Source organism: Enterococcus silesiacus (assembly GCF_001886225.1).
Taxonomy (GTDB): domain Bacteria; phylum Bacillota; class Bacilli; order Lactobacillales; family Enterococcaceae; genus Enterococcus_L; species Enterococcus_L silesiacus.
On the sequence record NZ_JXLC01000004.1, the window covers coordinates 173,014 to 220,618 of the forward strand.

30 protein-coding genes (1 of these 30 cut by a window edge) are annotated in these 47,605 nt (G+C 33.9%); 5 read left to right on the forward strand and 25 right to left on the reverse strand.

The features are described 5' to 3' along the window. The 18 genes in view from RV15_RS04415 to RV15_RS04500 are tightly spaced (at most 60 nt apart) and all read right to left on the reverse strand, a layout consistent with a single transcriptional unit that may run on beyond the window. On the reverse strand, positions 1 to 500 hold the 5' portion of the coding sequence (locus RV15_RS04415; protein WP_071876838.1) for an ABC transporter ATP-binding protein. The gene continues 283 nt to the left of window position 1, outside the view; only the first 500 of its 783 coding nucleotides appear in the window; the start codon lies at positions 498 to 500; its stop codon lies beyond the left edge, outside the window. Between the two features lie 54 nt (positions 501 to 554). Continuing rightward, on the reverse strand, positions 555 to 2,885 hold the full coding sequence (locus RV15_RS04420; protein ID WP_083429097.1) for an ABC transporter permease: 2,331 nt from the start codon (positions 2,883 to 2,885) through the stop codon (positions 555 to 557). A gap of 3 nt (positions 2,886 to 2,888) precedes the next feature. Further along, a complete protein-coding gene (locus tag RV15_RS04425; protein WP_071876839.1) occupies positions 2,889 to 4,148 on the reverse strand; it encodes an MFS transporter in 1,260 nt (419 codons plus the stop codon). A 58-nt stretch (positions 4,149 to 4,206) separates the two neighbouring features. Then, entirely contained in the window at positions 4,207 to 5,217 is a 1,011-nt protein-coding gene (locus tag RV15_RS04430; protein WP_083429098.1) for an electron transfer flavoprotein subunit alpha/FixB family protein, read from the reverse strand. Further along, positions 5,198 to 5,962 carry an electron transfer flavoprotein subunit beta/FixA family protein gene (locus RV15_RS04435; protein ID WP_071876841.1) on the reverse strand — a complete coding sequence of 255 codons (765 nt, stop codon included), beginning with the start codon at positions 5,960 to 5,962 and terminating at the stop codon, positions 5,198 to 5,200. The genes RV15_RS04430 and RV15_RS04435 overlap by 20 nt, the downstream gene beginning before the upstream one ends. Positions 5,963 to 5,985: 23 nt before the next feature. Next, the gene (locus tag RV15_RS04440; protein WP_071876842.1) at positions 5,986 to 7,131 is read right to left on the reverse strand and encodes an acyl-CoA dehydrogenase family protein; all 1,146 of its coding nucleotides are present in this window, start codon (positions 7,129 to 7,131) and stop codon (positions 5,986 to 5,988) included. 3 nt (positions 7,132 to 7,134) lie between these two features. After that, positions 7,135 to 8,166, reverse strand: coding sequence for an HAD-IIIC family phosphatase (locus RV15_RS04445; protein ID WP_071876843.1), 1,032 nt, complete (start codon positions 8,164 to 8,166; stop codon positions 7,135 to 7,137). A 10-nt stretch (positions 8,167 to 8,176) separates the two neighbouring features. Further along, a complete protein-coding gene (locus RV15_RS04450; protein WP_071876844.1) occupies positions 8,177 to 8,410 on the reverse strand; it encodes an acyl carrier protein in 234 nt (77 codons plus the stop codon). Between the two features lie 29 nt (positions 8,411 to 8,439). After that, positions 8,440 to 9,276: a 3-hydroxyacyl-CoA dehydrogenase family protein gene (locus RV15_RS04455; RefSeq protein WP_071876845.1), complete on the reverse strand. Its 837-nt coding sequence runs from the start codon at positions 9,274 to 9,276 to the stop codon at positions 8,440 to 8,442. A 23-nt stretch (positions 9,277 to 9,299) separates the two neighbouring features. Beyond that, entirely contained in the window at positions 9,300 to 10,088 is a 789-nt protein-coding gene (locus RV15_RS04460; protein ID WP_071876846.1) for a nitrilase-related carbon-nitrogen hydrolase, read from the reverse strand. Positions 10,089 to 10,120: 32 nt separating this feature from the next. Then, a complete protein-coding gene (locus tag RV15_RS04465; RefSeq protein ID WP_071876847.1) occupies positions 10,121 to 10,858 on the reverse strand; it encodes a thioesterase II family protein in 738 nt (245 codons plus the stop codon). Between the two features lie 22 nt (positions 10,859 to 10,880). Further along, positions 10,881 to 11,759 (reverse strand): hypothetical protein, encoded by an 879-nt coding sequence (locus RV15_RS18925; RefSeq protein ID WP_245791237.1) that lies wholly within the window; start codon positions 11,757 to 11,759, stop codon positions 10,881 to 10,883. Between the two features lie 60 nt (positions 11,760 to 11,819). Further along, positions 11,820 to 13,151: an aspartate aminotransferase family protein gene (locus RV15_RS04475; RefSeq protein WP_245791239.1), complete on the reverse strand. Its 1,332-nt coding sequence runs from the start codon at positions 13,149 to 13,151 to the stop codon at positions 11,820 to 11,822. Then, on the reverse strand, positions 13,132 to 14,109 hold the full coding sequence (locus RV15_RS04480) for an ACP S-malonyltransferase (RefSeq protein ID WP_071876848.1): 978 nt from the start codon (positions 14,107 to 14,109) through the stop codon (positions 13,132 to 13,134). The genes RV15_RS04475 and RV15_RS04480 overlap by 20 nt, the downstream gene beginning before the upstream one ends. A gap of 12 nt (positions 14,110 to 14,121) precedes the next feature. Next, on the reverse strand, positions 14,122 to 14,361 hold the full coding sequence (locus RV15_RS04485; protein WP_071876849.1) for an acyl carrier protein: 240 nt from the start codon (positions 14,359 to 14,361) through the stop codon (positions 14,122 to 14,124). A gap of 1 nt (position 14,362) precedes the next feature. Beyond that, complete coding sequence (locus tag RV15_RS04490; protein WP_071876850.1) at positions 14,363 to 18,355, reverse strand: beta-ketoacyl synthase N-terminal-like domain-containing protein; 3,993 nt, start codon at positions 18,353 to 18,355, stop codon at positions 14,363 to 14,365. A gap of 13 nt (positions 18,356 to 18,368) precedes the next feature. Further along, entirely contained in the window at positions 18,369 to 34,544 is a 16,176-nt protein-coding gene (locus tag RV15_RS04495; protein ID WP_071876851.1) for a hybrid non-ribosomal peptide synthetase/type I polyketide synthase, read from the reverse strand. A 50-nt stretch (positions 34,545 to 34,594) separates the two neighbouring features. Next, on the reverse strand, positions 34,595 to 35,086 hold the full coding sequence (locus RV15_RS04500) for a DUF6790 family protein (protein WP_071876852.1): 492 nt from the start codon (positions 35,084 to 35,086) through the stop codon (positions 34,595 to 34,597). A 782-nt stretch (positions 35,087 to 35,868) separates the two neighbouring features. On the opposite strand from RV15_RS04500, the gene RV15_RS18510 reads away from it, so the two are divergent. Together RV15_RS18510 and RV15_RS19150 are read left to right on the forward strand one after the other, a co-directional pair. Beyond that, entirely contained in the window at positions 35,869 to 36,159 is a 291-nt protein-coding gene (locus RV15_RS18510) for an IS3 family transposase (protein ID WP_083429099.1), read from the forward strand. Between the two features lie 452 nt (positions 36,160 to 36,611). Further along, a complete protein-coding gene (locus tag RV15_RS19150; RefSeq protein ID WP_083429100.1) occupies positions 36,612 to 36,704 on the forward strand; it encodes an IS3 family transposase in 93 nt (30 codons plus the stop codon). A gap of 116 nt (positions 36,705 to 36,820) precedes the next feature. On the opposite strand, the gene RV15_RS04510 is transcribed toward RV15_RS19150, so the two are convergent. From RV15_RS04510 to RV15_RS04530, 5 genes are all read right to left on the reverse strand, one after another. Further along, on the reverse strand, positions 36,821 to 37,798 hold the full coding sequence (locus RV15_RS04510) for a tetratricopeptide repeat protein (RefSeq protein ID WP_245791241.1): 978 nt from the start codon (positions 37,796 to 37,798) through the stop codon (positions 36,821 to 36,823). Positions 37,799 to 37,918: 120 nt separating this feature from the next. After that, positions 37,919 to 38,209 carry a hypothetical protein gene (locus RV15_RS04515; RefSeq protein ID WP_071876853.1) on the reverse strand — a complete coding sequence of 97 codons (291 nt, stop codon included), beginning with the start codon at positions 38,207 to 38,209 and terminating at the stop codon, positions 37,919 to 37,921. Between the two features lie 176 nt (positions 38,210 to 38,385). After that, complete coding sequence (locus RV15_RS04520; RefSeq protein WP_071876854.1) at positions 38,386 to 39,057, reverse strand: ABC transporter ATP-binding protein; 672 nt, start codon at positions 39,055 to 39,057, stop codon at positions 38,386 to 38,388. Positions 39,058 to 39,061: 4 nt separating this feature from the next. Further along, positions 39,062 to 40,153: an ABC transporter permease gene (locus RV15_RS04525; RefSeq protein WP_071876855.1), complete on the reverse strand. Its 1,092-nt coding sequence runs from the start codon at positions 40,151 to 40,153 to the stop codon at positions 39,062 to 39,064. Between the two features lie 142 nt (positions 40,154 to 40,295). After that, on the reverse strand, positions 40,296 to 40,877 hold the full coding sequence (locus RV15_RS04530) for a TetR/AcrR family transcriptional regulator (RefSeq protein ID WP_071876856.1): 582 nt from the start codon (positions 40,875 to 40,877) through the stop codon (positions 40,296 to 40,298). A 377-nt stretch (positions 40,878 to 41,254) separates the two neighbouring features. Here RV15_RS04530 and RV15_RS04535 point away from each other — a divergent pair, with 377 nt between their 5' ends. Further along, entirely contained in the window at positions 41,255 to 42,148 is an 894-nt protein-coding gene (locus RV15_RS04535) for a C40 family peptidase (protein ID WP_071876857.1), read from the forward strand. A 246-nt stretch (positions 42,149 to 42,394) separates the two neighbouring features. Here the strand turns inward: RV15_RS04535 and RV15_RS04540 are convergent, their stop codons facing one another. After that, complete coding sequence (locus RV15_RS04540) at positions 42,395 to 42,733, reverse strand: hypothetical protein (RefSeq protein ID WP_071876858.1); 339 nt, start codon at positions 42,731 to 42,733, stop codon at positions 42,395 to 42,397. Between the two features lie 123 nt (positions 42,734 to 42,856). On the opposite strand from RV15_RS04540, the gene RV15_RS04545 reads away from it, so the two are divergent. After that, the gene (locus tag RV15_RS04545; RefSeq protein ID WP_071876859.1) at positions 42,857 to 43,555 is read left to right on the forward strand and encodes a response regulator transcription factor; all 699 of its coding nucleotides are present in this window, start codon (positions 42,857 to 42,859) and stop codon (positions 43,553 to 43,555) included. After that, positions 43,545 to 45,047, forward strand: a complete 1,503-nt coding sequence (locus RV15_RS04550) for a HAMP domain-containing sensor histidine kinase (RefSeq protein ID WP_071876860.1) — start codon at positions 43,545 to 43,547, stop codon at positions 45,045 to 45,047. The genes RV15_RS04545 and RV15_RS04550 overlap by 11 nt, the downstream gene beginning before the upstream one ends. Before the next feature lie 213 nt (positions 45,048 to 45,260). Here RV15_RS04550 and glmS read toward each other — a convergent pair whose 3' ends face one another. Further along, positions 45,261 to 47,072 (reverse strand): glutamine--fructose-6-phosphate transaminase (isomerizing), encoded by a 1,812-nt coding sequence (gene glmS / locus RV15_RS04555; protein WP_071876861.1) that lies wholly within the window; start codon positions 47,070 to 47,072, stop codon positions 45,261 to 45,263. Positions 47,073 to 47,605 lie beyond the last annotated feature (533 nt).

A 47,605-nucleotide genomic window follows, 5' to 3' on the forward strand; every position in this document is an offset into this window, starting at 1 on the left:
TCTGGTTCATTGATCAACGCCCGGCAAATACCAACTCTTTGTAATTGACCACCTGAAGCCTCAGTAATGTCATGAGATTTGATCTCATCAATTCCCATTCGTTTCATTAATTGATTTGCATGCTCGTCTATTTCCTCTTTTTTTCTATTTTTAGCAATATATCCTGTATAAATAACGTTATCGAATAAGTTGAGATTTCTTAATAAGTAAATATCTTGAAAAATAAAGCCCATACGAGTTAACCTTAACTTTGCTAATTCTGCTTCACTTTTGTCTGCAATCTCTTCTCCATTTAACAAGACGTTACCTGAAGTCATTCTGTCCATTCCACTTATATTATATAAAAAAGTTGTTTTACCGGATCCAGAGGGACCCATAATTGATAGAAACTCTCCTCTTTCAATTTTTGCATCTATATCTTTTAAAACATGAACCTTTTGATTTTTACCTTGTTTAAATACCTTATTTAACTTGTTGACTTCGACTATTGTCTGACTCATAATTTCCTCCTGTTTTTTATTCATATTTCTATCGAACCAATTACAGCACCTTAATTAATTTTTAATTCGTTCTATAATATTCTTATTTTTAAATGCAAAATGAAAACATATTGTCGTCGAAAACATAACGATTGCCAACAGGAATATCGGTACTAATAAATAAACTTGTACAGGCAAAATAGTAAATGCAATTTTGGGCATCCCAAATGATGAACTCAATAAACTAACTAAGGTTGCTCCTAATGTATTAGATAATACTGTCCCAATAATAACTCCCACTACAGAAGCAAACATCACTCCCGACATAAATTGCAATGTTAGTTCTTTTACAGTTGTCCCTATTCCTAACTTTATACCATTTTCTTTTTGATTCCTTACAAGTAATAGCTGTAAGAAAAGCATACTCAGCAACACAATTAAAATAGTTGCGATAACCGTAGCGAGAATTGTCATCATGTGTATCTGTTTGATGGTATTTCCTAAAGTTTGATGCATGTAGTCATCCATATCTGTTATTTTTACATTGTTAAAAATTTTACTTAAATCTTTTACCTTTTTCTCTTTGACCACGTCATTAGTCAATTTTATATTTAACATATACCACATCAACTCTTCTGAGCTCCCTTTGACATTTCCTTTGGCAGACTTACCGCCATTAGTAATATCTTGATAGATACCTGTCACCTTGCAATTAATATCTCCTGTCTCTGATCGTAGCTGAACTGTATCTCCAACATTCGCTTTATACTCTTGGCTATTCAAATAAGATAGTGCAATTTCATTTTCATCAGAAGGAGCTTTTCCTTTAAGGTAAGTAAGTGGGAACGTTTGATAATCGCCTGATTCAACATTGATTGTCTCCCAGATATTTTCATCATTTTGAATTTTCAAACGATACGTTGTGTACCCCGTAAATTGGCTTATTTCATTATCGCTCTCTAGTTTCTTGACGATTTGATTATAGGTTTCATCCATCTGATTAACCGTTTGTAAATCGATCCGGATATCACTTTGTCCAACCCCCATATAAGAAATAAAAGAGGATGAATTCATTGTATTGTACATATTCAACGGAATTGTAATAATAAATGTACCAATAATAAACAATGTAATCAAAAAGAGATACGAGGAAAATTTTTCAATCACATCTTTTAGACCTAAAAAGATATGTGTATTGACTATTCTATTCTTAGATAATCTTAATAAAAAGCGTTTTTTCTTTTTGGTATTATTTTGTTTTAATGCATCGACTGCTGAAATTTTATTTATTCGCTTTAAAATACTTTGACAAAACAGGTAAATCACCAAGGAAACGAAAAGAATGGATAATAATGGGATTAGATATGAAAACATTGTTTTTGGCGTTTCCCCTAAATAAAGGGTCATGTTTCCCACAAATAAATCAGAAGTAAAAATCGAACCTACATAACCAATAAAAGAGCCTAATAATGTAATCGTCATATATTTTAATAAATAGATTCGTTTGATTTGTTTAGGTCTAACACCAATTGCCTTCAATGCACCAATCTCTGCCATATCTTCTTCCAAAGTAATTGAAAATGTGAATCTTAAAGCCAGCATAGATACTAAAATCAATAGAAGGCTAATAAATACGATAATCAAAGCAACAATTCCATCAGATAAACCATTAAGTAGCTTAAATATATTCCAATCTACCATTGGCCCTTGCTGAGGTAGATTATTTTCAGCATACATTGTTTGAAAAGCAGCAACATCTTTTCGATCTTTTAACTGGAATTCAATCAAATACTCAAATTCAGTCGCTGTCTTTGCTAAAGTTTCATAGTCTTTATCATTAATCAAAAAACGCTTAGAAGAAACGCCTGACGGATTCATCTGACCATCTCGAATGAATTCGGAAATGATAAATTCATATTTTTTACCATCGAATGTTACAGCTATTTTTTCACCTTTTTTTAATTGATATTGTTCATAATAATAAACAGGAACACCGATATGCTGTTCTGCAATTTTTGCCGGTTTATTTTCCATATTTAGTAGATAATCAAATTCTTTATTTTGATGGACAAATGAAACATCCATCACAGAATTTGTTTGTACATGATCATTAATCCGCAGATTTTTACCGTCCACAGTAAGTATTTTCGGTGTTTGCATTTTTTTGACTAGTCCACTTGATGTTGCAAAATCTGTTATCTTATTTTCATCAATATTCCCCTTATGCATTTGAACAACATCTGGCACTTCAGCTACTTTAAATAAGTCATCAATACTTTTTATAAGCGTCGAAGTGATAAAAAAACCAGTAGCAATGAAAAAAGTTGCCAATGCAATGCCCAATATTATCAGACTTGTTGTACTTTTTTTACGTAAAAAATCTCTCTTCAATAATCTGAAATTCATGTATTACTCCTTTTTAAGTCTATTTTTTTCTAAGCGGTTGATTTCTTTAGACTTCCATAAACAACACGATAGAATTATCGTTCCCAATCCTAAAATCATAAATAACAATCCGATTCCTCTTGAAGGTCCTACACCAATAATTTTCCCAAATGACTCTGCAAGTATCCCTTCTTTTTTTAAGAGAGGATTGAATACATAATCAGCTAAAATCCCTGAAGTTGCATATGCAAAAACATAGCCTAACTGTGAAATAACAGAAACAATTCCCCAAACACGCCCTTGGGCTTCATTAGGAATGTTTCCTCTTATCAGTACATCTATACCTGTGTTAATAAAAGGAAGCGTAAAGAAGAATAAAAACAGCATCCAACCTATAACTATTACATTAGTCGTAGAACCAATCAAAATTATAAATATACCAGCAAGAGCTAAACAAATGATCATGTTCCGACGTAAATGCTTATTCAAATTAAAGATACCTATAAACACACTGCTTACCAACATTCCTATTGCACCAATTGACTGTATCGTTCCTAAAACCTGCACAGATGTATACGACAGTAACATTGGTGTAAAAAGTGTTTCAATAAAACCTATAAAGAAAGTAACTGTTGACATAATTAAGAGCAACACCAAAACACCATATTGTTTATGAATCACCTGCCAACCACTTTTTAAATCTGCCAATACATGATTCTTGTTTTTTATTTTTGTTGTAGGTAATTCCACTGTTTTTTTTACATAATATAGTGTAATAATAGTCAAAAAAACTGTACAAATATCGAACATAACAAGAGTAGAAACTTCTACGAAAGTGAGTAAAAATCCTGCTGCCAAAGGAGCTAGCAAAAATTTTGCTGAAGAAGCTAGCTGAATGAGTCCGCTGGCTCTAGAATATTCTTCCTCTGATAATAGATCGGTCACCGTAGCACGATAACAAGGATCGATCAATGATACAAAAACCGAGTTCAAACCAATACATAAGCAGATCTGCCAAATCTGGATCGTTGTATTGATCATTAAAAACCACATGACTAACAATACTAGTGCTGAAAATAAATCTCCTACGATCATTAACGTCCTTCGATTGTATCGATCAGCCAAAACACCAGCAACTGGACTTAAAACAATCGCAGGTACAAAAGAGAAAAATGTTACCAAAGAAACACTTGTTGCTGTACTTGTCATTTGAAATACTAAAATACCAATTCCAAAAGCAGAAAGTCCACTACCTATACTGGAAATCATTTCGCCAAACCACATTACTAGAAAACTTCGAAAATTTTTTCTTTCAGTTACAACGATCCTTATCACCTCTTTTCTATTGGATGAATCTGGCTTCCATTTCCGCTAAGATCAGATTTAAATCTTCTTCAACAACAATATCTGAAAAATCAAAGATAGGTGCATTTTTATCGTGATTCACAGCGACAATAACATCAGCATTTTTTATTCCCACAATATGTTGACTAGCTCCAGATAAACCGAAACTAACATAAATCTTAGGCGAAATACTTTTCCCAGATTGCCCAACTTGGTATTCTTTATCAACTAGATTTTCTTCAACCAACGTTCTTGTCACCGCAATACCTACCTGCATTTTTTCAGCTAAAGCAAAAAACCTATCAATATTTTGTTGATCCTTTACACCACGCCCAAGACAAAAGATAGTTGAATATCTATTAAAATCAACAGAACATTTTTGAGCATATTGACGGGTAGATAGTACTGTATATAACGGGGTATTTATTCTCGTCTCAAAATCTATTTTTTCGTAAATCTCTTGTCTAGCAGTTGTTCTTTTTTTTGATTTAAAAACATTTGGTTTTACCGTTCCTAATTTAAGTTCACAATTGATACAAACAATTTTAGCAAGAACTGTATCGCTCATAGCCGCTCGAATAAAAATCAATTCTTGCTTTTCTGATAATTGAATATCAATACAGTCAGCTGTTAGTCCAGCTCCAAAACGGTTCGACAAGATAGATGATAAACTCTTTCCCATTGTTGACGTAGGAATCAATACTAATTCAGGCATTTGTTTGTTGATATGAGTCGATACTACCTCTGCAAAATGTCGATAATCAGTTAAACCAACAGAAGTGTTTTTGTAGAAATAGATAGAATCTGCTCCATATTCGTATAAACGATTCATTTCATCAGCACATTCGTTTATACCAAAGCAAAGGACCTCCACTCGACAAGCCATTTGTATTGATAAGTCATGAGCTTTAGAAATTAGCTGTAATGCGTGTTCATCATCACATTGTTTTGAACAATCGTTAATAACTAAAATATTTTTTGTAACCATGTCAAACCCTTTCTGTCGCATTCAATATTTTCATTAAATGATTCACTTTTTCTTCGACTGTTCCTTCGATTTTTTGATATTTTTTTTGTTTTTTTTCCTTTTCAATACGCCAAACCTTTGTCTTTGAACCTTTGATTCCGCAAAGTAGCGGATCGATTCCTAAGCTTTCAGCATCCCAAATTTCAATTCCTTCCCTTTTAGATTTTTTTAATGCTAATAAACCAACTGTAAGTTTACTCAGTGTAAGTGTTTCATAAGATAAAAGAACAGGCAATTGTGCACTAACTGTTTGGATCAGATTTCCAGCTTTTTTATCTAGTATCACTCTATCGTTTTTATTGTCCAGAACTTCAGTTACTTGAGAAATACAAGGAATACCTAAACATTCTCCGATTCCAAAACCAACTTGTCCCGTTTCTCCGTCAACCGATTTTTCACCGCAAACGAGTAAATCAATGTACCCAATTTTTTTGATTGCTTCAGCTAATACTTTTGAAGTTGCCACTGTATCCGCTCCAGAAAATTTTGAATCACTTAGCAAAATCGCACGATCAGCACCTAATGCGATTGTTTTTAATAACACATCCTTAGTTGGGTTTGATCCCATTGAAAGGCAAATCACCTCACAACCAGTTGCTTCTTTAAGCTTTAAACAATCCAATAAAGCTGCGTGATCATACGGATTTAATGTAAAAGTTTCATTTCTCTCTTCATTTGGATAAACATACTTTGTTCTCACAATTTTTAAACAGACTACTAGTCTCATCTATACAACTCCCTCCAAGATGGTTACAATTTTCCGTTATTAATTAAGTTAACACGATAAATTGTATTTTTCTGCATCTCATTGGTGCCAGAATAAATACTACAAGCTAGCGCATCTCTTAATTCACGTTCAATGCCATATTCTGTTGTATAACCGTACCCACCGAAAATTTGCAAAGCATCTCGGCATGCTTGAATGTAATGTTCACTAACAAAAACTTTGAAAATAGATGTTTCCAAGAATGCTGTTTTTCCTTGATCTTTTAACCACGCAATTTTGTAAAGCATCAGTTGACTCATTTCCTGATTAATTTTCATTTGAGCAATCTTATGAGAAATAGCTTGATTGTCACCGATTGGTTTTCCAAACTGCTTTCTACCGGTAGCTTGTTCGTTACATTCTTCAATAATTCTTGTCATAGTTCCCACGTGAGGAGCAAATTCATAGCATCGCTCCCACTCTAATGCGGCAGTCATAATATATGAACCTTGGTTCCATTTACCTAATAGATTATTTTTAGGAATACGGCAATTTTCCAAAACGATTTCACTGGTTGGACAGGCATTTAGTCCCATTTTTTTGATATCTTCACCAATCTGAAAACCCTCTATTCCTTTTTCAACTATAAATGCAGATAAGGAAACAGGATCTTTATCAGTTGAAACAGCAAAAACGATAAAAGTATCTGCAATCGGACCGTTTGATACAAACATCTTGCTACCATTTAATACATAGCAATCCTCTTCCTCCTTAACTTTTGTTTTCATACTGAAAGCATCCGATCCGGCTTCAGCTTCTGAAATCGCAATACAACCAATATTATCTCCTTGAATCATCTTAGGCAGAAATTGACGTTTTTGCTGTTCTGTCCCGTATAGATAGATAAGATTTTGGCAAACCCAAATGTGATTATTTAAGGCAAAAACAAACCCATTATTTTTGCATGCGTAGCCCAGAGCTTCAAAAATCAGCGCAGCTGTTAAGTAACTTTCACCTAATCCACCATATTCTTCACTAATCGTTACTCCTAGTAAACCAAACTTTGAAACTTTTTTCCACATTTCGGCTGAAAAAGTTTCAAAATATTTTTCATCATTCAAATGTTCTCGAGCAAAATCAATGATTTCTTGCTGATATTCTTTTTGGTCTGATGATAAATTAAAATCCATTTTTCATTTCTCCTTTGGCAAATAAACGTATTCAGGTAATTCTTTTTCATGAGTTAAATCAGCCTCAAAAATTAGTTGCTCACCTGTTTTCTCTACTTCTTTAAATCCACTAAATTTATACGTGATATACATAATTTTATTTCTATCAGTTGGAATAAATTCCGCTTGTAATGTTATTGCTTTTTTTCTTGCTTTATTCATAACATAGTACAATAAAACATTGCCTACTCCTCTTGAAATAACACGACAAGACATGATCAGTAATTTAATCGTCCATACCTCTTCTATCGTTTCGATCAAAGCCAATCCAATTTTCCCATAGGATCCATATTTATCATCTAATTGCACTACAAACATTTTATGTGTTTTCGAAAATAGTAACTTTTGAAGATCCTCATACGAATAAATTGTTCCTGTTGAGTTTAGCTGACTTGTGCGAATCGTAAGTTCTTCAACTCGCTTTAAATCTTCTTCCTTTGCCTCAGTAATTGTCATTTTTAAATTCAACGTTTTTAAAAAAGCTTCTTTTGTTCCCTCAAAAGCTTCCTCAATTTGATTCCGCTCAATATCTTGTTGATACATTTGTCTTCTATTTTTTGAATCGACAGTAATGAACGTCGGATTAAACTCGCTCATCTCCAATAATCCATCTAACTTTTCACCATCAATACATAAAATTTCTGAATGAGAAAAACTTACTTCATTTCTTTCAAACTCCTGATCGTCGATAAAAGCAATTGTATCTTTACTAATATTTATCGAAGATGCAATTTTATCGATTGAAACTGATTTAGCATGCCAATTAATTTCTGGATAAATAAAATAATCATATAAACCAAATTCTTTTAATTTTTTCTCGGCTAATTTTTCATCATTTTTACTTGCTATCGATTGTAGAATTCCGCGGTAATCAAGTGTTTCAATAATTTTTTTTACATCAGGACGTAACTCGATTCTTTTGTCCTCCGTTAAAACACCATCCCAAATTGTGAGATCCAAATCCCAAACAACGCATTTTATCTTTTTTTGTTTCAAGCTGAACCTCCTATGATTGTTTTGAATCTACTAAATTAACAATTGAATTAACATCTTTGAAATTATCAATATCCAGTTCTTCATTACTAATTGAAATAGAAAATTCTTTTTCTAAAAACATGACCAACTGCATTGCGAATAAGGAACTTACTAGTCCTTTTTCAAAAATATTTTCATCATCTGCTAAATCATAGTTTGTAATAAAATTAGTTAAAAATCCCCTTATTTTTTCTTTATTTTGCATTTTTTTACCTCTATTTCTATTTTTTTAATTCAATAATATTTATAAAATCCTTGCCCAGATTTTCTTCCAAGATAGTTTACTGAAACCAATTGTTTTAAGTAAGGCGATGCACGAAATTTTGGATCTTCATATTCGTCATATAATATTTTTAGAGAATCAAGCACAGTATCCAATCCAATTAAATCTGCAGTTTTTAAAGGACCCATTTTATGTCCAAAACCTTCTTCAAAAATACGATCTATTTGCTCTGGTGTAGCCACATTTTCATGTACTAAAAATGCTGCTTCATTCATGAACAAGTGGGATAAGCGATTAGAGACAAAACCTGGACTATCTTTTACAACTTCAGCAGCAATATCGATTGAGGCTAACAGGTTAATAACCTTCTCTTTCGTTTTCTCAGATGTAAATAATCCTAAGATGACCTCTGTAAAATTTTTTACTGGTGCAGGATTCATGAAATGTACACCTATTACTTTGTCCGGACGACCGCTTATATTTCCTATCCAGGAGATTGGTACACATGACGTATTAGCCATAAAAATACATTCTTCATTACAATTATTATTTAATAATTGATACACTGATTTTTTTATTTCTTTTTCTTCTGTCACATTTTCAATCACAAATTTAACGTCAGCTATCTCGTTATAAGATGTTGCAAAAGCTATTTTCTCTAAACATTCTTTTGGGTTTATTTTTTGTTTGAACATTTGCTTTAGTTTTAAGCTTCTAAAAATACTGTCCTTCGCTTGTTCAAGAATAGCATCATCCTTGTCTATTAATATAACTTGCCAACCGTATACACTGAATCTTTCTGCAATACCTTGTCCCATTACCCCAGCCCCGATAATTCCAACTTTCATTTTCTATCCCTCCTTTTTAGTCTTTATTCTAAGTTATGATTCATTAATCTAATATAAAATTTTTCTTTGCGGTCTTGCTTTACTGGAAATGATTGACGAATTTTCGCCACATCATTTATTAACTCACAGTATAAAATCTCTTCATGCGATTGACCTTCTTTTATAATTTTTCCAGAAGGGTGCACTAGTAGGGTATTACCGCTGTATTGATTTCCATTTTGAGTTCCCACGCAATTTATTCCTGCAATATAAACTTGATTCTCTATCGCTCGAGCTATCAAAAGTGCATGCCATTGTTCGATTCTTTCGTGAGGCCAATTTGCAGCAATAATAATGAATTCGGCTTTTTTTGAAACAGCTTGAAATATTTCTGGAAACCTTAAGTCATAACAGATAAAGATACTACACATAAATCCCTTGATTTTTTTTAAAGCGATTTGATTGCCAGCTTGATAATGATTGTTCTCTTTTGCAAATGAAAAGGGATGTATCTTAGTGTAATCCATTATTTCTACACCGTTTTCATCAATGATTACATAATGATTTTCCGCAAGCTTATCTAAATTTTGGTTCTGGACCCAACCATAGCCAATCATTACTTTCTCTTCCTTTGCAAGTAGTTTGATCTGTTTGTGATATTCATCTGCTTCATTCAAACATGCTACTTCATCCATACTAAAACCAGTTAGTGACATCTCAGGGAAAAGGATCAAATCAACAGGTTCTCTATTTTTGATATATTCTTTCATTCTTGAAAAATTCTTTTTTTTATTTTGTAACTGGATATTCATTTGCACCATAGCAATTTTCATTTCCTACGCCTGCTCTCTACCCTTATTTAGTATTAAAAAAGTTGTTTTTCAATAATCTGAGCAACTTGATCCGGATCATCATGAATGAACATATGAGAATAACCATTTAACAATTTAACTTGTATAGGATTTTCAAAATAATTTCTCCAACTAGTCACCATGTGTATTCTAATCTTTTGATCATTTGTTCCCAAGATAAACGTTACATCACTTCTAAATGGTTCAATCATTTTATTTTGAGCAGAATCTAATACCTGACAATCTGCTCGAAAAATCGGCATTAAATACCTCATAATAGCCTTATTTTGTTTGATTTTTTCTGGAAGGGCACCATAACCATCTATTCTTTCAACCACTTGAGCATCTGGGATCTTTGAAACATTAGACTCAGTAAAGGTATCTGGTGAACCACAAGCAAATATAATTAGCTTCTTAGGAATTTTATTTTTCAATTCTGGCATCGAAAGAATTCTCTTCATTAAATGATAAACTACGATACCACCCATACTGTAACCCAACAAAACAGTGGAATTAGTTAATAGTTCAGGAAGCTCTTTCATGTACGTATCAACAACCTCCTCTACATCTTCAACCAAAGGATAGGGACAGCCTCCATGTCCTGGTGGATTTACAGCCCATAAGTCAATAGAACTATCCAATTTATTCGCAAGTTCATTAAAGGCATGAGAGTATCCGCCTAAATAAGGAAAACAAATCAAACGAGTATCACTAGTTCCAGGAGATAGATGATTAAACATTTCTTTTTTCAAAATACTTTCGTATAAGCTGAACCTATACTACTTCCTCCTTTTCTATCGGCTGTTCACCTTTTTCAGACTGCTTTTGATAGATATAATCTGGAAATAGTTGCAACTTTTGTTCAATAATTCCTTTTTTTGCTAACTGATACATCATGACACTCAAAATACAGAAAAAGACTAATTGTAATATCTGTACTTTAGGATCAAAATAATATAATTTTAAACGGCTCCCCGAAGCAATTAGCCAGAAAGTATAAATGAACATCAAAATACTCCCCTCAGTTGCATTAAATATATAACTAAAAAACAACATAAACGCCATTAATTGAGCAACGTAAAACGGATATAAAGTTGCTGTTTCAAATGAGCTGACGACGTATCCAGGTAACACGAAAAATCCAAATGCAAATCCTGTAAGCAATGCTGGAATTTTATTATCTTTAAACTTTGTTTGTAGATAAGGAAGCAAAAATCCAACCCAACCAAATGCTCCACCAATCAGCCCTGTCTCTTCAAAAAGGTTGATAAATGCTTCTCTTACCATCTCTGCTAGAGTAAAATCGTTATCAGGCACCTCAAATCCTAAAATTTTTGACCCATAATGCATCACTGCATAGAATAACAATGCAATAACAAATAAAAATGGAAACCACCATAAATCTTTTTTCCTTGGAATCAGTCTTCCTAAAACACCTTTAACCCCTTTTGCTCCTCCCTGCATAAAATAGACAATTAAGCCTGATAATGTTGGTGCATAAAGGGCAATCATTACCAAAGGATTAGCTAAAGTTAATTCACCAAAGATAGTTTTTAATGTGTCATTAAAAATAAAATAAACAGCTAAAATTCCCCAGCAAATTCCAAACGCTAGTAATAAGTATGTTGCTAGGTACCTCTTTTTTTCTTTCATTATTCTTCACGTATATAGACAGCTATATTTACTATCTATTCCCTTCTTTTCATTCATCGATTAATTATTAATTTCATCATAAACTTTTTTTGTTTCAAGTAACGCTTTCTCGACTCTGTAATCAAACCATTCAACATCTTCTTTATTTAATAAAATATTTGGATAAATTCTAGATAAACTAGACATTAGAACTCCTTGTTTAGCTAACTCTGCATTCAAAATGATATCTAGAGAAGTGATATCAAATGTGTAATCTGATGGAGAAGTTAATTCTTTTTCACAACAATGATATGCCCCGCAACCTAACGGACCTTGAACCACTAATGGCATTCCAACTTTCTTTGCCTTATCTCTTAAAATTTGATGTAATTGTGCAGTATAAGTATTCATTGTCTTTAAAGCTTCTCCGTCATTTCGACTTAAACACTCCAATGTTGCTTTTATAGCAAAAGTCCCTAATGTATAACCATTGAATGTCCCAGCATGAATCACTTTTTTTTCAATCAGCAACTCCATAATCTCTTTTTTTCCTGCAAGTGCTGACACTGGAACACCACCACCACCTAATGCCTTTCCTAATATCGTAAGATCAGGTATAACATTAAAATAACTCTGTGCTCCACCTAATCCCATTCTAAATCCAGTAATAATCTCATCAAAAATCAGAAGCACACCGTATTGATCACATAACTGCCGCATTTTAGATAAATAGCCCTCTTTTGGCATTACAGACCCTCCATTAACACAAACCGGCTCTGTAATGATTGCAGCAATTTCAGATGACTTTTCCTTTAATAACTTTTCTAAACACTCTTCGTCATTCCAAGGAATTAGATACGATTGTTGAGCCATGATGTCATCTGCTCGACCTAAAGTTCCTTTTAAGTCTCCTAGAAAATCCTCTGGAATAGGTGTTTCAACTGAATGCTGCTTACCTCCCATAATATTATCTGCATTTCCATGATAATGATTTTCAAATCGAATGAATTTATTTTTATGCGTATATGCCCGTGCTAAACGTAATGCATTTTGTACCATTTCTGTTCCAGATAAACCAAACCGAATCATCTCAGCAGATGGAACGAATTTAGTGATTAATTCTAATACCTCAGCATCTAAGTCACAGTGACTGACCGATAATACTCGATCAATGCATTCTTTTAAAGTTTCATTATATTCATGGTTATTATGACCCACAATCATTGCACCAAAACGAGCATACAAGTCTAAATATTCTTTATTGTTCATATCCCAAACCCGACTATTTTTTGTATTGATAAAATGAATCGGCGTTTCTTCCCAAGGCATGTTAAAATTATAATGAACACCGCCTGGCAATATTTTTTTAACTCTCAGGTTGTATTCAGCCATCTTATTCTGTCCATTGCTCAACTGTTCTCTCCTCCTTTGTCAATAATTCTCGTATTTTTTTATTATCTTCTATATCATCATAAGCAAGACTTGAAATCTTGAATGAATTTTCAAAAACGAGATTTCGCATAATTTTATTAGGTCCAATATCTATTAAATATGAAACATCCATTTTGGATACTTTCTTTAATCCTTGTAGCCATAAAACCGGAGAAACCAATTGCTTTATCAGGTTCGCTTTTATCTCCTTTTCATTACTTACCAACTCACCACTAACAGTTGAATAAACAGTTACTTTAGGTTGGGCAACAGTCAATGTTTCAACTATTTCTCTCAATTTATCCAGTTTCATCGTGACAAACGGACTGTGAAATGGCCTGGCTTCTTTCATAGGTATCATACGAAACGGAATAATTTGTCCGCCTTGAGACTCAACTAATTTTTCTAATTGCTCTAATTCTTCTTCTTGGCCAACAACAATCGATTGTTTTTCGGAATTATAGCCGGAAATCATCAAATTTTCTGTACTATTACACTCTCTGATTAATTCTTCCAATAATTCAGGTAAAATATCCACTACTAAAGACGCACTTCCCTTTAATTCATCATCCGTACTTGCCATAAGCTTCCCTCTGTTTTGAGCAAACGCAACAGCTTCAGAAAATGTAAGACTTTCAGAAGCAAGATAAGCACTGATTTCTCCCAAGCTGTGTCCTAATAACACTGTTGGTTTTTGCTGAGTTCTTTGCATAAAATCTAAGAATAGCGCATGACTTAATACAACAATCGCTGGTTGGGCAATTTCAGATTGTGTAAGCTCTTTCATTGTTTTTTCAGACAGTTCTTTTTTTAAATCTAAATTTAAAATATCAGATGCTTCTTCCAACAAAGAATCCACAATTTTTTTATCGCATTGAGCGAGCTGATTCATCCGCGTGTATTGACTACCTTGTCCAGGAAATAATAATCCGTAGTTCATCCTTTAACCTCACTACCCCAGTTCATTTTTTAAATAGTCGGCAATATCTCCGACTCTTTTAAATTCAAAAATAACGGCTGGATTTATTTCAACTGAAAACTGCTTTCTCAATCTATTAATAACTTTCAATGCTTGAACTGAAGATAACCCAATTTTTAAAAAGTTAGTCTCTTCATCAACTTGATCTATTTCAATATTTAAAATAGTTGCAAGTTCATTTTTTATTGTTTCTACAATTTCTTCTCTAGTCATATTATTCTTCCTGTCCGATCCACACTTTTTCTTTAGCAAATTCATAGTGAGGAACTTGTATTATTTTATAATTATCTTGTTTATACAATTCTTTCCAATCAATTGAGGCTCCTAATAAATAAAGATCTTTCAATAAATTAGTTAGAATATGTTGATATTTATTCAGTGAAATCAACGTATGATAGTTTTTACTCTCATTTGTTTTTCCATCTAAAGTTACCAAGATATCTGTTTTATAGTCATTGATTTCCTCAATCGTTTTTTTCGAAATATTCAAACTTTTCAGTAACATAGAATCTCTTACTGAAATGACTTCTCCCATGTTTCCTAAGCTGTTTTTTACAGTTAGAAGTTGTTCCATTTTCTCCCAAGTAAGATTTTCTGCAATCGAATCCCATAAAAATGAAATTTTTGGATCACTTAATTTTATGGTAGTGCCGTCTTTAAAGTTTTCAATGATTTCTCCTGACTTAGTCACAATGCAAGCTGCTCGTTTACTATAATGTACTCTACAACAATTTCTTGTATAAGCAATATTAGGAATCTTCTCTGGATTTTCTTGCATGAACTGCAATAACGCTTTTTTTTGTACTTGCAAACTCTCTTTAGTTTTTGCTGAAACCGTCATCACATAATAGTCCTGATTTGGCACTTCAATTTCAGTATCTATCCATTCTTCTATCACCATATGTGCATTTGTACCGCCCAATCCTAAAGAATTAATACCAGCGCATCGATTCTTCCCATTTGAATTCTTCCATTCTTGAACTTTGCTAATCACTTCAAAAGGTGTTTCATGTAGCAGTAACTTGGGATTCAACTCTTCCAAATGTAGTGACGGTACTAGTTGTTTGTGTTGTAAACAAAGTAAAACTTTAGCCAAACTAGCTCCTGCTGCACTTGGAAGTAGGTGTCCAATATTCGTTTTAGCTGAACCAATCCCGATTCTTCCCGTATTAGAAGATTGATACTCTTTAAATAATTTGCTTAAAGCACTAATTTCAATTGGATCACCAATTTCAGTACCTGTTCCGTGTGCTTCATACATTCCTAAATCATAAGGGGACACTCCTGCATTTTTATAAGCTTCTGATAAAACTTGATATTGCCCTTTAGGATTTGGAGCCATAATACTAAGGGAATAGCCATCATTGTTAACAGCACTGCCTTTGATAAGTCCGTAGATATGCTTTCTATTTTTGACTGCATCTTTTTTACGCTCTAAGTAAACAACCATTGCTCCTTCACCCAAAGCTGATCCATCTGCATCTTTATCAAATACTCTTGATTGACCATTGCTACTAAGTATTCCACCTAAATCTGCTAAATCATGAATACTCTTACTAAAAATCACATTAGAAGTTGCTACAACCGCACCATCTATTTTTCCTGTCCTTATTTTTTCTGCCGCTTCATGGATAGCTACTAAGGTAGAAGAACATGCTGTATCGATAGCCAATGCTGGTCCGACAAAATTAAATTCATGAGATATCGCAGCAGCAATTACATTATTCAAGTTTCTGACCAATGTTTTTTCTGATAATTTCTCTACTCCATGCTTGTTAGCATAATGAAGTACGAATGGGAAAAAATTACTAGAAACAGCTGCATATGTTGCAATTCTTTTTTCTTCTAACTCTTCAGTAATCTCTCCAGCTTCTTCTAAAGCTTGGTATGCTAACTCCAGAAGAATCCTGTGTTGGGGATCCATACAATTCGCTTCATTTTTAGTTATTCTAAAAAAATCATAGTCAAATTCATCAACGCCTTCAATTTCTCCTAGCCAATTATTCCAGCTTTCATCATCTACTAGCTGTTTTCGGTAGTGAGAAACTCGTTTTACACTATTTTTCCCGTTTACCAAATTTGTCCAAAAAGCATCTTTATTTTCAGCATCTGGAAAACGTAAAGATAACCCCGTAATCACTATTTCATTTTCAGAATTTTCATTTATAGGCTCTTCTTGTTTGACTGTTAATTGTTCAGTTGTTCTTTTGGTATCCATATAATTTTCTTTTAAAAAACTAGCTGTTGCTTCGATTGTCTCACATTTCAAAAGAATTTTTGGTCCTACATCTTGTCCAGTTATCTCTGAAAACCGTTGTAGCAATAGGTACGCCTTGACTGAATTCCCCCCAAGTGAGCGAAATGTCGCTTTCTTGCTGATCATTCCCTCTTCAAGCTTCAACACGTCACTCCAAATTTTTCTAATCTTTAATTCAAGAGAGTTTACTGTTTCATACGCTTGTTGTACTTCATCATTATTTAGTTGCTCTAATTCAGTTTGAACTAGCTGAAAATTTCCCTGTTCAAAACGTTGTCTTAATAAAAACCTTTGCACCTTCCCAGTACTTGTCCTTGGAAAAGTATCACTTGGCAGGACATAATCGACTTGAATGCCTAATTCCGAGCTAACTTGTTTTTTTACATATTCTTGTATAAAAACAAATTTTTTAAGTTCGTCTTTAAACTGAACAAATACTAGGAGTACCTCGTTTTTGTCCTCTGTTAATCCGGATGTTACCGCAACATTTCCTTGCGATAAAACACCACCATCACAGATAACCTGCTCAATATCATTTGCTATATAATTTTTCCCACGGATAATAATTACGTCTTTTTTTCGTCCAGTTATCATTAATTCATTGCCAACTAAATATCCTAGATCTCCTGTTGAAAAAAATCCTTCTTCATTAGTTATTGACTCCACATGATCATTAGCAAAGTAGCCTGAAGAAATTAACGGTCCTGCAATTTGAATTTCTCCTACTTCTCGCTCATTCAATAAATTATTGTCTTCATCTACAACTCTAACTTTGACATTTCCAACTGGTTCTCCAACAGAAACAATTGACAAACTGTCCTTTGAATCATATTGAGGTTCTGCAATCCGTTTGCTAACAAGCAGTTCTCGTGAAATAGAATCTTGAAAATATTCTTCTCTGCCGCTTCTTGCCATCGTTACCGCTAGAGTGGTCTCTGACAAACCATAAGCAGGTCGCATCACTTTATTCTTGTACCCACATGGGGAAAATTTTTTAGTAAAAGCCTCAATTACGCTGATTGAAATCGGGTCTGCACCATTATTGATTTTGGTTAATGACGATAAGTCCAACTCTTTTATTTGTTCCTCATTTATATTCTTTTCCAACCAATCAAAACCAAAATTACTTGATACAAACCAACTACCTCTATGTTCGCTTATTTTTTTTAAGAACAAGAATGGATCACTAATAAATGTACTTGGCTTCATTGTAAAAATATTACACCCTGTTATGATCCCAACCATATGAGGAGCAAAAATCCCCATATTGTGACTGTGAGGTAACCAAGAAAAAACAGTTTCAAAGGAAGATATATCTACTGCATCCTTTGTGGCCCAACTACTTTCTATAATATTCTTATTGTTTAATAATATTCCTTTAGGCTTTCCGGTACTGCCAGAAGAGTATTGAATAAAAGCTGTTTCATTTTGATCTATTTCTGGTAGATGGTTACTTTCTGTTTCACAAAGTAGTTCTTCATATACAATAAAGTTTATATTTTTGAAAATCTTAGTCTCAGATAATTTTTCAAATTCCCTTTTTTGATCACTACTTATTAATACATAGTCATTCGGGTGATTCTCCCAAATTTTCTGAAATCGTAATATCCCTTGTGAACCAACCTCGTACGAGGTTGGTTCACCCACTGGAATTGCGACAAACCTTGCCAACATACACATCCAAAAAGCAGTATAAAATTTTTGGGGATCATCCATCAAAATAATTAATTTATCTCCAGGTTGTACGCCTAATTTTTGCATCGTAAATAGACATTTTTTTGCTTTTGATAACTGATCTTTATAAGAAATAAAAACTTCACTGCCATCTGCCGCAATATACCATAACCCTTTGTCAGGGAAATTAGTTGCCGTATTATCAAAAAAATCTCGAACAGTCTTCACATTATTAGGAAGCGGAAGTACTTTACCAGTTGCAATTGCTTTTTTCATATTTTCTCCTTTTTTACTGACTTTCTATATACAAATACTCCTCATCAAAATTAACCGTGATTATTAGTTTAGCAATCAGATTATTTTCATGTAACTCATCTTCTTCACTAAAACTTTGATATGCTTTTTTTTCATCAGAGCTAACATAGCCTTGAAAGTTTAACAATATTATTGGTAATGGCATCTCCTCAAAGACCTGTTTTAGCTGCTGATTGATACTTTCCTTTGCAAAAAACAAAGTTAGAAAATGAATTGGATGCTTTTTAATCCATATTAATTTTTCTTTGATTCCATTATTTTGACTATCTTTTCTTTCTAAAAAAATAGGGACAATATCCAAAAATTCACCTACACAATCAAAATAACGCGATTCTTCAATTTCTCTACCATATTGAAGCAAACCCATTGGAAGTTTTTCCACATTCAGCTTGTTAAATACTGGTTTGAGATTTGACTTAATCAGTTCTAACGCTTCATTGAAAAAATCGTCACTTAGTTCTAACAAAGGTACTCGAATTTTCAATTGTTTTAACGAGTCATTTACCTGTTTCACGACATTTAATGTTTCTTCTCCCCATTCTTCTAATAAGAATGTGTCATTTACCTGCTTTTCGTTAGTTATTTTGGGTAGTTCACTTAATTTTTGAACATACGCACTATACTTTGTCGGATTTTTTAGTTCTACTGACCTATCCATTAAATACGTATCCAATTGGCTTTTCAAAATCTCCAAGCTCATACCATCAAAAATCAAATGATGCAATCCCCATATGACTTGATAATGTGAAGATGAAAGTTTTAGGATCAGACACCGCCATAAAAATCCTTTTTTTCTATAAGGAGTTCGCATTATTTTAGAAGCTGTGTAACGACCTTCATATTCTTTATCCTTGGTGCTAAGCACTGAAAGATCAATCACTGGAATACTTACCATAAATAAGTTTTTCAATGTTTTTATGTCAACTTCTTGCCACATTCTCTTTTCTTCTATTAATCTGCTTTTTAATAATTGTTGAGATTCCACAATCTGCCAAATAACATCTTGTAATTCTTCAATGGTTTTGTCTCCATAATAATCATAGATAAAACCACTTTCTTGATATCCACGATTCAGATGTAGCTGTTGACAAGCTGAAAGAGAAAACTCTTCTACTGTTTTTTGAGTAGATATCGCCGATTCTAATTGGATCATTTGTATATCTAGATTATTCCAATCTATTTTTTTTATTTCTTCGCTGGTCCTAGTCTTCGTGTTTTCCTCTGGTAGATTCTGCAATTTTGATTTATTCTCCTCTAAAAAACAAGGGAGTTTTAGGAGATCCTTAACTGTAGAGTACTGGAATATTTCATTTACCTTTACTGGATAACCACTGTTTTTAAGTTCTTGTGACAATGAGATTGCTTTGATTGATTCTCCACCGCATTCAAAGAAATCATCTGTCTCAGTTAATTCAGGATAGTCTAAAACTTTCCTCATTAATCTTAAGACTAATTCTTTTTTTATCTCATGATTATTTGAGGTGCCTAGCTCCTCCTTGAAGACTAAATTGTCAACAAGCTCTAGAGTATGTTCACTTGAAATACTTTTTGATTGTTTAATTTTCTGCTTATCTAATTTTCCATTATGCGTTAATGGAAATGATGCCAATCGAATAAAATCAGAAGGAATCATATAATACGGAAGTGTTTTTTTCAGTAGGGAGATCATGGTTTCTTTTTCTATTTGAATTGATGGTTGAACAATATAGTAAGCAATTAGTTTAGTGCTGCCGTATGCATCTATTTCAGTTACAACCCGTACATCACTTATGCCATCAATCATTCTAAGTTTAGCTTCGACTTCTCCTAACTCGATTCTATATCCTCTGATTTTTACTTGCTCATCATTTCTACCTAGATAGTTAAATACACCATTTGAATCAAATGAGGCTAAATCCCCAGTTTTATATACGTTTATTTTCTCGCCATCAACATCAATAGAAATAAATTTTTCCCTACTAAGTTCATCTCTATTCAAATAACCGGAAGATAAACCAACACCACCAATACATAATTCGCCAACAATCCCCATAGGTAAAATATTGTTAAACGAATCTAGTACATAGCAATTGGTGTTAGAAATAGGACGTCCAATTGGAATCATTTCTTGGTTATCCTCAACAGTTGAAATTCTATGACAACAAGCAAAAACTGTCGTTTCAGTAGGACCATAACCATTGATTAATTTCTCATCATCTAAAACATCTAGTGCTCTTCTAACATGATCTACAGAAAGGGCTTCACCACCCACACAAAGAAATTTTAATCCCTGAAGTGACTCTAATTCCCAATCAACAAACATGTTGAACAAAGATGCAGTCATAAAAAATTCTGTGACCTGATTTTCTTTAATTACCTGAGAAAGCCTTTGAATGTCTAGTGTTTCTTTTTGATCAATCAAAACTAACGTTGCTCCATGTGACAAAGCACCAAATATATCGAAAACAGAGCCATCAAAAGCATAATTTGAAAGTTGTAAGAAGACATCTTCCGATGCGATTTGGATATAATTTGTCTCGTGGACGACTCGAACAACACTTCTATTTTGAACAAGCACTCCCTTAGGCAAGCCTGATGAACCAGAAGTATATATGACATAGAGATCATCATCACCAGATAAACTAATCTCCTTTAATGGTTCATTTCCAAAAGACTCTAATACCTTTTCATCATCTATAATTATGCTGGAAGAAAATTCAGAAAGTCTGGAAGCCTGGGTGCTGTTTGTAATACACATTATTGCTTGGCTATCCTTAAGCATATGAGTGATACGTTCTCTTGGAAAATCAACATCAATGGGAACATAAACGCCACCTAGTTTAATAATGCCCAAAATACTTATAATTTGGAGTGGTCCTCGTTCAATCAGTATGCCTATACGATCGCCTTTTTTAACTCCTTTACTTAACAACAACCTTGCGAATTGATTGGCTCGCTCATTAAGTTCACCATAAAAAATTTGCCTATCCTTGTATCTAAGAGCTACTTTATCAGGTGTTTTATGAGCCCACTCTTCAATCAACGAGATAATCGCTCTTTTTATTGGTGCCTTTGTCTGTGTTTCATTTATCCTCTTGATTAATTGGGTATCTTCTGGAGTAGTTATAGACAGTTCGTTTAACTTAGTCGAAGTATTTTTTATCATTTGCTCTAATAAATATATGAAACGTTTTCCTAATAAGAAAATCGCTTCTTCTTTAAACAAAGAGCTATCGTATTCAGCTTCAAAAGTAAAATGGCCTGACTTTTCAATAATTGTAAGCGTCAGATCAAATTTGCTATCAACGCTATCGAACTCATATGGCTCTAGTACCATCGACTCTAGCTCTAGTTCATCAGTCCCCATATTAATATAATTTATCATGATATCAAATAAAGGATTTCTAATGCCAGTTTTTCTGAGTTTCAGTTCCTCAACTAGCAAATCAAACTGACAGTCTTGATGTTTAAAAGACTGCAATAATGTTTTTTTCGTCTCTTCCATATGTTCATTTACGGTTGCAGATGAGTTGATTTTGCTACGAATTGCTAATGTATTTACAAACATTCCAACCACTGCTTCCAAGATTGGCTGACTTCTTCCAGAAACTGCTGTTCCTAAAACAAAATCTTCTTGACTGCTATACTTCCAAAATAAAAGTTGTAGTGTACTAAAAATTATCATATAAGGAGTAAAACCGTTCTCTTTAGAAAATTTGTTTATTCCCAAATTTAATTCTTCTGAAAAATCAAATAATAAATTTTTTCCCACTCTGTCTGTTTCAATAGTTCTCCTAAAATCAAACGGAATGGCTAATGATTCTAGTTCTCCAGATAGCTCTTTTTTCCAATATGCCAAATCTTTTCTATAATTTTCGCTATCTAAATAGTTTTTTTGCCATACAGCGAAATCTTTGTATTGTATTTCTAGTGGTGCGAGTGATTCATTTTGATATAGTAATTGAAATTCTTTTAGCAATACATGAATAGATGATTGATCAGAAATAATGTGATGCATATCAATTACTAACAGATGTTTTTGTTCCGATATACTTAGTAAGTTCATTCTGATTAGCGGTGCAGTTGATAATTTAAACGGCACAATTAACTCAGAAACTTTTTGGTCAATATCAGATTCTAGAATATATTCCTGAGTTAATTTAACGGTTAAATTAGGGGCTATAAATTGTTTTAAATCCCCATCGACAATAGCAAAACTAGTTCTGAAAGACTCATGCCGATCAACCAACTGTTGGAAAGTTTCTTGTAAACGGTCCAATTTTATCTCCCCATAGATGTAATAAGCTGAACCCAAATTGTAGGCCAATCGTTCTTCTTCCACTTTTTGTGCTGCGTACATTCTTTTTTGAGCATAAGTTGCATCATAATAAATTTGCTCTTCAACTTTGGTTATTTGATCAAACCCCTTAGCTGCGCCGGCTGCTCCATCTAATTTTTGTTGTACAAAAGCTGTCATCTCTTCAAATCCAGAATTATCAAAGACTTCTGACACTGTCAACTCAATTGCCATTTCTTGATTGATTCTAGAACACAGCATGATTGCACTTAATGAATGTCCACCTAACTCAAAGAAATCATCTTTTGCATGGCAGTCGTTAATTCCTAGAACTTCCTTCCACGTATCATGTAAGATATCGGTTAATGGTCTATCTGTCTTATTACTTTCAATACTTTTTTGTTCAATAAACTCTGTATGAGTAGATGAAACAATATCATTAGGATAAGCAATCTTACTAAAAGAATATGTGGGCAGTTCTATATTATTCATGACACTTGCATGTAATTGCTGGAAATTCATCGGGTAACCCATCATCCACAAATTTCCTATAATTTCGTAAAAAATAGATTGGAATTTCTTATTTCCATTTAAAATTAAACTCTTTTTAGCGTCCTCTTTTGGTAATCTCAATGAGAGAAATTCATCTTTTGTCCCAAAAACTAGGAAGTAACTATTTAGGGGTAATTCACTGCTAGTTAATTCAGTTAAACTGCCTATTTCTTCTACTTGCGTCAGTTTGAGTAATGACTCTTTTAGAGTCAAATTTCCTTTTAAAACATCACATAAATTATTCATAGCAGGTGAAAAAGCATGATACTTTCCTTGAATTCCTAACTTTTGAAGAGCTTTACAAAATGCATATTGAACTGCCCAAGAAAGTAGGCGATTTGTTTTTTCTATCTTCTCTTGTTCCTGAATCTGAATTATTTCTTGAAAGGCTTGCGAATAAACTTTTCCAAATGGTTTTTCCTTTTGTTCTTCAAAAAATTGAGTAATTTCTTTCCAAGGAACTGTTCCTTCTAGTAAGACAATATTCAATTTTGATATATTCTCTTCCTTTTCTGCTGATTCAAATTCAGAAGTTGTAATCCTCCCTTTGTGCTCATTTATTATTTGAAATCCTCGGTAATTGAATGCAGCTTTCTTTTGTAATTGCTGTGCAACTTGAGTAATTGATACTTGTTTATTCTTATTTAAATAATTAAACAAAGATTGTTGGTTTGCTTTCATATTATCCGGCGTTTTTCCAGAAAAAGTGAACAACTCAACTTTTGACTCTCTCTCTTCTTCATTCATCACATTCTCTTTTGAATCATAACTTCCAATTACCACGTGTACATTCGTTCCTCCTATTCCAAATGAGCTGACTCCTGCATAAATTGTCTCAACATCGCTCAACTTTCTACTTGTTTTATCCACTTTAAAAGGACTATCTTCGAAACTGATTTTTTCATTTGCATTTTCAAAGTTTATTAATGGCGGAACAATTTTATTTTTCAATACCAGAACTGTTTTAATAAACCCTGCAACGCCTGCTGCAGCATCCAAGTGTCCAATATTTGCTTTGACTGCACCTAAAGAACAATAATTTCGTTTTGAAGTCGAAAAAGCTTGTTTTAACGCCTCAAATTCAATTGGATCCCCTAACTCTGTTCCTGTACCATGTGTTTCCACATAAGTTATTTGTTCTGAGCTCAGCTTGGCATCCTCTAAAGCTGTTTGGATAACTTCCTTTTGCCCTGAAATACTAGGTGCCGTATACCCCACTTTGTGCAATCCATCATTATTAATTGCAGAGCCTTTAATCACTGCGTGAATCATGTCGCCATCTTTTTCTGCTGCTGACAATCGTTTTAAAACAACCACTCCGCCGCCATTTCCAGATACAGTGCCGCTCGCATTGTCAGAAAATGGACAACAATGTCCATCTCTAGAAAAAATCATCCCAGGCTGCCATAAATAACCTTCTTTTTGCGGATACGTAATAGATACGCCTCCTGCAATCGCGATTTCACACTCTCCACGGAGCAAAGACTCTTTTGCTTGATGTATTGCTACAAGTGAGGTTGAGCAAGCTGTTTGGATATTCATGCTCGGACCTTTTAAATTTAATTTATAAGAGACTTTTGTAGTAAAAAAGTCTTTGTCATTCAAAGTGAGTAGTTCAAACCCTGACATACTATCTTGTTGTTCCTTAAAAAATTGAGACAGCCAAGAAACATTTGTACTACTTCCAGAAAACAGCCCAATTTTATCCTCATACTGAAATGGATCATAGCCTGCAGATTCCAATGCTTGCCATACGATTTCATGTAACATACGTATTTGTGGATCCATCAATCGAGCTTCTTTTTCACTATAACCAAAAAACTGGGAATCAAAATACTCTGTTCCTTTGAGATAACCTTTCGCATTGATATAGTTACTCTGTTTATACATCTTTTGAGAGATACCTGTTTCATTTAATTCTTCATCTGTAAAATGATGCAACATCTCTTCACCTTTTACTAACTGTTCCCAAAATTCCTGAATAGTTTCTCCTTTTGGAAAATGTCCAGACATACCGATAATTGCAATATCTTCTTTTCTCTTATCCGAGTTGTCAAAACTATCAGCTTTCTTTTCTTCTATTATCAACATTTTTTCTTCCTGCAACTCTGAACTATAAAGAAAATTAACCAATGAGTTGATTGTTGGATGCTCAAATAAATCCAACAAAGAAGTATTTAAATTAAGTTTTTCAACAAGCTGATTATTTACAAGCATCAAGCCAAGTGAACTACCTCCTGAATCAAAAAAGTTGTCTTCCAAACCAACCGTTTCAAGATTCAATACTTCTTTCCAAATAATTCGAATATTATTTTCCATCTGACTTCGCTCTATGACACTTTCTTTTAGCGAATGAACTTGATTTAACTCATTTAGATTCTCCATTGTAGATTTTACAGTTAGTTGATTTTTATCAATTTTTCCATTAGGTAATATAGGAAATTTTTTCAAGTTGATATATTTTGCAGGCAACATATATTCAGGTACAGATTTTTTTAACCAAGATTTCAAGTCTAAATCGTCTAAATCAGTTGTTTTCACTGTATAAAAAGCGACTAAATATTCTGTGCCCAAATCATTTTCAAAGACTTTAATGACTACTTGATTGATAAGTGGATGCGCTTGAAGATGTTTTTCGATCTCACTTAGCTCAATTCGGTATCCTCTGATTTTCACTTGCTCATCTAATCGACCTGCTAGCTCTATTTCTCCATTTTCTAACAGCCGCGCACGATCCCCAGTTTTATAGATACGTGTGTTTGCTTTATCATTCAGTCTTATAAATCGCTTCTCATTTTCTTCCTTGTTATTTTTATAACCTATAGCTAAGCCCGATCCGCTAATACATAACTCTCCAAAGAATCCAGTCGCAACACTATTGTTATCTGAATCCAAAATGAAAATTTCTGTATTTTTGATTGGCTTGCCTATTGTAACTTGAGTAGCATGAGTAAGATCTTTTGTAGTTGACCAAATAGTTGTCTCCGAAGGTCCATACATATTAAAAATTCTAGCTTGAGTACTCTCTTGTAAAAAATGCATCAGTGATAGTGGATAGTTTTCACCACCACTCAAAATACACGTCAACTGTTTCAGAGCAGGTTGGAAATGCTTATTTTCAACCATTGCTTTAATTCTAGAAACCGTACTTAAAATATGTGTTAATTGATATTTCAAGATCTTCTCACCAGCTAAACGTGCATCTAACTGCTCTTCTTCTGATGCGATATAAACCGTATGGCCTAAACATAGAGAAACTAGCGATTCAAATCCAAAAATGTCGAATGAGTTAGTTGTTAGAGAAAATACTTTGTCGTTTTCATTATCAAAAATATGTTGCTCATCAACATCTTGAATAAAATTCAAAACGGAAGCCTGCGAAACCATAACACCTTTTGGTCTACCTGTAGTTCCAGAAGTGTAAATCACATAGCAAAGGCTGGTGTTCGATACCTGAATTAATAGATTTTGAGCCGCTTCACAAGTAAAGTCAGATAGTGTCTCTACATGCTCATAATCTAAATAATCAACTTCAAGTTTTAGATCATCTATTATGTCTCGTCGACTAATAATCACCTTTGTTTCACTATGTTCTATCATATACTCGATACGTTCTCTGGGAAAAGATGGATCTATTGGAACATAAGCTGCGCCTAATTTAAGTACTGCAACCATTGCAATCATCAAGTATTCATCCCGTCCTACTATTAAACCAACCATATCCCCTTGGCTTATTCCGGATATTCTCAATTTTCGCGCTAATTGATTTGCCTTGCTATTAAACTCTTCGTATGAGATTTTTCGCCCATTAGACAAAATCAACGCATCTTTTTCTTTGATTCTAGCAGCCTTACTTTCAAAAATAGCACTTATTGAGCTCATACCGGCTTCATGTGGGTTGCTAAAACGTTTTAAAGTTTCGATAGGTGCTTTAGGAGAAGAAACTATCTGTTCTAAGATATACTCATAGTTGGCAACCATTTCCAGAATAGTAGATTCAGCAAATAGTGCTGTAGCATAATCAACAAATCCTTCTAGTTGGTTTTGTTCAATATTTTCCTGACAGGTCATGACTAAATCATAAGAAGTTGTCTCAATTGGCATATCATATGAAACAAAACGAGCACCCTCAGCTTTTAATTCATTCTTATCCATATTTTGAAAATCAAAACAAACGTCAAAAACGGCATTTCTATTTAAGGTTCTAGGAATATTAAGATCTTCTACTAGTTGATCAAAAGGATAGTCTTGATTTTGAAAAGCATTTAAAACTCGCTCTTTTACTTGGTTAATCATTTCTAAAGAAGATAAATTTGAGTCAATCGACGCTTTTATCGGCAGCATATTTATAAACATACCCACTATATTACGAGTATCCTTTTGCGAGCGTCCTGAAACAGGAGAGCCAACAATTAGTTCTTTTTGTCCTGAGTATTTAGCTAGCAATATAAACCAAGCACATAACATAGTAATATATAACGTCACACCATTTTTTTGTGAAAACTCTTTTATTTGAGCGCTCAGTGTTGGATTGATCATAAAATAAAACCTATTGCCGCCAAAGGTGTTTTTTTCTGGTCTTACATAATCTAAAGGCATTTGTAAAACGGGAATATCTCCCTCTAATTGTTTTAGCCAAAAGTGTTTTTGTTTCTGTAATTCTTCAGATATTAAATTTTCTTTTTCCCATACAGCATAATCTTTGTACTGCAGACCTTGTTCAAGTGGTATTCCCAAATATAACTGATTAAACTCTTTTGCAATGATTTCCATTGATGTTCCATCCGCTGCAATGTGATGCACATCAAATAGCAAAATTTGTTCTTTAGCATTTACTTGAATTAATTTAGCCCTTAACAAAGGGGCTTCTTTTAATTGAAAAGGCTGAACAAACTGGTCTATCTCTCGTTTCAAATAACCTTTTTCATTCATTTCTTGAATTGACAAATTTTGATGGCTATTATCTTGATAAACAAATGGAGTATATACATTTGTTGCTACTTTCTGAACAATTGAACTGCCATTGATCTCAAAAGATGTTTTTAAAATACTATGGCGGTTTATTAGCTCTGCAATAACCTTATTTACTTTTTCATGATCCAGATTTCCATAGATAAATGTAGCTGATGATAGGTTATATGAAGTTGTATCTTTTTCTAGCATTTGAAGCATAAACATTCTTTTTTGGGCTGTCGACAAAGTATAGTACGGTAAATTTTGCGTTGCTTCTATCACCGAACAATCCTGAGCAGATGAGGAATTATTTTCTAAAAATTGAGCTAATTTTTCAATTTTTGGATGATCAAAAATATCTGATATCTCAAGTTTTATTCCATATTCGTCCTCAACTATAGAGGCTAGACTTGCCGCTTTTAAAGAATCTCCACCTAACTCAAAGAAATCATCGTGCTTAGATAGTTCTTTGAATCCAAAAACAATTTGATAACTTTCAATAAGAAGATCCGTAAGGTTATTCGTCAAAATACTGGTCGTCGTTGTTTTCTTTTGTGCTTCTTGTGTTGACAAAGTCACTTGGTGTTTAGATAGTGTAATAGGATATTCTGATTTTTCAAAAGAATATGTTGGTAAGGATATTTTCCTTCTATTTTCATACTCAGAAAGTCCATCCCAGTCGATTTCTACGCCATTTCTCCATAAGTATCCAATTTTTTCTAGAAGAAAGACCTCATCTCTCTTATTTTCTTTTGGATGCCTCACTAAGTTTGTAATAACTTGTTGTTGTTGTTGTTCATGTTGTCTTAAAAATGAAGATAGCGTATTTCCAGGCCCAATCTCTATATAAACACCTTCAGCATCACTTAAAATCTGTGTTAATGACTGCTCAAAATAGACAGTCTGTGTAATATGCTTACTCCAGTAAGAAGAATTCGTCATTTCTCCATGCTTTACATAATCACCAGAAAGGTTAGAGACTATGGGAATCTTTGGTTCATTTAACACGATTTCTTTAATGAATAAATCAAACTCTTCGCTAGCTTTTTGCATCATAGGAGTGTGAAAAGCATGAGACGTTTTTAAAACACTTACAGTTATTCCAATATTTGACAACGTGTCTTTTAACTGTTCAATTGCCGCTTTTGGCCCCCCAACAACACACTTATCCGTTGTATTTCTCAACGAAAGATAACAATTTTCAGGAAGGAGATGTTGGAATTTTTGATAGTTAGCCATAACTGCTAGCATGGAGCCCTCTTGCTGTTTTTGCATTACTTCTCCACGTTTTTTTATAATCTTAATACCATCTTCCAAGGTCCAAACTTCTGCAATTGTAGCTGCAACTAATTCTCCTATACTGTGTCCCACTAGTATTTTTGGCTGTATTCCTAAAGTCATCAAAAGTTTTGCCAAGCTATACTCCGTAATAAATAAAGCCAATTGAGTGTATTCTGTCTGATTGATTTTTTCTGGTTCTTCTGTTCCAAAAATGATTTCTTGAATAGATTCAGCTTCTTCCTTTTCCAAAAAAGAAAAGCATTCCAATACTAACGATTGGTAAACTGCTCCTAATGTCGATCTAGAAGAATTTTCAAAAAGCTCTCTTAACATTCCTTGATACTGACTTCCTTGACCAGAAAACATAAAATATAGCTTTTCTTTCTGACTACACTGTGTAATTTGCACATCTACTGCTTTTTTCAGTAATTCCTCTAAATTAAAATTTTCCCGATTGATAACAAAAGAATATCTGTAAGGGAAAGCCAATCTACCTTTTTGAAGTGTCCAAGCAGCATGGGACAAGTTTATTTTTGAAATTGACTGATCGGTATAATTTAAAATATTATCAATATTTCTTCTTACAGCTTCTTTTGTTTTCCCAGAAACAACAAATAAGTTGTTTGGACTTTCATCAACTTGCTGGGTGTCCAAGGCTTCTTCTAGAACCATATGAGCATTTGTCCCTCCTACTCCAAAAGAATTGATACCAGCTCTCATTAACCTTTCTGTTTCAACACGAAATCCCTTTGATTTTACTTGAAAAGGAGTTGTTTCAAATTGAATTTTTTGATTCGCTTCTTCGTAGTTGATCGTCGCTGGAATAAATCTTTTCTTTAAGACCATCGCTGCTTTAATCAAGCCAACAACTCCCGCTGCGGTGTCCGTATGGCCAATATTCCCTTTCACAGAACCTAACGTACAAAAGCCTTTTTTTGAACTTGCGAACGCTTCAGTCAATGATTGTACTTCAATTGGATCACCTAACGCTGTTCCAGTTCCGTGTGCCTCAACATAAGATACTGTTTCCGGATCGATTTCAGCTCTTTTATATGCTTCTTGAATCACTTCTACTTGTCCCTTAACGCTTGGAGCTGTAAATCCAATTTTTTGACTACCGTCATTATTGATTGCAGAACCTTTTATTACTGCGTAGATATGATCTCCATCTTGATAGGCTTCATCTGCTCGTTTCAAAACAACTAATCCCATTCCATTTGAAAAAACAGTACCTTCAGCTTTTTGATCGAAAGGACGACAGTGTCCATCTGGTGAAAACATCATTCCTTTTTTGTAAAGATATCCACCTTCATTTGGCAACTCAACCGTAATGCCTCCTGCTAAGGCAACATCACATTCTCCTAAAATTAAAGATTGACAAGCTAAATGCGTAGTGACCAGTGTAGTTGAGCAACCAGTTAACGCTGAAAATACAGGACCAGTAATATTAAATTTATAAGCCAATCTGGTTGCAAAAAAATGGTTAGTACTCAAAGTAAATCGTTCATAAATATTTCCAAAGTTTTCTTTTGAATTAACTAGCGTCTTATACCACTCAAAGTCATCGGAACCGCCAATGAATATTCCCGTCTTAGATGTTTTATGTTGAGGAATATGACCTGCATCTTCAAAAGCTTCCCAAGCACCTTTATATAAAATTCTTAACTGAGGTGACATTTTTTGTACTTCAGACGGTGAATAATCAAAAAATTCTGAATCAAAGGTGTCTAAGTTATTAATACGTCCTTTGCTTTTCACATAATCCGGATTATTAATTAAAGTCTCATCAATACCTAACTCCCGAAGTTCATCATTTGTGTAAAAATGGAGCGATTCTTTTTCTTCTACTAGGTTTTTCCAAAAATCTATGATAGTTTCTGAACCTGGAACATTCACAGACAACCCTATAATTGCAATATCAGATGATTGTGGAAATTTTTTTTGACTAAAAAAGGACTTTCTATTACTGATTGCTGAAGCTTCACCACTATTCAATTTTTCTGCTAATAGACGAATCGTCGGCATTTCTAATAAGTCAGTGATTGGAAATTCAATTTGTAATTGCTTTTTTAGTTTGTTGTGCACCTGAATCAATGCCAAAGAATGTCCACCGATATGCACGAAATTATCATCAATACCAAAAGAAGAGAAACCCAAGACTTCTTCCCACGATTTAAATATCAGTTTTTCTAATTCCTTTTTGGGCATCTCTTTTATAGCTTGATTTTTTTTCTGATCAATATTTAATGTTTCAAGGTATTTCCGATCAACTTTCCCACTGTTATTATATGGAAGCTCCGCAACATGAATAAATAAAGCAGGTATCATATAGCTCGGTAAATGATCGCCTAGCTGTTTTCTCAGGAAAAATAAATCCAACTCTTCTCCCAAATAGTAAGCACATAATTTTTCCACTAAAGTGTTGTCACTCTTAACAATAACCACCGCTTGGATAATTCCCTCGATCTTTTCAAGCGTGTTTTCAATCTCACCTAATTCAATTCTAACTCCACCGATTTTCACTTGCTGATCCATTCTATTGATATATTCAATAGAGCCATCAGCTAACATACGAGCTTTATCACCCGTACGGTACATTTTTCTATAGCTTTCCTCATCATCATTATCATAATAAGGATTATCAATAAATAATTTTTGATTCAATACATCATGCTTTTTATATCCTCGAGCCACTTGAGTACCCGCAATACAAAGTTCGCCTGGTATACCAATTGGTTGAAGCTCTTGTTTAGTATTTAAAATATATAATCTTGTTTGATTTAGCGGTTTGCCGATTGGAATATAAGCACTTCTTACTTTTTCACGTAAAGATTGATGTGCGACCCACATAGTAGATTCCGTTGGTCCGTAGACATTTTCTAGTTTTATACTGGTATCCAATAAAAGAAACTGCTCGATAACTTCATGCGTAACAGCTTCTCCTCCTAAAAAAATCCATTTTAACGAATTCAAAAGCTTCTTATTACTTGATGACACATTCTCTAAAAAAAGCCGAAACATAGATGGTACAAAATTAATGTGCGTGATATTATATTCCTTAATTGAATTTAATATAATCGCAGAATCTTTTTCGGCACCTTCTTCTAAAATAAATAAAGCACCTTTACCAATGATCCACCCATATAGTTCTGTCCCTGAAATATCAAATGAAAAAGCCGTTTTAAAACAGTAAACATCTTCTTTTTCCATAGGAAATTTGCCATCTAATGCTTCTAAAACATTGATTGCACTATGATCTTCAATCAAAACACCTTTCGGTTGTCCAGTTGATCCGGATGTATATTCAACATAGAGTAAATCTGTTTCTTTCCTAGTAATATCTAAATTTTCTGTCTCGCCCATATCACCTATCAACGGTATTTCATAAACCTCTACCTTATCAACTTTAGGGTAGGGTAGTTTTTCCCCATTTAATAAAAATCGAACATCACTGTCTTTAAAAATAAATGCTTTTCTGTCTTCTGGATAATCGATATCTATCGGTAAATAACTACACCCCGCTTTAATCACTGCAAACACAGCTATAACCAATTCCGGGGATCGTCTGGCTTGAATAGCAATAGTCTCTTTCCCACCATTCGTTTGTTTTACTATTTTTTTCGCAAGAAAGTTCGCTTTATCATTTATTTCTTTGCAAGTATATTTATAGTTTTTACCAATCAATGCAATACTTTGAGGATTTTCCGCCAAGCGTTTTTCTATGACTTCTTTCATATCAGAGTACTCATTTATTGTCTCAGGAGAGGATTCTACCATCTTTAAAATAGAATTTTCTTCACTGGGTTGTAAGATACTTATCTCAGAAATAATCTGATCACAATCGTTCACTATGCTTTCTAATAGATACAAAAATCGTCTTCCTAGTAGCTCTATCGTTTCATCACTAAAATAATCAGTTTTGTATTGGAGCTTTATCTCTTTCGTTTCTCCACTATTATGTAAAATAGCCATCATCGTTCCTGGGAATGTTACATTTTTGGGAAATAGATTTTGAATTTTACAAGAACCGTTTATTTCTTCATCAAAAAAATCATATACAAAAGAAAAATCAAAAATCGAAGGGCCATCCATATTACTTTTCTGATCTCTTGCAATTAAGTTATTAGGATAACCAGTATTTTTATAGCATAATAACATTTCTTCATATAATTCTTTAGATAAATCACTAAACGAGATATCCCTATCAAACAATATTGAGATTGGTAAAGTATAGATAAAACAACCAATTGTTTCTAACAAATCAAAACTAGGTCTGTGAGAAAACGGAGTTGTAAGAGTCACTCTTTCTTGGTTAGTGTACTTGTGAATCAACACATAAAAACAAGCAAAGAAAAATTGAAAGACTGTTATTTCTAATTCTTTACTTTTTTCTTGTACTGCATAGAATAGCTCATCAGAAATAGAGAAAGCCTTTTCATTAGATTCACCATTATTCTGATTATCTTGAATGAAGTCAGCTAACATATCAACTGGCGTCATTCCCTTGGTTTTTTCATGCCAAAAATTTTTATGTTTATTGTATTTTCCATTTTTCAAGTATTCATTTTCACTCAATACAAAATCTGAATACCCTTGATCAACATCAAAAGTGAATTCCGTACCATCTAAAATATTTTGATAGTATGTCACTAATTTTTTCTGGAATATCCCCATAGAAACTCCATCTGAAATGATATGGTGTACACAAATAATACAAATGTAGCCATCATTTCCTTCAATTATAGAAACTCTAAATAAAGGGGAGTCTTGTAATCTGAAAGGGTCGTTCGTAATTTTTTTCACATGATGTGTTATCTCTTCGGAATAGACGCTTTCTTCATGTTTCAAGAGCTGAATCTTTTCACCATTTGTCTCGACGATTTCCATGAACATTCTGTCATTCTCTACTCTTAGTTTAGCTCTTAAAATCTCCTGTTCAGCAACTACTATATCTAATGCCGTTTGCATAGCATTTAAATCTAAATCAGAAATTAAGAATATTGCAGAGATATTGTAATCTATCGGGTTAGAGAATTGACAATCAAAATATATCCCCTTTTGTACTTCAGATAATTCAATTTTTTTCATTTCACACTTCTCCTATATCTTGTTTATTAACAACTTGTCTTATTCAAAAATTAATTAAAAACCCAGATACCGCCAGCTAAAATTGACAACACTGTAATAAACGTTTGATAAGCGACATCCATAATTATATTGGCAATACTATCTATGTCACTTTTCCCTGTTTCTTCTTTTTTCTCTTTATAAACAACACAGTGCGACCACAAACCACTAATTCCATAAATATACATAGTAACTAGTGTGCCTACCCAAAAATTCCCTTTAAACCAAATAGCCATCACGCCCATAATACCTAAACCAATTTGAGAAAATCCATATTTAATTTGAAACAAGCCTCCTGGCCAACCAAGCATTTCAGCCGTCTGATCCGCACGAATAATATTCACAACTAAACCAATTACCCCAACAAATCCAAAGGTTACAACAAACTGATGTAATAATAATACATTGCAAATTTCAGACAAAGAGAAATTTGTAATCCCTCCCATAAAAAGTTGTCCGCCAGCAGTTAGTAATCCCAAAACCCACAATACTAAAAAAAACATTTTTATTTCCCCCTATATTTTATTTTCCCACTGTAAAATATACACAGTTATTCTCTAACAACATTTCAACTCTAATAGAAGATAAAAAACAAGACATCGTATTCTTACTTAATTTTAATATGTTTCTTATTTCAAATATAAACAAAAAGGCATCTTTTGTCAATTAAAAATTATATTTATATTACTATTGGTAAAAAACATACTGAATTAATTAAAATGAACATTTTTAAATAGGAAACGAACTTTATTCCTAGATTAATATACGCATGATAAATTAATTTTTATCTCATCAAACTCTAAAAATATTATATGCTCTTATTTCTTTTATTATATTGTTTTTTTTCTAATATTCATTAATTACATGACTGGAAAATAAATGCACAATCGATTTTCACAAAAAAAATGCTAGGACATAACTCTATGAGTCACATCTCAACATCAAGGAATTCAAATAAATAATGTGATCGAAGCTACTACTACGCTTCGATCACATTGTGTTAAATTGCTGTGAATTCTAGAAGAACCTAGTGACTCGATAATACATAATGAGATTGAGACATCACTCTACGAATCACGATATGATCTCAAAAAATTTTGCGTAAAAATACAATTTTTGGGGGATATTTTTTACAAATTATTATGAGATAGAATTCAAACTAAAAATTGTAAAAGAGTCCCTAACGGACTTTCCAACAGACTATTATGATGAAGCGAAAAAACGAGCCTAAAACAGAATAACCATAGAACTGATTGGAAAGTATCGCCAAAATCGTGTATTACAAATGATTGAGCTAGCACGTTCTACCTTTAATAATTGGAAAAAACAGTTAGTAAGCAAAGAAAAAGTGCTTCACATAGAAGGACTGATTCAAATAATTTTTGAAGAGAATGATCCCAATCATGGCTATCGTCGAATCAATCTGACTTTAGTGAATAGAGGCTATCAAATCAATCATAAGAAAATCCGACAAATTATGAAGAAATATAACTTGGTATGTACAAGATTGACGCACCGATCAAGAAGTTATAGATCCTACAAAGGTTTAGTGGGAACCTTGGCTAAAATAAGGTAAATCACCGCTTTTTAAGCTCGATTCCAAAACAAAAAATCTTTACAGATATTTCAGAATTCCACTAAACTAAACGAAATTTTGAAGGAATTAAACTATCAAAAAAAGCCTATCTCAGCCCTTTTCTTGATAGTTTTAATGGAGATGTCATGGTCTATTGATTCAAACAAAAGACAACGCTGGATTGTGTATTAATTCCTTTAAAAACGGCTATTAAAAAAAGGAAGAAGAACAACTTTCGAACAACCAGCCATTCCGATCAAGGGTGGCATTATCAAAATAAACAGTATGTCAGACAATTGAAGCAAGCAAAGTTATACTAGAGTATATCAAGAAAAGGCAACGGTTTGGACAATGCATTAATAAAAAATTCCTTTGGTCTAATGAAACAAGCAACGTATTACGGTCGTCGTTTTTTTAGCTTCGAAAAATTAAAACGAGCAGTTACATATTAGATTGATTATTACAATCATCATCGGATAAATACAAAATTGACTGGTATGAGTCCGGTTCAATACCGGCTTCATACCAGCCAAATGGCAGGTTGATCTACGTACAACTTTCAAGGTTCACATCATCACATCCAAACCTCTGCTTTGATAGTTCTTAGATTTGAAGGTTTCCGAGATATACTGATTCCTTTTATCTTGACCGCGTTTTAATTCTATAAAACCATCGTTTCCAGTTCAAAACGAATCTTACTTTGAAGTTGCTGAATTTTTTCAATCTCTAAGCTATCTTCATCGACTTGATACTTTTGAGCAATAGAATGATTGTATGAAATGATATAGCTTACAGCCCACAGCTTGGGATTTTCAATAATTTTATCTGCTAAAGGATACAGCAACGCAAAATGTAACCGAATTTCTTCCATGATATCTACCAACAAAATAGGGTTATCATTGATCAGTTCTTTTTCTAAAAAAAGCAGGATTCTTTGATAAGCAGCGCAATCTAGCGGTCCGCCTACAGTTGCTGGAACAACCATGTATTTTTGATTGTCCCTCCACAAAAATTCAACTTCTTCTTTGACATGGAGGCTGACAAGTTCTTCAAGTATCCATGATCGAACCAAATTATGTACCTGCTCATCTAGCAGAATCTTTTTTCCAATCACAAGAAATTCATCTTGTGGCAGCTGACCAGCTTTTTTTACGATTGCCAATTGTTCATAGTAATTATGCTGATTTAAATGATTTAATTCCTCTTTTAACTCTTTAATTTTCCCAACTTCAAATTGCTGATACATCAGTTCAACGTGACGGATCTTTTTCTTCAAAGAAATCAATTTTCTCATTTCTCCACTTTGCTCCATCAAAATTCGTTCATTAATAATGCTATGTGCTTGGATGAATAGATGATTTTGGATTAAAATTTGTATATAAAGCTCCAAATAATCTAAGTAAGCAAAATATTTTTCTTTCATTTCTGAAGCTAAAGATAGTGCTTGCTCATTTTCGCCTGTTTCTAAATACGTATTTACCAGTACCACATTCAAAGGAAAATCTTGCCGAATCGCATAGGCCTGTTCATAATACCCTACAGCTTCAATCAGATTATTCTGTTTCAGCGCTTCTTGTCCCAACTCAATAAATCGTTCATAGTTCTTTGGAAATGGAATTTTATTTGTCAAAAGAAACACCACCTTCCTAATGATTACTCCTCCTGATAAACATTTATTTGTATAAATGATAGCAGAAAAGAAATAGTGTGTACACTTTAAAAAGGAAATATCGTTACTTAAAATATATTATATTAATTTTTAATATAGATTTCTAATGATGACTGCTGCTTCAGTTGATCCCTCAGTTTTCATTCGTTCTGCCTTTTCTAGTAATGTATAGCCAACATAGAATTCTTTTGTCAACTCATCTTGTACTTTGAATTCTACAACTTCTTCGACATGAAAAGCATGTGGTTCAACTTCTTGAACACTGTCCCATCCAGTATCAATAAATACTTTTGTCTGATCATTGATTACGTCATTTACTGCTAGCTCTTCTACAAGTCTCTTCAATTGTGAAAAGGTCATTACTTCTACTCGATTATCCATTGTACTGCCTCACTTTCTACTGTTCAATCTTTTGTTTTCTTTTCCAACTATTCAGATAAACACTGAGTCAACCCTTTACTTTTCCCCACTCTCATCATAACCTAAAATCGATTTTTATAACACTTAAAATTAAAAAGAAAGGAAATAAACTTTTTTGTTTATTTCCTTTCTTTTTATTATGCTTTTGTTAATTCACCATCTTCAATACGGTAAACATTGTCACTCCACTCAATCATTCTTGGATCATGAGTGACCATGATCGTTGCTTTTTGTTTTTCATGCGCTTCTTTTGCTAAAATTTTTACCACTTCATATGCATGTTCAGTATCCAGACTTGCAGTTGGTTCATCAGCTAAAATCAAGCTTGGTTCATTAAATAAAGCACGTGCAATTGCTACTCGTTGGCGTTCACCACCAGATAAATCTCTTGGAAATTTATGGAGTAGATCAGCTATATCTAAAGAAGCTAATAATTCGTTGATACGCTGACTCTCTGTTTTTTTCTTTTCAATTTTATCTACTAAAGTAAATTGCTTTTCTACTGTTAAGAATGGGATCAGATTAGAGGCTTGTAAAATAAACCCAATTTCTTCAAAGCGTAATCTTGAACGTTTCTTTTCGTTTAAATGGGTAAAATCCTTGCCATTGATCATAATTTTTCCAGAAGTTGGTGTTTGGAGCCCACCTGCGATCGTTAAAAAGGTACTTTTACCTGAGCCAGAAGGGCCAATAATACTGACAAACTCACCAGCTTTAACTTTTAAATCGATGCCTTTTAATGCTTCGACTTCCCCATGGCCTTTACCAAAAGTTTTACGAATACCATCCATCACTAAAATATCAGTCATTTTCTTACCCTCCTATTGCTTTCATTGGATCAACATGAGTCACTGTACGAATCGAAAAAACACCGCCTAAAACAGCAACCACAATCAATACTAGACTGTAAATCAATAAATTCATGCTATCTAATTCAAACGGCATAGCTGATGGCAACACAAGGTTTGTCAGCAAGGTCAAGACCACACCGATCAACACCCCTATCACGCCTAAAATAAAGGTTTGAGCTATGATTGATTTGATGATATAGCCATTAGATATACCTTGGGCTTTCATTACACCAAACAGACTTGTTTTTTGTAAGGTCATCACGTAGATAAAAATCCCAATAATCGCTGCTGTGATCACAAATAAGAAATAGATCATAGCATTTAGCGTAAGATTTTGTTCACTGTATCCTGGTAATTTTTGGATAAATGCTTCGATTCCATATTTTGCTAAGTGATCATCCTGATCTGTCAATTTGATACTGTCGGTCTTCGTAGAACGAACGACAATGCCATTGATTGGGGCTTGTTTTCCTTCAATGATTTTACCAAACTTAAGTTCTTGCCATTGATCAATTGATGTATAAATCAGCGGCACAATACTAAAGCTGTTTTGTTTCGTGATCCCGACCACTTTCAACTCTTCATCAAGCTTACCGATCTTCACCGAATCGCCTAATTTAATGCCTTTATCTACTAAATTTTGAGGAATGATGATTTCTCCCGACGCTTTAAAATAACGTCCTTCAATTAATTCAGGTTTAATTGAACTATCTTCCTTCACACCAAAAAGAGAAATATTGATTTTATCGCTATCTTTATTTTGGCCAACTTTATTTAATGCACCGGCATATTGTCCAAGTGGCTCCTTTTGTTTGGCTTCAACCTGATTTAAATCATCCATCACCAAACTTGAAGCATTCAAACTTTTATTGGCATCTTCCGACAACACAATACTTGTCGCATTCCATTTGTCAACGCCTTGTCTTACGCCTTGAGCCAGACCATTAGCTAGCCCTGATAACATAAATGCCACATAAGCAACTAAGACGATCACACCGATCACTAACGTGTATCTAAGTTTAAAAAACTTCATCTCTTCTAATCCTAAAAACATTGATTCCACCTCTTTTTTATCGTTTGATAAAAAAATGCTCAAAAAAAGATCTGCACACTTTTTATCACTTGATAAAAATAGTATCATAAAAAAAAGAATTAAACAACGTTTTTTTATCACATGATAAAAAACAGTTAATTCTTTAAGCTAAAACACCATGTAAAACCATATTCATCAGCTCCGAGATTTGTTCTGAACGCTCTTTTTCTGTGGAAAGTTGATGAATCGTTGAAAATAATAAGGACAAACTCATAAGATAAAACTGGGCTGCTCTTTGTGAAGAAACACCAATACCTAAGGGATTTTGATTTGATTCAAATAAAGCTTGTAGTGGTTTCAAGTAGTAATCATTCAGTATATAAAACAGCTGTTGCTTATTTTCTTGTTCCATTTCAGCGGCGCTTTGATGAATAAACGAAAAAATATCTCTATGGTAAACATTCAATAATGCATGGGTACATTTGACTAATTGGTTTTCAAGCGAATCCGGTTCTTGCTGTATTTGTTCTATTGCCTCTTTCAACTGACTGCCGATTTGCTTATTAATTTCGATAAACAAAACTTCTTTATTAGAAAAATGATAATATAATGCTGGCTGTGTAATCTTCGCAGCTTTTGCAATATCACGAGTGGACGTATTCCGATATCCATTTGTTAAAAAAAGCTCTTTTGCTGTTTCTAAGATCGATTGATGCGTCACTTCAAATACTTTTTCCTTTTTCATGGTTTCGCCCTCCTCACATATTCATTGTATGAACTATTTTAAATCATAATCAAGAAAAAAGATAGTGAATAAAAAAAGGATTGTAGCTTGATTCTGATTTTTACTATTTTTTTATGTGCTCTTAAAAACATCAATTAAGTTTCAAAAACAAACGTTATTGAAATCTAATTGCCCTTGTATTACAGCTAGCTGATGATTTGAAATAAAAGAACCTTTTTTGTAACTCTTGAAACAAACATTTAACCTACCTTTTACATACTTTCTGAAAGAGCTGTGTTTAAATGATAACTGGTCTTAAAACAATAGAATCAATTACTTTATTTTAAGCATATTCAATAAACCAACAAGGAAAATTCACACATTTAAGGAGAGTTTTTTTGAAAAAAAATATGATTATCACGAATTTATTTCTGAGTTGTTTAGCGATTTCAGCTGGCTTATTACTAAGCAATCAAGTTTTTGCCGCGCCCGTAGAAACCTCTAACACTCAAGAGAATATCATCGCAAAGTCTTCACAACAACTATCACAGCTTAAAGAAACAAAGCAACATTTTTCTAACAAAAAAAAGACGAATGATACTCAAGTTTCTACTATTGAAAAACGGATTAAAATAATCCAGCTCGATCTTGATCAGCTAGAAAAAATAAAAACAGCTGGATCTATTTCTAACTCAGCAAGCTCAAAGGAAGATCAAACCATATCCATGATCCCAGATAGCTCAACTGTCACTCTCAAAGCTGATCCAATCGTTGAGAAAAAAGAACAATTGACGGAATTGAGACAAAAACAAGATCGATTGAAAGAAGATAATCAGTCCCTTGTAAAACAACAGTCAGAGGTTGCAAAACAAGAAACGCAATTATCTGAAAAAATAACCTTAGTAAAAAAACAACAAGAGGAACAAACAAAAAAAATGGATACTAGCTCTACCATTGTAGCAGCTGCCAAAACGCACTTAGGCAAGCCATATGTTTATGGTGCTGCTGGTCCTGATACCTTTGATTGTTCTGGTTTAGTTCAAGTTGCCTTCACTGCTGCTGGACGTTCTATCGGTCGAACAACTGTAGATCAGGAAAGTGCTGGAGCAACTATCTCAGTTTCTGAAGCTCAAGCTGGTGATTTAGTTTTTTGGGGGAGTCATGGTAGTACACACCACGTAGGAATCTCACTTGGCGACGGCACTTATATTCATGCTCCTGTTCCTGGTGATGTCGTCCAAGTTGCGACGGTTGCTTCTTATACACCTGATTTTGCTGTAAGAGTATTATAAAAGCACTCCTAAATAAATAAGCTGAGGTAAACCGACTACAGTTCGGCTACCTCAGCTTGTTTGTTTCTAAACTGAAAAATGATCTATTAACGAAACAGCTCTCTCTTTTATAAATTATCATTTATTTAACTGGAAATCGAAATTGTTGAGAATTATGAGAAAGTATGCTATTTTATGGTTGTGTGTAATTTGATTTGTGTTCCCTCCATCTTCCTGATGGGGGAATATTTTTTTGCTTTTTTTAGATTACCAGCAAGAATTATTCATTCTACTATTATGTCTTCGGCTGTCATTCATATGATTCCGGCTACTATTTTCTCTTCTAGTAGAGGGATGATCATTTGATTCTCGCCATTTTTTTTGAACCTCAGTATCTTCCTGCGACTGCTCCACTTCATCCTCATTTTGCCCTGTTTCGTTTCGTTCTTCATTCATAGCTCCTCGATGGTGGCTATATCTTCGACCCATTTCAAAAGTATTCATCCGATCGTTTTGCTGATTTCCAACAGCTTCACTTACCGTGAAAAAGCCAATGCTTCCTATAAATAATACTACAAATAACCCGCTGATTACTTTCTTTTTCATTCTTACTTCCTCCTAACTTTTCTTTAGTTTAATAAACAATTGTGACAAATATGTGTCGAAAATAAATTTCCTAAACGCACTATTTTTGACTATAATGAAAGAAGTAACTAGGAGGATAATTTCATGAAAAATATTTTGATTGTTGATGATCATTTACAGATTACAGAGGTTTTGAAAGAATATGTCATAAAAGAAGGTTTTAACCCGATCATCGCTTCTGATGGACAGGCAGCCTTAGAGGCTTTTTTTAGCCATTCGATTGAGCTTATTTTATTAGATGTTATGCTGCCAAAACTTGATGGATTCGACGTTTGCAAAACGATACGGGAAACATCAAACGTGCCGATCATCATGATCACCGCTAAAGGAGAAGATTATCATCGGATCATGGGTTTAGATATCGGTGCAGATGATTATATTGTTAAACCATTCTCTCCAAGCGAAGTCATGGCTCGCATACGGGCTATTTCGCGACGTATCGAACGAACTGAAGAAAACCAACATACAATGAAACAGCTGACTTATGATAATTTGATCGTCTATTTAGAAGAAAAGAAAGTAACGATCTTACAACAAGAAATTTTGTTAACGAAACGAGAGCTGGAAATTTTATGGCTGCTTTTATCCAATCGGGAAAAAGTCTTTTCTAGAGATAACTTGCTGGATAGTTTATGGGGCATCGATTATTATGGCGATGCTAGAACAGTTGATACTCATATCAAACGGCTGCGGGCAAAATTAGATGAAGTCAGTCATCCAAACTGGGAAATTGCTACTGTCTGGGGACAAGGCTATAAATTCGAGGGTAACAATGAAAAATAAATTGACTAGAAAACTTATACTGTACTTTTCACTTACGTTATTACTTTTCTCACTTGTAATCGGTATCGCTTTTGGATTACTATTTTCTAAACAAACTGTCACTATCCACACCGAAGAAATGAGTCGACGTGCAACCGTTATTGCGGAGACGCTCACTGAGTATTTCACTGAGACAGAAGCATCTGAAAATAAGAGCAGCAGTTCTTCCCGGCATGGGATGATGAGTTCTGGCTCTTCAATGAAGATGGGCATGGGCTATTCTTCTTTTCTCAATTTTATGGACCAGTTAGCAATGGATGACATTTGGATCGTTGATGAAAATGCTGATACAATCACGGTCGGCCACGGCATGCATAGTAAAGAATACAATGAGCTACCGACAAATGCCAGAGAAGTTATTAAAAAAGTCTATGCTGGTAAAACAACTACTAGTAACGCTTTTAGTAATTTTATTGGAGAACCGACAGTTACAGTAGGAACACCCATTAAAAACGATAGTGGTGAAGTTTTGGCCGTTGTCTTGCTTCATTCAGCTGTATCTAGTGTGCATAAGGAAGAAAATCAAGGTTATTTGCTACTCTTTATTAGTATTTTGATTGCATGGATCATTGGGCTTTTTCTATCTATTTTACTATCCAAGAAATTCATCGCTCCTATCAATAAAATGAGTACCTTTACACAAGAGCTTGTTGTAGAAAACTATGATGAAACATTATCTATTGAGACAAATGATGAGATGGGACAACTTGGAGAAAAACTGACTGTTTTAAAAAATCGACTGGCTGAAGCTAAATTCCAACGGGAAAATCGTGAACAGGCTCAAAAGAATTTCTTATCCACGATTTCTCATGAATTACGAACACCTGTAACCGTTATTCGCGGTTCGCTTGAATCTTTAAATGACGGTTTGATCGATCAGCCGGAAAAAATCGAACAATATCATCAACAGCTGTTAGCAGAATCAATTGTTTTAGAACGCTTGATCAACGATCTACTGGAGTTGTCTAGACTAGAAAATCCCGAGTTTATCATTATGATGGAACCTGTAGCAATCATGGATATTTTATCTGATAGTATAAGAAGTCTTCGCTTGAAATCATCAGAAAAAGAACAGCATTTGCAATTAGAAAATTCAGTGAAGCAGCCTGTTACCATTAATGGGGATTATGGTAGAATTCGTCAGCTTTTTGTTATTCTGCTTGAAAATGCAATCAAATTTTCTTCATCTCAAGCAACAATCACTATTCGAGCAAAAATAACAGCAGATACTATGAATATCAGTATCCATAATGTTGGCTCTTATATCTCCGCAGATGAGCAAAAGCAAATCTTCCAACGCTTTCATCAGGCTCATGCAAAAGAACAAGTAGATGGTACAGGACTTGGTTTAGCAATTGCTAAAGAAATCGCTGAGCGTCATCATTTTTCTTTAACCGTCAGCAGTGACAAAACAGCTGGAACAACTTTCTATGTTAAAATACCACTGAAATAGCAAACAATCGCTTAGGATGTCTTGACGATAAAAGGTACCGACCTAGTCCAAAGAGCAAAGCGATGCACGAATGAAAGATGCAAAGTGTCTCGTCTACTAAGAATTGAAAAATATAAAAATAAAAAAAGCTTCACACAAATTTAAAAAACAAATTTTGTGAAGCTTTTTTATTTTTCAAAGTTAGGCCTGTTGTCCCAAACGTATTCCTTTATTTTATTCTACAGTGACGCTTTTAGCTAAATTCCGTGGTTTGTCCACATCATAACCTCTTTGCAAGGTTGCAAAATAAGCAATCAATTGTGTTGGAATAATACTCACTAAAGGCGTTAGCAATGGATGCACATCTGGTATAATCAATTGATCCGTTTCTTTAGCTAACGATGCTAAGGCAATCACGATATTATGGGCGCCGCGGCTTTCAACTTCTTTCAGATTTCCACGAGTATGCGCTGCCGTTTTTTTATCTGTGATGACACCGAAAACAGGTGTGCCTTCTTCAATCAATGCGATTGTTCCATGCTTAAGTTCTCCGGCTGCAAAGCCTTCTGCTTGAATATACGAAATCTCTTTTAACTTCAGTGATGCCTCCATCGAAACAAAATAATCCACACCTCGACCTATATAAAAAGCATTTCTCGTCTCTGATAAATACTCTTCTACTAATTGGCTGATGGCCATTTTCTCATCGATGATTGTTTCCATGACAGCTGCAATCACACTTAATTCATGAGCAATATCAAACTCTTTTGATGCCTCCAGTCCTTTGTGATCACCCACTGCTTTAGCAAGAACTGCTAAAACCGCAATTTGTGCTGTGTATGCTTTTGTAGAGGCTACCGCGATTTCTGGACCCGCATGAAGTAGTAACGTGTAATCTGCTTCTCTAGATAAAGTGGAGCCGGCCATATTGGTCAGTGTCAATGAAGGAAAATCAAGTTCATTCGTCCGTACTAGGACCTGACGGCTGTCTGCAGTTTCACCACTTTGACTCAAGAAAATGAAAAATGGTTTTTCTGATAATAGCGGCATATTATAGCCAAACTCACTAGACAGATGAACCTCAACTGGAATATCGGTCATCTTCTCTAAGATCGCTTTGCCAACCCAGCCAGCATTATAGCTAGTTCCGCAAGCCACAATATAAATACGATCACTCGCTGTCATTTTTTCAATGATTTCAGGATCGATTATTGCTTTGCCCATTGAATCTGTATATTCCTGAATAACTCTGCGCATAACAGCAGGCTGATCATCAATTTCTTTTAACATATAATATGGATAGGTGCCTTTTTCAATATCGCTTAAATCTAACTGTGCCTCATACGACTCACGATAGACCATATTGCCTTTTTCATCTTCAATTTCAATCTTGTCAGCTTTAACGATGACCATCTCACCATCTGCAATTTCTACAAAATGATTTGTCTCAGTCAGCATCGCCATCGCATCACTACAAATCACATTGAAATCATCTCCAAGACCGATCAACAAAGGGCTTTTGTTTTTCGCCACATAAATCGTCTCGGGATCATTTTTATCGATCAAAGCAAATGCATACGAACCTTTAATCACAGTTAAAGCTTTTTTGAAGGCCTCTTTTGTCGTCATGCCCAATTTTGAAAAATACTCGATCAAATAGACTGCGATCTCCGTATCAGTTTCACCGCCAAAGCGTTGATTTTGAAGAAATTCCTGTTTTATCTCTTCAAAATTTTCGATTACACCATTGTGGACTAAAATGAATTGATGATTATTTGATGTATGAGGATGCGCATTTCTTTCACTTGGTTTTCCGTGAGTTGCCCAACGCGTGTGACCGATCCCCACAGTTCCTTGAATTTCTGGGCTGATCTTTGTCTGAAGATTACTGATTCGTCCAATAGATTTCACTAGATAATCTTGCTTGTTTTTTCCTGTCACAAAGATTCCAGCTGAATCATATCCTCTATATTCTAATTTTTCCAAGCCTTGTACTAAAATGTCCGTTGCATTTTCTTTTCCAATTATTCCTACAATTCCACACATACGATTGATTTCCTACTTTCTAAATTGTCTTCGTTCATTGATTAAAAAAATTGAAATGGTTGAATTCAAAATAGTTAGTCATTTCCTGTTAAAATAACTGCATATTATTTGACGTCTACCTATTTAATTTTCTTAATTTTTCGTCATAAGTTTCTATCCTGCGTAGCTGGCTTTTTGTTATAATTTCGCAATTATTTTTTCTTTCCAGCTTATAGAGTGCAGCCCCTAGAGCTATCCGCCGAATCTTTCGATAGGCTCTTTCCTCGTCACCTGAATACTCAGGCCTGGCGCTATTCCATTATTGGTCTAACTGAACTCCTTTCTTTTTCATCAAATAGAAACTGCATTAATAATACATCAAACTAAATATAACTGTCAATACTTTTATAAAAAACAATAATTGGTCTAGTCTTAATAAGAGTTAAAAAAATAGGATACAACTCTACGAGTTATATCCCAGTCTCAAGGAATCCGAATAAACGGTGGAAGCAGAAGCAACTCCTTCGGAAATAAACACTTCTTATACGAAAACT

Coding starts and splice junctions, on each gene's coding strand:
- RV15_RS18510 (WP_083429099.1), top strand. CDS start 35,869: ATGATTGAGCTAGCACGTTCTACCTTTAATAATTGGAAAAAACAGTTA.
- RV15_RS04425 (WP_071876839.1), bottom strand. CDS start 4,148: ATGTGGTTTGGCGAAATGATTTCCAGTATAGGTAGTGGACTTTCTGCT.
- RV15_RS04440 (WP_071876842.1), bottom strand. CDS start 7,131: ATGGATTTTAATTTATCATCAGACCAAAAAGAATATCAGCAAGAAATC.
- RV15_RS04485 (WP_071876849.1), bottom strand. CDS start 14,361: ATGACTAGAGAAGAAATTGTAGAAACAATAAAAAATGAACTTGCAACT.
- RV15_RS04490 (WP_071876850.1), bottom strand. CDS start 18,355: ATGAAAAAAGCAATTGCAACTGGTAAAGTACTTCCGCTTCCTAATAAT.
- RV15_RS04530 (WP_071876856.1), bottom strand. CDS start 40,877: ATGAAAAAGGAAAAAGTATTTGAAGTGACGCATCAATCGATCTTAGAA.
- RV15_RS04520 (WP_071876854.1), bottom strand. CDS start 39,057: ATGACTGATATTTTAGTGATGGATGGTATTCGTAAAACTTTTGGTAAA.
- RV15_RS04435 (WP_071876841.1), bottom strand. CDS start 5,962: ATGAGACTAGTAGTCTGTTTAAAAATTGTGAGAACAAAGTATGTTTAT.
- RV15_RS04525 (WP_071876855.1), bottom strand. CDS start 40,153: ATGTTTTTAGGATTAGAAGAGATGAAGTTTTTTAAACTTAGATACACG.
- RV15_RS04545 (WP_071876859.1), top strand. CDS start 42,857: ATGAAAAATATTTTGATTGTTGATGATCATTTACAGATTACAGAGGTT.
- RV15_RS18925 (WP_245791237.1), bottom strand. CDS start 11,759: ATGAAAGAAAAAAAGAGGTACCTAGCAACATACTTATTACTAGCGTTT.
- glmS (WP_071876861.1), bottom strand. CDS start 47,072: ATGTGTGGAATTGTAGGAATAATTGGAAAAGAAAATGCAACGGACATT.
- RV15_RS04480 (WP_071876848.1), bottom strand. CDS start 14,109: ATGAACTACGGATTATTATTTCCTGGACAAGGTAGTCAATACACGCGG.
- RV15_RS04550 (WP_071876860.1), top strand. CDS start 43,545: ATGAAAAATAAATTGACTAGAAAACTTATACTGTACTTTTCACTTACG.
- RV15_RS04495 (WP_071876851.1), bottom strand. CDS start 34,544: ATGAAAAAAATTGAATTATCTGAAGTACAAAAGGGGATATATTTTGAT.
- RV15_RS04430 (WP_083429098.1), bottom strand. CDS start 5,217: ATGCGACAGAAAGGGTTTGACATGGTTACAAAAAATATTTTAGTTATT.
- RV15_RS04420 (WP_083429097.1), bottom strand. CDS start 2,885: ATGAATTTCAGATTATTGAAGAGAGATTTTTTACGTAAAAAAAGTACA.
- RV15_RS04455 (WP_071876845.1), bottom strand. CDS start 9,276: ATGAAAGTTGGAATTATCGGGGCTGGGGTAATGGGACAAGGTATTGCA.
- RV15_RS04450 (WP_071876844.1), bottom strand. CDS start 8,410: ATGCAAAATAAAGAAAAAATAAGGGGATTTTTAACTAATTTTATTACA.
- RV15_RS04500 (WP_071876852.1), bottom strand. CDS start 35,086: ATGTTTTTTTTAGTATTGTGGGTTTTGGGATTACTAACTGCTGGCGGA.
- RV15_RS04515 (WP_071876853.1), bottom strand. CDS start 38,209: ATGGATAATCGAGTAGAAGTAATGACCTTTTCACAATTGAAGAGACTT.
- RV15_RS04540 (WP_071876858.1), bottom strand. CDS start 42,733: ATGAAAAAGAAAGTAATCAGCGGGTTATTTGTAGTATTATTTATAGGA.
- RV15_RS04460 (WP_071876846.1), bottom strand. CDS start 10,088: ATGAAAATTGCTATGGTGCAAATGAATATCCAGTTACAAAATAAAAAA.